We start from the raw sequence: 49,796 nt of genomic DNA, 5'->3' as shown, positions 1-49,796 counted from the left end.
GGTTATATAAAATAATAAAATCCAACCAATTTTTATGAAATACAATATTAATATATCTAAGATATATTAATTACAATTAAATTTTTATTTATTTTTTTAATACTGATTTGTTTATCAAAAATAAAGTGATATAATATGTATATATCGTTAATTTTTTTAATTTTATTTTTTCAAGGAGGTTAACATGAAAAAGACTTTGTTTTTTATAATTCTTATTTTTTCAACTATTTTAAATGCTAATTTTGTTAAAATTGGAATTTATGGATTTGAAAATAATACTTTATTAAACAAAATTGCAGAATCTTATCTGTCGAAGAAAAACAATATTATTGTTGTAGACAGAGAAGATATTGAATTAATAATACAAGAGAAAAAACTTGAATTATTAGGCATTGTTGAAAATGATGAAAATCACAAAATTTCAAAGGAGGCAAATCATGAAAAAAGTATTTTTCTTTTCAATAATAATTTTATTTTTACTAATTAGTTGTATGAATTTAAATAACCCACCTCAATTAGAAATAACATATCCAAAAGACAATTCAACTAATGTTGAATTAAATCCTGTTATTACTTGGAATGCTACTGATAATGAAAATGATAATATTATATACAATATTTATTTAAATGATGAAATTATAAAAGAAAACTACTCTTTAAAAAAATATCAATTATCTAATTTAATACCTGATACTACTTACACTATTAAATTAGAAGCTATTGATGAATATAACGCTAAAACTGTAACTACTATTTCCTTTAAAACAACTGATTCGCCAAAAAAACTATTTTACTATCACCCGAATATGAAGAAACGGTTGTCGATATGACTTCAGCAACATTAACATGGCAAATATCACAAGATCCTAATAATGATCCTGTTGTTTATGATGTCTATTTAGGTACAGATGAGAATAGCTTAGAATTAATTAAAGAAAATTTAAACACAACTACTTTAGTTGTAAACAACTTAGAAAATGATACCAATTTTTATTGGAAGGTTGTTGCAAAAGACGATAAGGGAGGATATAGTGAAAGTAATATATCTACATTTAAATATGTTAAACCTGGTACTTTGAAATGGAAGTTTAAGACGTGAAGCTCTATAACTTCCTCTCCTGCTATTGGTAATGACGGGACTATTTATATTAGATCAAATGATGGTTATTTATATGCTATTAATCCTGATGGTACTTTGAAATGGAAGTTTGAAACTAGTGATAATATTTCTTATTCCTCTCCTGCTATTGGTAATGATGGAACTGTTTATATTGCTTCGAATTTGGTTATCTTAAATGATTATGGTCATTTTTATTATTTATATGCTATTAATCCTGATGGCTCTGAAAAATGGAGGTTTTTACCCAATTACAGGCTTACCTCTACTCCTGCTATTGGTAATGATGGGACTATTTATATTGGATCAGAACACGGTTATTTATATGCAATTAATCCTGATGGTTCTGAAAAATGGAGAATTTTACCTAATGGAAGATTTTCTTATTCCTCTCCTGCTATTAGCAATGATGGAACTGTTTATATTGGATCAAGAGATGGTTATTTATATGCAATTTATACTATGAGTAAAGGATTAGCAAATTCATCCTGGCCAAGGTTCCAGCATAATAATAAAAATTCTGGTAATTATAATAAATGAATTAAAGCTCTTTTTATCTAAAGAGATACTCCATTTAATATATATTCAAAAGTTTTTTGATTTTAAAATAACTAAAATAATTATTAGTATATCAAAAAAGCAAGTATAAAAATAGATACTCTCTATCTCAATGTCGAATCATTGAGTTGATCTAAAAAACAAATGCCCCATTATCAGGGCATTTGTTTATTTTATTCAATAAGATATATTTTTGCTTCACCAGGATTAAGATTAATATTTAACCAAGCACCTTCATCCCATTTGAAATCACATCTTCTGTAATTTTCAAGTAATAAATTAATTTTATGATTCCCACGCCAAGTATGATATCCTAAATCAAATCCAAAATTAACTGCTTTATCAAAATTTAAATTGATCGGTATCAGTAACCCTTTACTTCCATCCCAATAAAACATAGAAAATACTTTATCCATATGTTCAGTATATCTATAATAACTGATATTGCTTATTAAATTTTCATAATCTTTTTTTATTTTTCCCAAAGCTACTAATAACCTCACCATATGTTTATCTACATCCCAGTGTAATGCATAATAATCAAAAAAAGCTAATTTACCGTAAAATTGATCTGTTGGTTTTAAATATTTATATCTTTCTTCTTCAGGTTTTTCAAAATCAAGCCCTAAATTCATCGGTTGTTTTTCAAAAATTTCACTTCCTGAATTAATTACTGTTATACCGTTTGGCATAAATGTATTTACAACTGCTGATAATTTTGCGAATAATTCTCCTCCATCTCTATTTACTGCCCTTGGAGAATCTGGTGTTTCAGATGTGGCAAATGAAGGAACTTCTAATTTTGGCATTATATCTCTTACTGTTTTTACAAACCAACTTTCTTTATGTCTTGGTTCTGCCCACCATGTATTTCCTAAAATTGCATCATAACCACTCAATTTAGCTTTTACATGATTATCCATAGATAATTCTTCAGCAATAATTGCGAAAGAGGGATCATAATTTTTTGCATTTGATATTATCCTATGTTCCAATTCTTTAGGCAAAGCATGCCCCATATCTAATCTTGCTCCATCAATGCCATAATTTTTTTGGAAATAAGGCATTATATTTGAAATCATATCCCACAATTCTTCATTTTTAACTTTACCTGGGAAATTACTGGATTTTACTACATCATATAATACATATGGCGGTTGATCATCGGGATTTTCTAAATATTTTTCTGATTCCATTGGATGACTTAAGAATAGCCTTAAGAATGTTACATCATCCCATGTTGGTTGCGGATCATTAATCCAATCAGAAAATCCTGGTACTGTGATTAATTTAAATTCTTTAACAATTTCTTCCAGAAAATTTGGATTGTTTTTATTTTTCTTTACAAAATTTTCCCATTTTTGTGGATCCGTAATATTAGGAGCCCATCTAAATTTTTTCAAATGTTTCTTTACCTCTGGATTTGAATATAATATAGATAAGTTTTCTATTGATGGTTGTTCAAAGTCTAATTCTTCTATTTTTGGCGGTTTATATGAAGATAATTCACTTATATCAATCCAATAAAACCAATCCGGATGTTCTAATATCAAATTATTGTCTCTAGCTGCTGTTCTTGGTATAAAATCTAAAATAACTCTCATTCCCATCATATGTGCAGCTTCAACAAATGCTGAAAATTCCTGATCAGCATTAAAATTTTCTAATAACGGATCATGATAATCTTTCTCTACATGATGAAAACTTTTAACTGCATATGGAGAGCCTACTTCACCTTTTTTAAATTTATCACTTGATTGAGTTATGGGAAGCAAATAAATAGCATCTACATTATATTGTTTTAAATAAGGAAGTAGTGCTATCATCTTCAAAAATGTTCCACTTTCTCTATAACCTAGTTCATCATCAGGTTTAAAATATGCAGAATTTACATCGTGTTTATATGCTGCTGTCATCCTTACATGAGCACTATATATTATTGATTTCTTTAACCAATTTGTTGTTTTTTCATTAATCGAAAAAGATAATGGTTTTGAATAATCTGTTGTATTATCTGTATTTCTTAAAATTCTTTCAATAATTTTCGAAAAATATTCGTAAGGATTTACTACAAATGTCCTTCCTTTTAAATGTACAACACCTTCATAATCATTAGGCATCCATCTTTTAGGAATAGCGTAATTTGTTTTCCCTTTTTCTATATTTTTTTTCAATGATTCGTATACATTTCTTAAATTTTTCACCTTTAACCCTCCCGCCAAAATTATATAAAAATGGCGGAGGCGGTGGGACTCGAACCCACACGAGAGATTCCTCTCACCGGTTTTCGAGACCGGCTCCTTAGCCAATTCGGAACACGCCTCCGTTTGTAATTTTATTTTAACAAAAGTAAGTTATTTATTTTTGAAGCTTTAATTAAATTTAAAGTTATAACTTGCCAAAAGTAACGTTATTTAACTACAAAAACTAAAAATCACTTAATTTAAGGTTTGAAATTTTTTTCATATCTATTATAATATATTTTGTTTGATAATTCAACTATCTGGAGGTATATTATGGAAGATAAAGAAATTGTAAAAAAGACACAACTTAAAGAACCTTTTTTATTTATTTTCATATCTCTTGCTATTTTCCTACCTGTAATGAATTATATGGGATTTAGTAATTTTTTTAAAACATTAATGACTACTGCTCATGATTTATTATTAAATACTGTATTTTTTATTATGGCTGTAGCTGTTTTAACAAGTGCTTTTGGTAATGTTCTTTCAGAATTTGGGGTTGTTTATTTACTTAATAAGTTTCTTTCAAAATTAATGAAACCTTTATATAATTTACCTGGTGCATCTGCTCTTGGAATATTAACTACATATTTATCAGACAATCCAGCTATTTTATCTTTAGCTCAAGATAAACAATTCACAAAATATTTTGAAAAATGGCAAATTCCATTATTATGCAATTTAGGGACATCATTTGGCATGGGATTAATTGTAACGACGTTTATGATAGCTCAATCATCAGCCATAGGAGAAAATTTATTTTTCCCTGTATTGCTCGGTAATTTAGGAGCAATATTTGGAAGTATTATTAGTGTTAGAATATTTTCTCATTATACTAAAAAATATTATAAAGGAAGCAAACATATAGATCATCCTGAAGATATTGAATACTGGAATGCTACTAAAGGTAGTGTTATTTCAAGACTTATTGATGGTTTATTAGAAGGTGGAAAGGTTGGCGTTGATTTAGGATTATCAATTATACCTGGTGTTTTAATTATTAGTACAATAGTTATGATGTTTACAAATGGACCAAAAGATCCATCTATAGGATACCAAGGATTACCTTATGAAGGTGTTCCTATTTTACAATGGATAGGTGCAAAATTAGATTTTATATTAAACTTCCTTTTTGGATTTAAATCTCCAAAATTAATTGCATTTCCATTAACCTCTTTAGGATCAACTGGTGCAGCACTAGCATTAATTCCGCGATTTATAGAAACTAAATCTATATCTCCTAATGATATTGCTGTTTTAACAGCAATTGGCATGACTTGGAGCGGATATTTATCTACTCATATTGCTATGATGGATTCTTTAAAAGCTAGAAAATTAGCAAGTAAAGCTATTCTCTCTCATACTATTGCTGGAATTATTGCAGGTTTTATAACTCATTTATTATATGTCCTTTTTTTCTAAACGTTTACTTTCAATAGCCCTCATTATAACAAAGGCTATTAAAGCAAATATAAAAAATACTAATAACATTATTGAAATTCCTTGTAATGCTTCTATAATAGTTCTAACAATTTCAAGTGTCCATCTTTCTGAAGTTAGAGGGATGGAATTTTTTATTATTTCACCATTTTGATTAAAATTTGTATAACCAAGATATTTTTCAATATCCCATATTCTTACTCCTGATGAAATTCCCGTAATATAAATTGCAAAAATAAAATATTTTTTCCATGCATAACTTATTGAATCATTAATGATTTTTTCTAAAATTTTCTCAATGGGCTTATCAAATATTTTTGCTATTATCCAAGAAACAATAATCGATACAACAAAAACAGATAATAACAACCAAAAAAACATTTTATCACCCCCTATAATTTTATTATACTCTATTTAATAATAAAAACTAAAAGTTTTTTATCTAATGTTTAAATTGTTTCTTTGACTTAATGAAAAAAAGTTCCCAATTAACGAGAACTTTTTTGTTCTTAATGATATTTAAATACTATAGGGTTGATTTTTCTATAATTCTCATCTGCATTCTCAGAATCATCAGAATCATAATAAATAATTTTTTTATTTCCTATATCATAAATATAATAATAATATTTAGAAACTCCAAAATTGTACCCATTTATACTATCAAGATATAATATACTTATATTTAAATAATTTTCTATTTTATTTATTATTATAAAGTGTGGATGTTCAATATAATTTCCACTTTCATTAATTTTTTCATCATAATTAATATCAATATTGTAATCTGATTTTAATTCATTGTCTTCAAATTTATAGACTTTCAATTTTCCACCATCAACTATATAGAATTTATTTCCATCAAAAGAATAAAATCTTATATAATTCCCCGCAGTAACATCATAATTAACAGAAATTAAATTTTCTTTTGAAAAATCATCAGTTACATTAAAATAATATTTGTTCATACCATCATTTATTATGTATTCATTTTGATTAAATGCAAAATTTACAATATAAGGATAATTCGATATTTTAACCTTTCTGTTTTCCATAATGTTAAAGTCATTATCTATAAATTGTACATATATTCCGCTATTTTCACCCGATCCACCAAAATAAATTATATAATAATATTTTCCACTTTTCCCAAAACCAGCAGTTTGTGCTCCTGACATTAAATCATACTTTTTATCAAATTTTAGATCTTCAGGATTTGATAAATTATAAATTTTCAATACAGCACTATTATTAGATACATCATACCCACCTATAATAAGTTTTCCTTCAAAATTTTTTATAAATATAATAAAAAAGGTAATTTATCAATTGTATTAACTTTTTGAAGTTTACCGTACTTATCTACCTTTAAAATATGTATTTTTGATGTATAATTTTCAAAATCATTTTCAGGGATATAAATATATTCATTTTTATAAACATTATTTGATATGCTTAATGCAAACAAACTAAAAATATCGATATTAACACTCTCTAATGCTACTTCATCATTAACAAAAACATTATTATTTTTAATTCTATGATCAAAAATTTTTACAACCCCGTTATTTATGCCAATATAGTCATTTAAACTTATTGAGGTTGTATTTTCAGAATTTGTGCTTTTCACAAGGGTACTCTTTGTTATATTTTTTGGTACTACCTTATACAAAACATCTCCAGCAAATGGTTTTGTATCTTTAAACATTAATCCCTTTATTTTTCCTTTTAAAACATAACCATTATCACTATATTTTCTGGAATAAATTTCATATGTTGTATTTTCATCACCTTCCCATTTTAATAAAATCTCCCTTGTTTCTGGAGAATATTCAGAAGTTACATTAGTTACTAATATATCCTCTGCAGTAGCAACATTTTTACCAATATTTTCTTCAACTCTAGCACAACTTACAAACAACAATACAAACAACATAAGAATTATAAAAATGCTTTTCCTCACACTAAATACCTCCCCTTTTTCATTTTTGCATATCTATTTTAACATTAATAATATTATTTATCAAGTTACTTTTTAATTAATTATGATACAATATATTTTTAAAAAAATAAATAATTATTGTTTTTAGAATATTCAAAAAACAATATAATCAAAAACTAGCAAATACCTGAAAAATAATATATGAAGCCACGCAATTTTGCATGTATACAAAATTGCGTGATGCCGAACGCGAACATGAGTCTGATATAACCTATGTAAGAACAATTACGGAAATATGATATTTTTGAGATTTATAATTAAAGTTTGATTAGTTGTACTTTTTGGACATGGGATTGTTTTTTATCTGTGCATATATGATATATTTTGTAAATTCTACGTTGAGAATGAATTAAATTTTTCTTTCTATTACCGCAATCAAATTGTAACTTTAAATTTTCCACCTTCTCACATTTTGTTCAATAGAATTCATGAAAAAAAAGAATTTTTATAGTATACTAGATTTGTATTTTTATGTTAATTCATTAAAACTCGATAAAAAGAGGTTCTATGTACAGATTGTAGTATAATATTTATTACTATAATCTGAGTGTGTTTTGTTTTATTATTATTCCTCACCGGAGGTGCTACAGTGTTTGACAATATACAAAAAAAATTATCAAAAGCTTTTAAAACATTAAAAGGCCAAGGAAAATTATCTGAAAAAAATATAAAAGCTGCTGTTCGAGAAGTAAAAATGTCTTTATTAGAAGCAGACGTAAATTACAAAGTAGTAAAAGACTTTGTTAATAACGTTACAGAAAAGGCTCTTGGAAAAGAGGTATTAGAAAGTTTAACACCTGATCAGGAATTCATAAGAATAGTAAGGGATGAGTTAATTAAATTAATGGGTGGAGATGAAAAACCTCAATTAAATATTTCAAAAAGACCTGGTTACATTATGTTAGTTGGATTGCAAGGGAGCGGTAAAACTACTCATGCTGCTAAGTTAGCAAATTATTTCAAAAAGCAAGGTAAGGCTCCTTTATTAGTTGCTGCTGATACTTATAGACCTGCAGCTATTGATCAGTTAATTCAATTAGGTAATCAAATTGGAGTTCCTGTATTTACTGGTGATAGAAAAAATGCTGTTAAAATAGTTAAAGAGGCAATGGAATATGCAGAAAAACTAGTTCACGATATTGTCATTCTTGATACAGCTGGTAGATTACATATAGATGATGATATGATGAAAGAATTAGAAGAAATTAAAAAACTTGTTCAGCCTGAAGAAATTTTAATGGTTGTAGACGCCATGATAGGTCAGGATGCAGTTAATTCAGCAAAAGAGTTCAATAATAGATTAGAATTAAGTGGATTTATAGTTTCAAAACTTGATGGTGATGCCCGTGGTGGTGTTATTATCTCTATAAGACAGGTTACAAAAAAACCTATTAAATTTGTTGGAATAGGTGAAAAGGTTAGCGATCTAGAGCTTTTCCATCCGGATAGATATGCTAGTAGAATTTTAGGGATGGGGGACGTTTTATCTCTTATTGAAAAAGTTGAATCTGAAATTGATAAGCAAAAAGCCGAGGAATCAGCAAATAAATTCCTAGAGGGGAAATTTGATTTCAATGATTTCCTAGAACAAATAAAACAAATAAAAAAACTTGGTCCATTATCAAAAATTTTAGAAATGATACCGGGTGTACCCAAAGATGCTATAGACGTAAACAAAAGTGAAGCAGAATTGAAAAAAATAGAAGCTATAATTAGTTCGATGACCAAAGAAGAAAGAAAAAAGCCCCGTATATTAAATTATTCAAGAAAACAAAGAATTGCAAAAGGTAGCGGAACTACTTTACAAGATATAAACAAATTAATTAAATCATATGAACAAATGAAAAAAATGATGAAACAAGTTAAAAAGATGAAAAACAAAAAATCTTTATTTGGAAAAATGCCATTTGGTGGATTATAATAACGAAATTAAATAAAACTAAAATTTTTAGGAGGTGTATTATTAACATGGTAAAAATTAGATTAAACAGAATGGGAAGAAGACACAGACCTTTTTATAGGATTGTAGTAGTTGATTCAAGAGAAAAAAGAAGTGGTAAATACATAGAATCATTAGGTTTCTACGATCCACTAAGAGAAAACGATACATTCCAAGTTAATGTTGAAAAAGCTGTAGAATGGATCTTAAAAGGTGCACAACCTACAGACACAGCACGAGATATTTTATCTAAAGCTGGTGTTATGAAAAAAGTTCACGAAATTAAATTTACAAAAAAAGCTTAATGCCAGGAGGCATATAAATGAAAGATTTATTAGAAAATATTATTAAAGGTATAGTTAAAAATCCAGATTCTGTAAACATCATTGAACAAGTTAATAATGAAGAAATTATTTTTGAAATTCATGTTGATCCACAAGATGTTGGTCAAATTATAGGTAAAGATGGTAGAACTATAAAATCTATAAACACATTATTAACTGCAGCTAAAAAAGATGAAAATACAAAATTTTTATTAAAGGTAATTAGGTGATAAGATGAAGAGGTTAGACGACCTCTTGAAAGATAGGGTAGCAATAGGTAAGCTCTCAAATACTCATGGGTTAGAAGGAGAACTTAAACTTTTTCCATTAACTAATGAAAAAGATATTTTTTATAATTTAACCGATGTTTTACTCTATAATCCGAAAACAAAAAGATTTTTATACGCAAAAATTAATTCTATCCGTAAAGCAAACAAATTGTATATAATCAAAATAGATGGTGTAGAAAATATTTCAACAGCACAACGATATAAAGACTTTATTATTTATATTTCAAAAGATAGTTTGCCAGTTCTTGATAAAGATGAATTTTATTATTTTCAGATGCTTGGTAAAAAAGTATTTTATGATGATGGAACATATATTGGCAAAATTACAGATATATTAGAAACTGGTGCAAATGAAGTACTGATCATTGAAAAAGAAATAGATAGATTTAATAAGTCAGAAATACTATATCCTTTAATAAGGAAAAATATTGTTAAATTCAGTAAAGAAGAAGAAAATATGGTTGTTAAGAGATTGGAATGGTATGATGATGAAACCGAAGATAGAGATTGATGTAGTTACTATATTTCCAGAAATGTTTGAAGCCATTACAAATTATGGGGTTTTATCAAGAGCTATTAAAAAAAATATAGTTTCTTTTAAATCACATAATTTAAGAGACTATACAAAAGATAAACACAGGGTTACCGACCTTTATGCCTATGGTGGTGGTCCAGGAATGGTAATGAAACCTGAACCATTTTTTGAGTTTTATGATAATTATTTAGAAACCAGAAAAAGAAAACCTTATGTGATAATTACATCACCTCAAGGAAAAACTTTTAAATCTTCTGACGCAGAAAAATTAGCAAAAAAGGAAAATCTTGTATTTTTTTGTGGAAGATACGAAGGAATTGATGAAAGAGTTATGTCTATAGTTGATGAAGAATTTTCTATAGGTGATTTTGTTGTTACCGGTGGCGAATTACCTTCTATGATAATGATTGATGCTTTGTGTAGGTTTATCCCAGGAGTTGTTGGGGATATCGATAGCGTAAAAAATGATTCATTTTATAATCAATTACTCGACCATCCTCATTATACTAAGCCAAAAGAATATAGAGGAATGAAGGTACCGGAAGTTTTACTGAGTGGGAATCATAAAAAAATAGAAGAATATAGAAAGAAAGAAAGCATATTGAGAACTATATTAAAACGTCCAGATTTATTCATAAAACATGAGTTAGATGAGTTTGAAAAAAAAGTGATTGTCAATATAATCAGGGAGCTGATTTTAAATGAGAAATAATGTTTATGTCGCTTTAATTCATTATCCAATATTAGGTAGGGAAGAACAAATTATATCAACAGCTATTACTAATTTAGATATTCACGATATCTCAAGATCATCTAGAACTTATAATATAAAAAATTATTATATTGTATCAAATCTCCCTGCTCAACAACAAATAGTTAAAAATGTGCTAAAATATTGGACGGAAGGATTTGGAAAAGAATACAATCCGAATAGACATGATGCCTTATCTATAGCAAAATTAAAGCCTTATTTAGAAGATGTTTTAGAAGACATTGAAAAAATAGAGGGGAAAAAAACAAAATTAATTTTTACATCTGCAAAAATTAGAGAAAGAACAAAAAGTTTTGAAGAAATTAGTAAAATAATTATAGAAAACGATGATCCACATTTAATCTTATTCGGTACAGGTTGGGGAATGCCTGAAGAAATAAGATTAATTTGTGATTACGAATTAGAGCCTATCAGAGGAAATGCAGAATTTAATCATTTATCAGTTAGAGCGGCAGTTGCAATAACTTTAGATAGGTTATTTGGAGAAAAATAATATATAATAAAAATATTCTCAAGGAGGGTTTAACATGGATCAATATATTAGAGCCATTGAAAAAGATTATGTGAGAGAAGACATCCCAGAATTCAGACCTGGTGATACAGTAAGAGTTCACGTTAAAGTTGTAGAAGGCGGAAGAGAAAGAGTTCAAGCTTATGAAGGTATTGTTATAAAAATAAGAGGTGGCGGTTTAGGTAAAACATTTACAGTAAGAAGAATTGGAGCTAATGGTATCGGTGTTGAAAGAATATTCCCTGTTCACTCCCCATCAATTGAAAAAATTCAAGTTGTAAGAAAAGGTAAAGTAAGAAGAGCAAAACTTTATTATTTAAGAAATGTAAGAGGTAAGATTAAGATCAAGGAGAGAAGGGACTGATCTTGCCTAAAAATATAAAGTCTAAAATAAAAAGAGAAACATACGAATGGATAAACGCTCTTATTTACGCTATAATTTTTGGAACGATTATTAGACTTTTTGTATTTGAAACAATGATGGTTCCAACACCTTCTATGGTACCAACCATTCAGGTGTTGGACCGTTTGTTTATTGAAAAAATTACTTATGATTATTCTAAACCCCAAATTGGAGATATTATAGTATTTTGGACCCCATTTGTAGATTCAAATGCTCAAAAACAACTAGGAGCATTTGATAAATTTATGGATTTTTTTGCACCAAAAGAATTTGATGGTCATGTTAAATATGTAAAAAGATTAGTTGGAACTCCAGGTGATACTATAGAACTAGTTCCAGACAATAAAATATGGGATAAAATAAAAAATGAAAAGGATTTTGAAATCCCTTATTGGCTTAAAAAAATTATTGATTACTATGGTGATATTGATAAAATTCCACAAAGTATCAAAAATTCCGTAGCTCAATTATATGTAAATGGAAAAATACCAGAAGGATTTGAAGATAGATATTATTATATTGATGGAATATTTGCCTCAAAAGATTATTATAAATATATGGCTTACCCTGAAAAATATAGTAGTGATATTTATAGAACTTATAATGAAATTAGAAAACCTATGTTTGATTTAGGAGCTTTTAGATACTATAACAAAACATTGAATTATACTGAGTATTATGAAAAATATCTTTCAAATTTAGATTTAAATAATGTTTTTATTGAGAATAACGGTAGAATAAAAATTGTTTTACCTGAAGGATTCTATTTCTTTATGGGAGATAATACTACAGAAAGTTTTGATAGTAGATATTTTGGTATAGTTCCTGAAAAGAATATTATAGGGAAACCTTTTTTAAGAATTTGGCCATATAATAGATTTGGTTCTGTAAAATAAACCAAAAACCGCCCTGAGTCGGGCGGTTTAAATATTGGCGGAGACGGTGGGACTCGAACCCACACGGGGCGTCAACCCCATCGGTTTTCAAGACCGACGCCTTAGCCAATTAGGCTACGTCTCCGAGGAGTATTATATCATATTAGGAGGTACTTGTCAATGAATTTTTTGTTGAGACTTCTTAAAAAATATGAAATTTACTTGAACGAAATTTCATACAATCAGTTGAATTCCTTTATTGAATTAATAATAAATTACCCTGTTAACTTAACTGCAATAAAAGAATATGAATTAGCTTCTAAATCATTAATTTTAGATAGTATTTTTCCTTTCTTAAAATTCACAAAACTACAAGAAGGAACTAATTTTATAGATATAGGAACTGGTGGCGGTATTCCTGGTATTCCTTTATCTATAATTTTTCCTGAAATAAATTTTACTTTATTAGACAGTATTGAAAAGAAAATAAAAGCTGTTAACTTTTTCGCAGAAAAATTAAACTTACAAAATATTCAAACTGTAAATGATAGAGTTGAAGTATTTTCAAAAAAAATGATGGAATCATATTATTATGCAACGGCAAAAGCTGTTTCAAGAAGTGATGTATTATTAGAATATGCTGCTCCCCTTTTAAAAATAAATGGAATATTATTTTTATATAAAGGGCCAACTTATAAATCTGAAGAAAGAGATTATTTATTTAATGCTGTAGAAAAAATAAATTTCAAGATAGAAGCTGAACATCATTATAAATTATTTGATAAAGACAGATATTTTATTGTATTAAGAAAAATTGATAAAACACCTTCATGTTTTCCAAGAAAAATAGGAATGGCATTAAAAAAACCGTTGGGAGGTATTTGATGATACGTCTTATAATAGATACTTATCACATGGGATCTTGGAATATGGCTTGTGATTTAGCTATTTCAAAACATGTAGGGAAAGGGTTTCAACCTACAACTATTAGGTTATATGGATGGACTTTACCTACTCTCTCATTAGGAAAATTTCAAAAATTAGAGGATATCGACTTAGAATACTTAAAAATAAATAATATAGATATTGTTAGAAGGCCCACTGGTGGAAGAGCTGTGTTACATCATAAAGAAATAACTTATCTTTTTTCTGCACCTACAAATCATCCATTATTACCTAAAAGTGTTATCGGAAGCTATAAAGTAATTTCTGAAGCACTTATAGAAAGCTTGAAACATTTAAAAATAAATTGCGATGTTGAAAAAAATAAAAATAAACACTTGAATACTCCTGCATGTTATGATTCACCTTCTATATATGAAATTACTATTGATAAGAAAAAGTTTATTGGAAGCGCTCAATATAGAAATGATCATTATATCTTACAACATGGGTCTATTCCAATAAATTTTCCTTTGAATAGTTATGTAAATAGCTTTAATTTATCATCAGAGAAAAAGAATATATTACTTAATCATCTTAAAAATAAAGTTATTGATGTAAATTCAGTATTGAAAAGAGAAATCTCTTTCAATGAAATGGCTGATGCTATAAAAAAAGGATTTGGTAAAGTTTTTAAGGAAGAGGTAATTATAGGTGAGTATTCTAATTCCGAATGCGAATTAGCCAAAAAACTTGTAGAAAGGTTTGAAGTTGACAACATATAATGAAATCCTACATAGGATTTCATTATTTTAATACAAAATGCTCTTTTTGTTAAACAAAAATGTTAGTATTAGTAACATTTGTGGTTTATCATACTTCCATAATAATCAACCTTACTGGGAGGGAAAAAAATGGAGGTAAATAATTTAATCAGGGAAGCAGCAAGAAAATTAGAAACTCCTTTTTTAGTTTTAGATATTGAACAGGTTAAAAAAAATTATATTAGATTAAAAGAATCGATGAAAAATGTAGAAATTTTTTATGCTGTAAAAGCCAATTCTCATATTGAAATATTAAAAGCCTTAAAAGATTTGGGATCTTCCTTTGATGTAGCTTCTGTTGGTGAAATAAATAAACTTTTATCTCTCGGAGTAAGTCCTAAAAAAATGAGTTTTGGTAATCCTATAAAAAAAGAAAAAGATATTGCCTATGCATGGGAAGTTGGAATTGAATATTTTTCTGTTGATAGTGAAATGGAAGTTGAAAAAGTTGCTAGAAATGCTCCAGGTTCAAAAGTTTATGCAAGAATAGCTACCAGCTCTTCTGATAGCGATTGGCCTTTATCTGGAAAGTTTGGAACTGATATTGATCATGTTATTTCGATATTAAATTGGGCAAATAAACATGGGTTAAAACCTTTTGGTGTTAGCTTTCATGTTGGATCTCAATCATATAATAAATATAAATGGCAAGAAGCTATTCTTGAAGCTAGCGTCGTGTTTAATAAATTATTAAAAAACGGAATTGAATTAAAAATGCTTAATCTTGGAGGCGGCATTCCTGTACAACATACAAAACCAATTCCAACCGTTGAAGAAATAGGAAAAGTTGTAGATGACTCTATAAATGAATATCTTTGGAAACACAAAAACCTGATGATTATTACAGAACCAGGAAGATCTATGGTTGGTGATGCTGGAATATTAGTATCTAAAGTTATTTTAAAGAGTAGAAAAGGCTCTAAAAAATGGATTTATCTTGATGTTGGAGTGTTCCATGGTTTAATGGAAACAATAGAAAATTTCCAATATGAAATACAATTTGAAGGGAAAAATTATGATAACACAGATGTCTTTACTTTGGCAGGACCAACTTGTGATAGTGTGGATACTATTTATGAAGATCATATTTTACCGGCTGATATAGATTACAATGATATTGTATACTTTATTAACGCTGGTGCATATACAGTTGAATATGCTGCACATTTTAATGGTATTGAACCACCTAAAGTATATACTATGGAGGAATTAAAAGAAATTTTACATAGATAATATATGAGAGCCCACATGGGCTCTTTTCTTTTCAATATTATTTTTTGTAATATACCTCTGATATAATAATAAAAAGAGGTGATTTAGATGATTAGGAAAGATGCTTATTTATTATTAAGAGAATTTGACAAAAAACATTATATTCCCCAAAAATCATTTGAATATTTTAATAAAATATATTCTAATCAAGATATGGCTCTATTAAAAAATTTGGTATGGGGAACAATTAGGAACCTAGTAAAAATAGATTTTTATTTAAAAAAATTAATCAAAAATTATAAGAATACCCCCCCTGCTTCAAAATGGATATTGAGATTAGGTGCTTATCAGATCCTTAATAATTTTAAACCATATGTTGCTGTTAATGAAACTGTGAAAGTTGCAAAAAATAGAAAGATTAGAGGTTTTGTAAATGCTACTCTAAAAAACCTTTTGACAAAAAAAGATGAAATACAATTACCACAATGGGCTGAATATTCTGTGCCAAAATGGCTATATGATTATATGCTTGAGTCTTTTCCAGAAGAATATGTTTTACACTTTCTGAAGAAAAGTAATTCAATTAACCCCCTTACTTTAAGAACAAATACTTTAAAAAATACTAGAAAAGAATTATTTGAAAAATTAAATAATAATTTTGATATAGAATATTCTTCCCATTCTCCTTTGGGAATTATTATAAAAAATCCAAAATCACCAATTGAAGTCACTGATCTTTATAAAGATGGAATGTTTTATATACAGCATGAAAGTTCTCAAATAATTCCTTTAATATTAAATCCCAGACCTGGTGAAAAAGTTTTGGATATGTGTGCTGCTCCAGGTGGAAAAACAACTGAATTAGCTCAAATAATGGAAAACACTGGGAAAATAGTAGCCTTAGATATTGATATAGATAGATTAGAATTGATTGAACATAATGCCAATAGATTAGGGATAAATATTATAAAAACAAAATTAATCTCTGGTATTGAATATAATGGGGAAAAATATGATAAAATACTAATTGATGCTCCTTGTACTTCATTAGGAACATCTTCAATACACCCTGAAGTCTTACATAGAGTAACAAAAAGAGATTTTAATATTTATTCTAAAATCCAGAAGCAATTATTAGACAATGCAATTAATAATTTAATAAAAGAAAAGGGCTCTATTGTATATTCAACTTGTACTATTTCAAAAGAAGAAAATACATTAAATATGAAATATATAGCTGAAAAATATAATAAAATTAGCTTTGAAAATATTGATTTAGATAGATTTGGAATAAAAAATTACTTTGACGGTTTTGGTTATTACTTTTATCCGGATGAAACATTAATTCCTTTTTATGTGGCAAAAATAAAAATTAATTAAAAAGAAAGGGGATAAATATGGGAAAAATAGCAATTATAACAACCGGTGGTACTATAGCAATGGTTCATGATCCATTACTTGGAGTTATCCCTTCTGAAGAACGGAATAAACATTTAAATGATATTCCAGAATTACGAAATATTGCAGAAACTGAATTAATTGAATTTACAAATATTCCAAGTCCTCATATGACCCCAAAGATTATGTTTAAACTCTCAAAATTTGTAAAAGAAATTATTTCTAAAGAAAATATTGATGGTGTGGTTATTACACATGGAACTGACACATTAGAAGAAACTGCTTATTTTTTAGATCTTGTTTTAAATGAAGATAAACCTATTGTTTTAACAGCTGCAATGAAAAATTGGAATGAACCAAGTACTGACGGCCCTGCAAACTTAATTTCATCAGTAAGAGTTGCTTCATCTAGGAAAGCACATAACAAAGGTGTATTAGTATGCTTAAATGATGAAATACACTCTGCTAGAGAGGTAACAAAAACTTATACAAGCAATGTTGCTACTTTTGATTCGCCAGGTTATGGGCCTTTGGGAATAGTTGATGAGGATGCTATAATATTTTACCGAGAATCTCTTTTAAGAATGCATATTGATGCAATAGATGTTGAAGATAAAGTTGCTTTAATAAAAACTTACACTGGCGATGATGGTTCTATTTTGAACGTATTACCTGATTTAGGATTTAAAGGTGTTGTCGTTGAAGGTTTTGGAAGAGGAAATGTCCCACCAAAAGTAGCAGATAAAATAGAATGGCTTATCAAAGAAAAAAATATCCCTGTCATTGTAGTTTCAAGATGTTTTAAAGGTCGAGTCCTTGGTGTTTATGGTTATCATGGCGGTGGAGCGGATCTAAAAAACAAAGGTGCCATTTTAGGTAATGAAGTTTCTGGCCAAAAAGCGAGAATTAAATTAACTGTAGCTTTAGGTGTTACAAATAATATAGAAGAATTAAGAAAATTTTTTGAATTTAATGGAGTTGATTAAAATGAGGCTAAGCCCAAATTTAAGAGGCGCTTTATTTTCAGCTATATATTTTCTTTTGTTTATTAGCATAGCTTTTGTTTCTAGAGATGTTTTTACTATTATAATTTTCACACTAGGTTTTGTTTTAGCTATTAATTTAATAGCTAAGGGATTGCATCGATTAAAAATACCATTTAAAATCGCTATTATTATTTCGCTTATTTCTTCATTATTCTTTCTTTATCTTTTGCTTATATTGTTAATACCAACAGTTATAAAAGAAATAAGTAATTTTATACTATTTTTAAATGATTTTTTTCAAAAAGCTCAATGGAAAATTTTATTAAAAAATCAACCAGAGAATATTGTTAATAACATAGATAATGTAATGAATTCACTTCAACCTAGGATTATAGAATTACTTTCAAGTTTTATTGAGTTAATACCAACATACGGTCAAAAAGCGTTTACATTTTTGTTTTTTTTGACTATTGGTAGTATTTACTCTAGTTTTTATTTTGATTATTTTAAATCCAAATTACAATATCTTTATCCAAAATCGCTAAGAAAAACTGCTAATATTTTTTACGATGAAACGTTTAATCAGATAGAACATTATGTTGTTGCTACATTATTTGCCTCAGCATTTGTAGGAGTTTCAGCATTTTTAGCTATGTCATTTTTAGGTATAAAGTATCAATTATTATTAAGTTTTTGGGCAGCTGTAACAAATTTTATTCCTGTTATCGGTGTTATACTAGAATTTATTCCTATGATAATTGTTGGGGTTTCTAGTGGAATTTCAACCATGTTAATATTTTTGCTTATTATGGTAATAATTCATGGAATTGCTTTTATTATTTTTATTTCCATTATGAAAGATTATGGAAGAATTAATCCCGTAATAACCATATTTTCTTTATTAATCCTTGGTTCTATTATAAGTCTTACGGGTGCTTTAATAGCTGTTCCAACAGCTATGATAATAAAAGTATTTTGGGGAGTTTATATAAAACCTGAGCTTGAAAGGAGCTAAGATGAAGAAAATTTTTATATTAATAATAATTCTAGTAAATATTTTATCTTTTTCTATAACCACAGATGAAATACGAAACTTATCAAAAATACCAAATACTTTAGATCAGGCATGGGGTGAATTCGTAAAATATATTTCAAGAAACCCTGATGATCCATCTATTGGTATTTTAGGCGAAATATTATCAGCAAAAAAATATTTCGCTGAGAAATATAAAAATGCTCCTTTTTTTGAATCTTTAATAGAAGAGAATTTTAGTAAATTTTGTAATTCACTAGGATTATATAATAATTTTTTAAGCGAAAATGAAACTCAGCTTATATTAAAAATATTTCCTCAAATCCCTCTAATTATAAAAAGAATTTTAGAAACTGGTATTATTGAACAAAATTCATGTAAATATTTATATAAACTAAATGGTTTAGAAAAATATATATCTCCTTTCACATATCAAGGCTTTTTACAAATTTTTGTAGATAAATCTATAAAATCCCCTGTATTCCTAGATAATGATATGGAAAAATTTGTTTTTAAATTTGTTCCAAAATCTAAAGTAAAAGAAATAAATTATATATTAAGTAATTCTTCATATTTTTTAGATGAAAATAATTATTTAGGTGCCTTTAAATTGTTAGATTTTCTAAAAAGAGGTGGAATTATAACTTCTGAAGAATTACAAAATTATACTTTGCTAAAAAAATATTTTGATCTTAAAACAAAAATAGGAGAATTATCTTCAAATATATATATTGTGGGCCCTGATAACTTAGAAGAATTTACTTCAAATATTTTAAATATAACGAATGAGGTTTTGGACCTAAGCATAGAACATAACACTTTATATACTTTATTATTAGGAATAATAAAAACAATTAGAATTAGAATTGAAAGTTCCAATAAAATAATATTTAACAATATTCCAGAAAATCTAGATAATTTAATAAAAAAGGCTCCTGATCCCCTTAATAAAGAGCTTATGGAATTAAAAAAAATTATATCTGATTCTTCTTTGAATAATAAAATACAGACCAAAAATAATGCAGCTACAGATGTTTCAACAATTTCAAATACTTCCTCTAAATCAAATAATAACTTTATATTTTATGTTTTTAGTATAATAATATTATTATTGTTACTTGTTTTATTTATACCTTATTTTATTTCTTCACATAAAGGTGTTGAATTTTATATGAAATTAAAAATGTATAAAATTGCTCTAAAAATGGCTGAAAATTTACTGATTAAAAATCCCAATGATTACAAAACATATATTTTAATGGCCAGAATATTTGAAGAATTAGATGAAATTGAACAATCAATGATGGCATATAAAATGGCATATCAAAAAAGAAAATCTCAAGATTTAAAAAAGTAATCTAAAAATAAGTGTACACAAAATCCTATTGTTAATGATAATCCTAAAAATAATGCTTCAAAACTAAAAGTATAATAATTGTTCACTTTAAGAAAATAAACAATTATTCCAAATAAAATTCCTGTAAAAAGGCTATGCCATTTACCTCTGTGTTTTGTCATATTATTGAATAATATTCCTATTATTCCTCCAATAATTATTCCAAAAATTATATATAATGTTTTTATTATATATAATTTCAAATGTAAAAAAGAAAGAAAATCAAAATATCTTCTTATTTTAAATACCATAAATATACCTAATCCAACCAACAATATTCTAAAAAGCTTATTTATAAATGAAAAATTATGATCTATATCTGGCAAATCTGCTCCCAAAAGAAAAAAGAAAAAAGAAATTAATATAATTGACTCTGATGGGTAAAATTCGGTATTTAAAATATCCATAATAAATGAATATAATAAAAAATATATTGGATAAAATAAAACTCCACTTATTATATGTGTTTTAAAGTTTGGCATTGAAATTCTCCTTTCAGGTGGTGATATTTTGAATATCCTCGGTATTGATGCTTCTAACAAAGGTGTTTTAGTCGTATTAAAAACAAGTCAAGGTTTTTTTTATAAAGAAAATTTTGAAAAAAACTCCGGTAGCTTTATTATTTCTTTAATTGATGAAATATTAAAAGAAAATAATATAATCATAGATGAAATTGATTTATTTGGTTGTTCTATAGGGCCAGGTTCTTTTACTGGAATTAGAATCTCGATTGCTTCTTTACAAGGACTTCTTTTTAACAAAAATAAGAAAGTTGTTCCTGTAATTTCAACTGAAATTTTATTTAATAGTTATAATGGACCATTTAAAAAAGATAAAATTGCTGTTTTAAAAAGAGCTCGTATTGATGCAGCTTATGTACATGTATTCAAAAATGAACAAACTATTTTTCCACCTAATTTAGTTTTTATAGATAATCTAAAAGATGTTATTCAAAATTCATATTTACTTGGTGAAGAAAGTATATATTTCAAAGATAAATTAAATTTAAAAAATAATATTTTGAAAACTGAGTATTCTATAAAGTCTTTTATAGAATATATTGAAAAAAATAAAAATAAAGCCATTCCAGCTAAAAATCTTAAAATTTTATATCTTCAAAAACCTTTGGCAGTAGAAAATTTTGAAGGAAAATATAATTTAAAAATAGATAAAGATATTTATAATTAAAAATAGCCCAAAGGGCTATTTTTTTTCAAATAATTTTTTTACATGAGATACATCTTTAACCTGTGTAGCAGAAATATTTTCTTTCATTATACTTTCATAAACTTCTTCTCTATATATTTTAAATTCCTTAGGTCCATCAAATCCCAATTTAATAGCATTCCCTTCTATAGATAAAATTTTTAAGTTTAATACCTTATCATCTACCATTACAATTATGCCTTCATTATTTTTCCTAGATAATACTAACATATTATGCACCCCTCTCTTTATCAGGGGTTTGTTTTTTCATAATTTCATCACTTCTTTTTATTTCTTCTTTTACATTATGTTTTAAATGATATTTTTCATTTTCTAATATTATCTGAATCCCCTTATTATTTTTCTTTGAAATTAATAAAGGTGCTTTTAAATTAACTGTAATATTATCTGGTTCATTATGAGGAATTGTCATTATTGCAAATATCTTTACATCATCTGGTTTTTCAATTTCTAAGTATTTTACTACATCTTTTGATATATCAAATGTGTAATCAATTCTGACTAACAATGGATCGATTATAGGAAATGATATATCAGGATCTTCAAGTGAGAGTAGCCATTGAATAGGAAATGTTTCCTTTAAAAAATGAATATAGAATTTTTTTAAATGTTCAAATCCTGGAATCCCATTTTCAAAATTTACTATTTCGCTATTTGCAATTTCTAATTCTCCAAATTTTGTTTGATATTTTTTCTTATCTTGTGAAAATTTGGATACTTCCATTATCTGTTTTTCTAATATCTTCTGGCTAATAATTACTTCATCTTTTATATTGTGTTTTGTTTCATATTCAGCATTTTCCAAAATAAATTGAATACCTTTGTTTGTTTTTTTAGAAATAATTAACGGTGCCTTTAAATTAACTGTAGCATTTTCTGGATTTTCATGAGGAATAGTCATTACTGCAAATACAGCCGCATCTTCCGAATTTTCCACTCCTAATTTATTAACTATTTTTTCAGAAATTTGAACTTGATAATCCACTTTTATCAATTTTGGTTCTATTATCGGTAAAGAAACTAGTTCATCTTCTAAAGATAATAACCACATTATAGGATATGTTTCTTTTAATGTGAGAATAACAAATTTTTTTAAATGTTCAAATCCTGGAATTCCTTCTTCAAATAAAATAATTTCATTATCATCTACTTCTATTTCTCCAATTCGCGTTTTATAATTTCTTAATGCCACTTTTAATTCCTCCCTATCTAATAAAATCCACAAGGGATTGTGGTAGTATTTGTGCGGTAGTTTTCAATGCTGCTTGTAATGTTGTTTGTTCCAATGATAGATCGCTTAAAGCTTTTGTTAAGTCAGTTCCAACTAATTCATTAATTATATCTGTATTATTATCAATCACTTTTTCAAACCTTTTTTCCATAGATTCTAACATATTATCGACACTTCCAACTCTTGCAAGATTCACATTAACTTTATTTAAAATGTTATCTAAAGATCCTAAATCTCTTTCAATATCATCATCTGTTCCATTTTCAACAGAGTTTATAAGCCTATCTAAAATTCCAAATACTGTTTCTCCTGAATCCGTTTTGAATACATCATATACTGTCACTCCATATTCAATATCTATATGTTCAATAGGCAATCTAGCTCTAATATTAGCTTCTTGTGGAGTATTTATTATTATGGATTCATTTTCTTTTTCTACTGGAGGAACATTAGTTTTTGCTCCACCAAAAATATATTTACCCCCAATTTGCGTATTTGCTAGTTTATATAAATGTTCTTTTAGCTGTTTTAATTCAAGAGCTATATGATGTTTATCCTCAATCGTTTGAGTATCATTTGCTGCTTGAATTGTTAATTCCTTTATTCTATGATTTACATTTTGCATTTCTTGCAATGCTGTATCATAATATACCATAACAGATCTTGTGTTTTTTATATCTTCAATATACTCATTTAATAATCTATTCCTGCTCATTAAATAACTAGATTTACCTGCATTTACTGGATCATCTGAAGGTTTTTTTATTCTTTTACCTGTTGTTATTTGTTCACTTAATTCTTCTCTTTTTAGCATTGAATTCCTAATATTTTTTAATGCATTATTAGCTATCATACTTTGAGTAATTCTCATATTATCACCTCATCAATCCATTGATAATCCTATCTAACATACCATCAACAACATTAATTACTTTTGCCGCAGCATTAAATGCCTGTTGATATTTAATCATATTTGCCATTTCTTCATCTAAAGATACACCCTTTACACTTTCTCTTTGATTTAGATATTCTGTCCTTAAACTATCACTATTTATTTCCATTCTCTTAGCTTTTTCACCCGTTAATCCTACATCTGTAATCATATCTGTTATATAATCTTCAAAATCCTGGCGTCCATCTGAAAATATTTTTGAACTCTTTAACATATATCCTTTTTCCCATAATGTTGATGAATGTTCTCCGCTTGGAATTAGTGTATCAATATCTCCATCATTATCACTGTCAATCATTTTACCCAAATCCATTCCTAACATATCCGGATTGCTTAATAGATAGTCTTTTACTTTAAGATTTTTTGCAATACTAATTTCATCTGATAAGATAAATTTTGATGTGTATTTTAATTTTTCTTCATATGTTTGCGATGTATAATTTGGATTTAATAATGTAAAATTTTCAGAATATGGCTGTGTTGCATCTTCATGTTTCCATAAGCCTAAAAATTCAAAGATTTTTTCAGGTCCCTTTATTTCAACGTTTTTTAAATCATAATCAAGTGTCTTATCTGCTTTTAAAACAAATCTTCCACCCGGTGTATAAAACGCTATTACTCCTGTATTTGTTTCATTTATTTTTTCGGCTAAACTTTCCAAAGTATCTCTATGAAAATCTATTTGAATTTTTTTCCCTTGTATCGTCATAAAAGAACCAAAATCTAAAAAATCCATCCTCCATTTTAAATCCTCGTCAGATTTCAAAGTTAATTTTGCATCTTGAGAATTTATCGCCCAACCTTGATTAATTAATTTGGTTGCCGCTGAATTTTCATCATAATAAAAATTATTAGTTTTTATTACATCAGATCCAACTTTTATTTCTATATTATCAATATTATTCCAACTAAATGTGCTATTATCCGCTCCCGGTAATATTTCAAATTCTTCTCCATTTTGAATTATTTGAAATTCGCCATTTGAACCTATTATACTATTGTTCAATAAAGATTTTTGTATTGTTGTTGTATATTGTGGTGTTGAATCTTTATAATTTATAGTAATATTAATATTATCAGTTAACGCATATTCTGATAAATCAAAACTTTTTGTTTTATATGCATATAATCCAAAAGAATTTTTCAAAGAATTTTGTGATGAGTCTAAAACTGATAATTCGACACTATTAGAATTCATTTCATGCAACATACCTTTTGGATCATCAATAATGATATTTTTCATATCCAAATAGGATTTTTCTGTCGGAACTAAATATAGCTCATTATTCCTCACAAAAGCTCTTACTAATTTTAAACCTCCGTCATTATTACCATCACCATTAGCATCAATATTAATTCTTTGAGCTATTTCATTTAATGAAGTAACTCCCTGTAAATTCAGCGTCTCTGAATAATTCCCTGGTCCCTTAAATGTCATTATTCCCTGAGTATTTGATGACGGTATTTTTGACCATTTTAATGCAGAAATATCTTTTGATGGAATTCCTAGTTGTTTAAAAATATTTCTATTAAAATCTATTATCAATCTATTATCCAAAGATTCTCCACCTTCATTAGCAAAGGTTAATAATCCACCATTTTGAACATTATACTTATAATTAAAGTTTCCTCTAAATTTATTCCCTAAATTTAGATTATTTAAAGATTCTCCTGAATTAATGGTCGCTGTATAATCGCCTATATCTTCAAATCCATTTTCTATATTTATTAATTCACCTGTCCCAACATCAAAATTAAGTTTTATATTATCAATTGTATTATAATTAAAAATTTTTTGACTATCTACATAATTTTTAGGTTCTCCACTTAACATTATATTTCCAGCTATTCTTCTTAATTTACCTGATTCAATATTACTTGAACCAATATTATCAAAAAAATTCATTCCTCTTATTGTTCCTGTTAAATCAAAACCTTCTTCGTGAATCATATTTAACGTATCATAAAAGGTTGCTGCTAATTCGTTTAATCTTTTTAATTGCTCTTCAATTACATTGTCTCTTAATTCTATTGTTGCACCTAAAGCACCTTTTTCAATTTCAAGTACTCCTTTATCAATATATACATATTCTTTTCCATCTATTTTTTTTGTGTCTAATTTTTTATATATTTCACCATTTAATATCTCATGATTTTTTATAATTAAGCTTATTTGTCCATCTTTTTTTTCTCTAACAGTAAAATTAATATTTTCAGATAATTCATCTAAAATGGTATCTCTTTTATCTAATAAATCATTAGCTTCAATATTTTGAAATTTTAATTCCTTTATTTGTTTATTCAAATCAGCCAACTCAACTAATTTTGAGTTTATATCTTTAACTATCGTTTTTACATCATTATTCAAGTTTTCCTGGACACCTTCAATGTCAGTATACAAACTGTTCATTTTATTTGAAAGTTCTTGCGCTTTGAAAATTAATTCCCTTTTATTCTCTGGCACAGTTGGTTCAGATAAAATTTTGTGAATAGAACTCCAAAATTCATCAAAAGATTGTCTAAAACCATCTTCTGATGGTTCACCATATAATGATTGTATATAATTTAAATTTCTATTCATAGTTTTCCAATATCCATAATTACTATTATACTTTCTATATTGTATGTCTAAAAATTGGTCCCGAACTCTTTTGATTGATTCAATTTTAGATCCAGTTCCTAATTCAAACCCACCCAAATTTAATGTGGTATTTGTAGTCATATTAATTTCTCTTCTTGAATAATTCGGATTATTTACATTTGCAATATTTTGAGAAGTTGAATTCATTGCCATCTTACTAGAAAATAACCCAGAAACTCCTGTGTTTAACGTATTAAATAATGACATTTTATCACCTCAACCTTGCCAGTTTATTTTGCTTTGATCTGTTGATTGCTTTTTTATACCTGTTCTGTTATAAACTGGCACATTGTTTTTAGGTTCCATAAACAGCTTTATTAATATATCGTTGTATTCGAGTTTAGCCTTTAACAAATCTCTTAAAACCTTATTCATAGAAGATACGTCAACAAACTTAGAAGATAATTCACGAAGCATTTTATACAGTTCAGGATCTTCATTTTTAAATAAATTAATAAAATCTTCTAAATTATTTTTTATATTTTTTCTCTCTGAGATATCTTTAAATATTTCTATTCTTTCTTTTTCAATTTTGGATAATTTTAATGCATTTTCACTTATTTTAGATATAAAAGAATTTAATGATGCTATTTCATCATTATTTAAAATGGCGTTTTTTAACTTTTCTAGATAATAAAAAAGATCCACGAGGATACTTAACTCCTCGTGGATTATTTGTTTTATATTAATATCTGGCATTTTAGAAACCTCCAAGCATTTTTTCAGCTATTTTTTCTGCATCAATTTTATATAACCCTTTTTCAATGGCCTGGCGCATCTCTTCCACGAGGTTTTCCCTGATTTCAGGAATTTTTTCCCTGGCCATTTCTATATATTTTTTTGATGAGCCATCTACAGAAACTTTTACAGGAGAATTGTCCTGTTTTATTATTCTACTCTCATTGGAGGTTTTCCCTATTTTATTTTCTTTTTTTATCGTTTCATTTTTTATGTATTGTTTATACGCTCCACTTAATTTATTTATATCCATTTCAAGCACCTCCATAATAAATAAAGAATCCCTTCACATATATTATCGTCTATAAATAGCCAGATATTAATATTTTTTTTAAATTCTTACCTGAATACCTAATTCTTTTTCCAACATATTTATCGTTTTTTCAGATATTTTATTTATTTCGTCATCAGTTAATGTTCTATCTTTAGCTCTATAAGTTACTGTTATTGTAATGCTTGTTTTTCCTTCTTCTATATTTTTACCCTTATAAACATCAAATACCTTTATTTCTTCAACTAATTTTTTCCCTACTTTTAAGATGATATTTTTTATATCAAAATATGTTATTTTATCATCCACCAACATAGAATAGTCTCTTCGCATTGAAGGATAATCTAATGGTAAAATATTTTTTTTCTTATAATTTTTCAAATTATACATTTTTTCTAAATCAATTTCTGCTATATAAACTGGCTGATTAATATCATAAATATCTTTTGATATATCACTATCAATTTTACCAATAAATCCTAATTCTACATTATTTACATAAATTTTTGCTGTCTGAGAATACGACATACCTTTTATTTTTTCTCTTTTAAATTCAGCATTTATACCAAAATAATCTAACAAATTATCCAAAGCACCTTTAAAAGTATAGAAATTTACTGATCTTTTATCGGTATAATCATAAGGATTTTCTTCTCCAATACTTACAAATGATAATTTTTCTATTTCTTTAACTTTAGTTTCTGAATTTTCATCTTTCAAAAAACTTTTTCCTATTTCAAATAATTTTATATTTCTACTTTGATTTCTAAAATTATAAGAAGCTGATTCTAATATTCCATAAACAAGCAATGGTCTCATTGTTCCAAGTTCTGAAGAAATTGGATTTGATAAAAATACTTCCCCTTTTTTCATCCACATTCTTGAATTATCCATAAATGCAAATGTAAATGCTTCATTATAACCATTTAAACGCATTACTTCAGAAACTTTTTCTCTAAATTTAATATAATCAGAAATTTCTCCTATTAAATTATGTTTTGGTAAATTTGACGGAATGTTATGATAACCATATATTCTTCCAATTTCCTCTACAAGGTCTATTTCTTCTACTATATCTGGTCTATATGTTGGAATAACTACCTCGAAACCTTCTCCGACTTTTTTATTTTCAAAACCTAATTTATCTAGTATTTTTTTTATTTCATTTTCTTCTATAATAACTCCTAATCTTTCATTCACATAATTGGATCTAACAAAAATTTTCTTTGGCTCAATACGCTCAGGATAAACATCTGTCATTGCTGATGCTACTTTTCCATTTGCTAACTCTTTAATTAAATATGCTAATCTTCCCATTACAAATTCAACATCATTGGGATCCACACCTCTTTCAAATCTGTAAGAAGAATCGGAAGAAATTTTATGATATCTTGCACTTTTTCTTATGTTTACAGGATCAAAATATGCTACTTCTAATAACACCCTTTTCGTATTCTCATTAATACCAGAATTTTGGCCTCCCATTATACCTCCGAGAGCTAATATTTTTTTTCCATCTGTAATTAATGTTTCACTTCCATTCATTTCGTATTCTTTTTCATCTAATAATTCAACTTTTTCTCCTTTATTTGCTTTTCTAACTACAATTTTATTCCCAATTAAATCCATATCAAAAGCATGAACCGGATGCCCTGTTTCTAATAATACATAATTTGTAATGTCTACTATGTTATTAATACTTCTTATACCTGCAGTAGCCAATTTTTTTACTAACCATGTTGGTGAAGGTTTAATTTCCACATCTTCCATCACTAAAGCAGCGTATCTCTTACACCCTTCGTATTCAATAAATACAGGAAATCCCTCTCCTTTTTCTATATTTAAAATTTCAGGATACCCTAAATTTTCTGCAGCATTTATTGCAATAAATTCTTTTGCTACGCCTAAATAAGATAATAAATCTGGTCTGTTAGGAAAAATTTCTATATCAATAATCTCATCTTTTAATTTTATATATTCTATAAAATCTGTTCCTGGTTTTACTTCATCTGGAATTTTATAAACATATTCTGATTTTTCTTCTAATCCAATTTCTTCTAAAGAACACAACATTCCTTCTGACATAATGCCTCTCATTTTTCTGGATTTTATCTTAAAATTACCCGCTAATACAGCCCCATCCATAGCCACAGGAACTAAATCATTTATCTTTACTGATTTATCAGCAGTTAATATTTGTAGTATTTTATCTCCTACATCTATTTTACATATAACTATTTTATCTGCATTTGGATGATCTTCGATTTCTAATATTTTACCGACAACAATACCTTTTATATCTTTTCCAAATTTTTCTACCCTCTCTACATTAGTAGAATGTAATTTTATTTTATTTACTAAATTATCGGTATCATCTTTTAAATCAATATATTCTGAAATCCAATTTCTCGATATATTCACTACTATTCCTCCCTTATAATCCTAAAAATCTCATATCATTTCTATATAATTCTCTCATATCTGAAATTCCATATTTTAGCATTGCTATTCTTTCTACTCCTGTTCCAAAAGCAAATCCTTGCCATTTTTCAGGATTATATCCAACATTCTTTAATACATTTGGATGAACTAATCCAGCACCTAATATTTCAATCCATCCAGTTCCTTTACATACATTGCACCCTTTACCTCCACAGAACATACAATCGACATCGACTTCATATCCTGGTTCAACAAAAGGAAAATAACTAGGTCTCAATAATACTTTTCTTGCACCACCAAAATACATAGCTAAAAATCTTTCCAGTGTTGCCTTTAAATGTCCCACTGTAACATTTTTATCTATGTATAACCCCTCTATTTGATTAAAGGCAGGTGAATGCGTAGCATCTTGTTCATCCTTTCTATATACTCTACCCGGTGAAATGATAGCTAAAGGCGGTTCGTTGTTTAACATTGTTCTTACTTGAACAGGTGAAGTATGTGTTCTTAATATAATATTATCCTCTATATAAAAGGTATCTTGCATATCCCTTGCTGGATGCCATTCAGGTGTATTTAAAGCATCAAAATTATTCCATGTTGTTTCTATTTCTGGACCTTCTACAATTTTATATCCCATATTAGAAAAAATATCATAAACTTCCCTAATTGTTTGTTTTATTACATGTTCATAACCTATTTTTCTTTTTGCACCTGGTAAAGTTATATCTACCCAATTTTTCTTTTCCTCTTCTTCTTTCATTTTTTCCTTTAAGTTCAAAAAAGCTTCTTCTAAAATAATTTCTACTTCTTTTTTTATGCTATTTACAAAAGCTCCAAATTCTTTTCTTTTTTCTTTTTCTATTTTTGAAATTTGCTTCATCAAATTCGATATTTCACCTTTTTTGCCAAGGAATTTAGATTTCAACACTTGAAATTCCTGAATATTTTTTACTTCATTTATTTTTTCTTTCAAATCTTTCAAAATTCTATCTCTTATATCGATCAATTTTCTTTTCCTCCTTAACTTTAATTGTTTTATCAGAAAAAATTTCTATATAATTAAATATAAAGTTTAATAAAATAAGAAAAATTAAACCAATAGAAATAAACTTTACATCTATATAAAAAAGACCTATTATAAAAAAAAACATATACCATAAAAAATTTATAAAAAAACTTCTAAAAGGTGATGCAGCTAAAATTGCACTTAATGCTAAAATAATATATGGATATATCACTCTTGAATTCTTAAATAACAATACAGAAATAATAAAAAACGAACCTATAATAAATGAAAAAAGAATAAAATTTTTTAAAATATGTTTATAATAATGGAGTAAAAATAATTTAAAATTTCTACTATCAAACACTGTATACAATCTTCCGGATATAAAAACTACAGAAAAAAATATCAATCCAACCAATTTTATGTAAAAGCTATAAATATCTGGTGCTTTTAAATTTTGCCTTTCAATAAAATAAGGTCTTACTATTTTATTTAGCTTTATAGACACATCATATAAAAATATTTTTATATCTTTTAATACAAGATCAAAATAATTGCTGTTTCTTGGTAAATATACTTTTAAAATATCTCCCTCTAAAACTAAGACTGCTTTAGCACGAATCGGAAATTCTTTAGCTAACTTTAAATTTTTGTTTTCAATAGGGAAAGAACCATAATATAAGTATGGCTCTTTTTGAAAGATATAATTAAATATTATTTGGGAAAGCACTAAAAAAATTGTAAATGATATAATCAATATTATTAATATAGAAAATTTATTTATATTCATGCTATTACCTCAAATTCAAAACCTTTTTCTTGAATATTAATGGTAAAAAATGCCCTTCAATTTCATCTAATTTTTCAATTTCTTCCATTGTATCAAATCTTTTTAGGAAAGCACCTTCTTCAAAAGGAATTTGATTCCCATTTTCATCTATTACTTTATCGCATATAGCTTCCAACAATTCTTTAGAATCTGTTATTATCAAAAAATTTTCATCTGAAAAACTATTATCTATTATTTTTTTTATTTCAAATATTTTATATATATTTAAATTTTCATCTTTTTCAGATAATACGATTATTTTTCTATTTTCAGATTTTGATTTTAATATTTTTAAAATATCTTTATTATTCCATAAATTAGGTGAAACAATATGAAAAATTCTTCTACTAAAATAAGATAAATTCTCTGCATCTATACCTTCTAAAATATACTCCTCTGTATATTTTTTAGGTTTAATTATTATTTTTAACAAATTATTCAAAAATTTATGTGGATTTTTAGTATATATTCCAACTTTTTCTTTTAATACAATTTCAATATTTGGAAACTCAATTCTAGAATTAACTATTTTCAGCATAACATCTGACACAATCTCATCTCCATATCAATATGGAATAAAATTTAAGTAGTCATAAATCATAATTCCCTTGAATTGTGATTTAAATATATCAACATTCTTTATTTTTTCAACCACTTGTAATAATTTATTTCCTTTAAATTTTAAAATCCCATTTCTATAAATTCCATATTCTCCATTAATTTTTATCGCTTTATTTTCTATATTAAAGTATGTGATACAAAATTCGAACAATTTATATGGAACATTAATAACTTTTTCCATTTGATATTCATTTTCTATTAGGTTTATTTTATGTTTAAAAGACAACTTACCTAAAGCTCTTAAAAAAGATGTGTGAATTAAAAATCTAGCTAAAACCTCATCTTTGTTTTTTTCTAGAATAAATGTATAGTCTGTTAAATCGTTTCCTAATACTATTGGAACAATAATTTTCCCACCATTCTCTAATTGTTTAATCCATGAAATTGGAACTCCATCTACAGCTACTGTCGAAAGTATTGCATTAAATTTTTTACCTTCGTATCCATAATATCCATCTTTATTTAATACAATTACATTATTATAATTTTTTAATGTTTCTTTCGCTATATTATAAATTTCTTTTTCTGGCTCAGTTGTAATAACCAATCCTCTTTTCCCAACTATTTCTGATAATATAGCTGCATTATATCCTGTTCCAGAACCTATTTCTAAAACTTTCATTCCTTCTTTTAGATTTGATTCCTTAAAAAATAGAGCCATTAATGAAGGCTGGCTAGAAGTCGATAAAAAATCCTCCCCATAATAAGCAGGAATAGCTTGATCTGAATATATATCATCTACAGATATTCCACTAAAAACAAATTTTTCTCGTGGAACCTTTTCAAAAGCTTTTATTATATTTGCATCTAAATTTTTTATTTTTCTTTTTATTGTTTCAGATAAATATTTTTTTATCATCTTATTTCTGTTTCAATTCTAAATACTTTCTCCAATCTTCGTTAAACCTTTCTATACCTTTATCAGTAAGTGGATGGAAGAAAAGTTTTTGCAAAACCCCAAAAGGAATTGTAGCCACATCGCATCCCATTTTAGCTACTTCAACAACATGATAAGGATGTCTGACACTTGCTGCAATTATTTGTGTATCAAAATCATAGTTATAATATATTTGCAAAATTTCTTCTATTAAATCTAATCCTTGATTTCCTATATCATCAATTCTCCCAATAAAAGGACTAACATATGTTGCACCAGCCTTTGCGGCTAATAATGCTTGCAACGGGCTAAATATAAGTGTTACATTAGTTTTTATTCCTTCAGATGATAGTGTTTTTACTGCTTTTATACCATCTTGAGTCATAGGTATTTTAACTACTACGTATTCACTCAAAGATGCAAGATGTCTAGCTTCTTTAACCATATTTTCATAATCCATTGAAACAACTTCAGCACTTACAGGACCTTTTACAACTTCACAAATTTCTTTCACTCTTGTTTCAAAGTCAATATTTCCTTCTTTTGAAACTAAAGTGGGATTTGTTGTAACCCCATCAATAATACCCCAATTTTTCGCAGTTCTTATTTCTTCAATATTTGCAGTATCAAGAAAAATTTTCATTATATCGCCTCCTACTTTATTTTTATACTAATATTATACCATAAAAATAAGGCCTTTCGGCCTTATTAATTTTTAGATTTTGATATTGTTATTTCAACATTTCTAATAAACAAGTCTGCCGTTAATGTTTTATATTTATCGCTCCCAAATGTCCAAAATACAACCCTTAAATATTTCACATTATTATTTTCAGTAATATCCTTTACATTAAAAGCTATATGAAAATTTTTGGAATTATTTAAAGGTATTGGATTAATCCAAAAATACTCTTTAAAAGGATGTTCAGAAGAACTCCAAACAAAGGAAATTTTATCTATATCTTTTTTGTTAGAATCTAAAAATAGAAATATTACACCGGCCAAGCTATATGTTTCTTCTGGTAGAATTTTACTTTTTGCTACTAATCCAGCCATCTCAGCAGAAAAATCTACAAAAGTATTTATTCCAAATGGCATTTCAAAATCTTTATATAAATTATTTTCAGAATAACCTGTTTTATGTATTCTATACCATATTGTATTTTCCAGAGTACTTAATTCCATTTTATTAATATCTTCCCTTCTCCCTCCAATTTTCCAATACTTATAATCTTTCGGCATAAAATAAGAAAATGTATGAGTCTTGGTATAATACATACTTTCTTTTCTTTTACTATAAACAAAATTATCATTAACTACTCTAATATCTGAAAAATCAATATTACCTGATTTTAAAAAATTTTCGTCTATTAAATTTTCTGTTTCATCACTCATTATAATTACTCTCTTATCAGATTCATCGTTTAAAACTTTTTCTGGTAGCACTGTTACAACTTCAAAATTTTTTTGATCTATTTTATTATATCCCCTATAAACTGTATTTCCAATTACATAATAAGTTTCAGAAAATAACAAAACCGGCAATATTAAAATAATTAATAAAATCCCTTTATTCATTTTTTATCCCTCCTTGGAAATTCCAGTTTATTTATCGCCCAATATTTAAAAAAATTTAATTTTAAAATTCAAAATACTTTGTGATATAATAATTAAAAAATATGCTGTAGGTGATACAATGAAAAAGTCTCTTATTTTTAGCAAATATACAGAAGAAATCCGTATAGCATTACTTGAAGATAATAAATTAATGGAAGTTTTTTTTGAAGATTTAGAAGCAGGGAAATTATCTGGTAAAATATTTCTTGGTAGAATAGAAAATGTTGTACCAGCATTAGAATCTTTTTTTGTAAATATTGGAGCAAAAAAAAATGGCTTTCTTCGATTTAAAGACACAACTGTTGATCCTAACTCTTTGCATAGAGGATCTTTTATTATTGTTCAAGTAAAAAAGGATGGTAATACTAGAAAAGGGCCGCAATTAACTATGAGAATAGATATTCCAGGAAGATATATTGTCTATATGCCTTTTGGTGAAAATAGTATAGGCATTTCAAAAAAAATTTTTTCTTCGAATGAAAAAGATCGATTAAGAGAAATAGGTGAAATATTAATTGAAACTGAAGAAGAAGGAATTATATTTAGGACTAATAGTGAGAATGTCGATTTTAATACAATAAAAAATGAATTCCATAATTTAAAAAATATATGGGAAAATATTTTAAACAAAGCGAAAAATCATAATAAACCAACTCTACTATTTGAAGATGAAGATTTTGTCCATTATATTTTAAGAGAAAAGTTAGATAATTATACAAATGAAATAATTACTGATGATATAGAGCTATTTAAAGAATTTAATCATTTGAAATCACAATATTCAGAATTAAAAATAAGGAAAGTAGATATTGATGCTTTTTCATGGGCAAATATTTATGAACAGTTAGATGATGTTTTTTCGAGAAAAATCGAATTACCTAGTGGCGGAATTATTACAATTGATAAGACAGAAGCACTTACAGTTTTTGATGTTGATTCAGCAAGTAATGTTTTAGAAAATAATGTTGAAACCACTTCTTTTAAAACTAATTTAGAAGCTGCTAAGGAAATCACTAGGCAATTAAGGCTTAGAAATATAGCAGGTATTATTCTTATAGATTTTATTGACATGAAAGATAATTTTCATAAGGAAGAGATAATAAATATTTTTAGAAAAGAAACCTTAAAAGATAAAGCAAAAATTTCTATTTCTGGATTTACCAAATTAGGGTTATTAGAAATTTCAAGAAAAAGGACATCCCCATCTATTGATGCTCTTTTATTTACTCAATGTCCTATATGCCAAGGAACCGGAAAGATTGCTTCACCAAGAATCGTGTTTAGACGAGCCTTAAAAGAATTAGAGGATTCTCTTGAAGACTTAAAGAAAAAACATAATATAAAAGAAGTATATATAAGTATATACCATAATCTTTCAGGGTACTTTACAAAAGAAAAGAAAAAAGAAATAGAAAATAGATTTAACGTGAAAATAGATTTGGATTTCAATTGGCCTGATCCAAATTCTTATAACATTAGATATAGGAAGTAAAGGAAGAGTAATATGAGAATCCAATTTCAAATAAAAGAGAGAATGCTTCCATTATATGAGATAGAAAAAAAACATGATATATTAATAATTGGGGGAATTGAAGTATTGATAAAATCAATACTTTCAATTCCTGATATTTCATTAGAAATTAACGGAGTTGGAACTAAAATATCAACTCATTTAAAGAGATTTGGAATACATCCTGTTATTTTTGATTTTTTAGGAAATGATGAATTTTTTGACATGATAAATAAATATTTTGAGCAGAAAGAAATAAACTTATTTTATGCAAGACAACCATATGGAACAAAAAGAACATTGAAAATATGGGACAATGGACTAGAAAAAGTATATACAGATTTTAAAAATATTGATAAAATGAATTATAGTTTTACCTTAAATGCTATACCTGATATATATAATAATGTGAGAAGTGTATATTTACTCCTTCCCGATTGGAACAATAATTTAGTCCGAAATATTAAATTAATGGGAAAATTTTTATTTCTTGATTTTGAGAATAGTATTATTCTACCTAAAGATAAAGAAATATTTGGAGATTTCATTTTTACTAATGAAAATATTAAACTTAAAAAAAATATTCATTATATTTATAAAATTACCTTTTTTAACGATGGAAATATCAAATTTGAATTTTCAAATGAATCCTGGTCTATTAAACCATTTTCTTCAAAAAAAGATTTTTTATTTGAAGCAAAATGCGCTTTTAAAAGCGCTATAATAAGTGCTTTATTTGATGGAAAATCCTTACAAGATACTATATTAATTGGAAATATAGCATACTCTTATGCTCTTGAAAACAATGGAAAAATGATATCAAAAAATAATCTTTTTGAAGAATATTATAAAAGAAAATAAAGAAATTAATGGAAATTAATAAAAGACAGTTATTTCTAATTAATAAATTATAAAAAACTATTCATTAAAAAATTGAATTATTTCATCTGCTACCTTATCTTTTTCTATATCATTTACAACTACATGGGGACTTTTTTCCAATACAACCGTTTTTATATTTTTGGATCTAATTTTATTTTTTATAACATCTTTTACATTTAGTGGCACTGCACCATCTTTTTTTGAAACTATTATTAAAGTGTCACTGGTAATATTACTTAACCTTTTTTTTGCTAATCTTTGTAATTTATATAAATCAGCTCCTTTAGACGGCCAATCGAAATCCCAATATTCTCTAGCTAATCTATTTAAACCTTCTTCGTTATATGTTTCCTTTTTATTTCTATTAATTTTTTTCGTAAATAACTTTATAATCGGAGTTAATTTTAATCTCCAATCTCTTACCTCTAATGCAGGTGCTGCTAATACTATTTTTTCTGGATTAAATTTTGATGCTAATAATAATGTCAAAACTCCTCCCATAGATAATCCACCTACATAAACTTTTTCATATTTTGATTTTAATTCTATATATGAATCTATAACCCTTCTTAGCCAATCTTTCCAATTGCTATTCAAAAAATCTTTTGAATTTGTTCCATGCCCAGGTAATCTTGGAATATATACTGTGTAACCATTTTCATTTAATCTTTCTCCTAAATAATGCATATCATACGGCGTTCCAGTATATCCATGAATCAATAATACTGCAATCTTTCCACCTTTTAAAAATAGTGGCTGTGATTTTTCATATAATATCTTTGTATCCTCTGGTATATTATCTAAAAACATAAAAATCCCTCCTAAAAATTTTCTATTTAATTTTATCATATTTTTCTAAAGTTTAAAAAAATATAGACGAATTATATATCGGTTGAAAAATTATTACATTTCACACGGAGGTGGAATTATGAGGATTTATCACAACATGGAAGCTCTAAACGCATGGAGAACACTTACATCTGTTAAAGGCGAGATGGGAAAATCTTTAGAAAAACTTTCTTCAGGTTTAAGAATCAACAGAGCAGCAGATGATGCAGCGGGTTTGGCTATCTCTGAAAAAATGAGAAATCAAATCAAAGGATTAGACACAGCTGTTAGAAATTCGCAAGATGCTATATCAATGATTCAAACAGCTGAAGGTGGATTAGACGAAATCCATTCTATATTAAAACGTATGAGAGAACTAGCAGTACAAGCTTCTACTGAAACAAATACAGATGCTGATAGAGTTCAACTACAAAATGAATTCACAGAATTAAGAGATGAAATAAACAGAATTGCAAAAACAACTCAATTTAACACAAAGAATTTATTGGATGGTTCATTAAAAGAAACTAGAGCCGCCGACGCCAAGATTGTTTCACCAGGTTCAGCACATTTTTCAGTTGTAGATACTAACCTTTCTTCAATTGACATAAATGCAAATGTTGTTGTTGAAGTTGGGCAATTCCAAGGTGGATCAACTTCACAACTTGATGTAAAAGTATCTGTAATAAAAGATGACGGAACAATTGATACTTCAACAGCAATTGTTACAGTAGGTGCAGGTGCTGTTACTGTTGATATTGGTAGTGGTTCAATTGCTATTAATTGGGATACTAGCCAAATTGCTACTAAAGATGATTACGGCGGAACATTGGCTTCAGGAACAAAAGTTGATGGTGCTGCAGTTGCTGTATTTGGACTAGTAACAGCAGGTAGTAGCGGTGTAAATCCTTTAAATTACCATATTGGGGCTAATGAAGGACAAGTTATTTCAATGGGATTCGAAAGTATGAAAGCTGACGATATTGGGCTTACAACTGGTGTAAAAATAGATTCACAAAGTGATGCTGAATTTGCTATCAGTGCTATTGATGCTGCTGTTTATAAAGTATCCGCTTTCAGAGCCAAACTCGGTGCTGCACAAAATAGGCTTGAACATACAATTAAGAACTTAGGTGTTGCATCTGAAAACCTAACCGCTGCTGAATCAAGAATTAGAGATGCTGATATGGCTAAGGTTATGGCTGAATTTACTAAACAACAAATACTTATGCAATCTGGTACTGCTATGCTATCTCAATCTAATCAATTACCTCAACAAGTATTACAATTACTAAGGTAATATAATGGGCGAATGGATTCGCCCATTTTTTATTTCACAATCAAATTTATTAACACAACAAAATATATATAATAAAATGGCCTCCAATATAGAGGCCATTTTAATAATTGATAATTTTTAATATACCTTTGTTTTCTTTATCCAACCAATAACAATTGGACTTGCAATATATAATGATGAATATGTACCTACTACAACACCTACAGCCAATCCAAAAGCAAACGGAGCTATTGCTTTTCCTCCCCAAATCAAAATTGGCAATACTACTAAAAATGTTGTGATTGATGTATTTAAAGATCTAACAATAACTTCATTAATACTTGTATTTACTATTTCTTCAATAGATTTTTTACCTCTTAGTTTTCTCATATTTTCTCTTATTTTATCATATACAACTATTGTATCATTTAAAGAATACCCAGCTAAGGTTAAAAAAGCTGCTATGGCTGCAACATTAATTTCTATTCCAAAAATAGAATAAAAACCCATTGTTATCAAAATATCATGAGCTAAAGCTAAAATAGCACCTATACCAAAAGAAAATTTAAATCTTAAGGTAATATAAGCTAATAATAGAATAAGAGATATTACAACAGCATACCATGCATAAGATTTTATCTCTTCTGCTGCATATCCAGAAACATCGTTAAATTCTAAAAATTCTATCTTTACACCATTTTCTAAAAATTTTGATTTCATAGATTTTATTAATTCTTCTTTCAATTCTGTAGAACCAGACAACGAATCTTTCAAAACTACTGAATATTGGAATAATTCTGAATTCTCAACATTTAAATTTTTTAATTTTGCTATTTTTGCCGTAGCATATTCTGATCTTATCGAAGATAACACATCTCTTATATCTCCAACAGCTAATTCTTTATCAGAAGAAACAACAAACTCTGTACCTCCAGCAAAATCAACACCTAAATTAAATCCTTTTGTAAAAACAAAAATTAAACTTATTATAATTAATAATAACGAAAAGAAAATAAATACTTTTCTTTTTCCTACGAAATCAATCATCATTTTCCCTCCTCTACAGCCGCTTTCTGATATTTTTTCACATTAATTAAATGGCTTGTGGATTCTAATACAGCTCTTGATACTACTAAATTAGTAAACATACTACCTAAAACACCAATAATTAATGTAATAGCAAATCCTCTTACTGTACCTGTTGCAAAATAATAAAGAACTACACCAGCTAACACTGTAGTTAAATTAGCATCAAACAATGTCCAGAAAGCTTTGTCGAAACCGAACCTAACGGCTGTTAAAGGAGGTCTTCCATGTCTTAATTCTTCTTTAATTCTTTCATATATAATAACATTACCATCAACTGTTGTACCAAAAGTTAATATAATACCTGCTAAACCTGGTAGTGTTAAAATAGCATGAGTACCAGCTAGAACTCCTAATAATAATGTGGAGTTAAATAATAATGCAATATCAGCAACTACACCCATCCATCCATAGAAAACTATCATATAAACCATAACTACTATTAACCCTAATAATCCTGCTTTAATTATAGTTTCTACAACATCTTTACCTAATGTTGGCCCTGTTGTTCTTTCTTGGAATTTAACTAAATCCACAGGTAAATTTCCAGCTTTAATTAAAGCAGCAACATTCCTTGCTTCTTCTATAGTTTGAATACCTTCAATTACCGCTGAACTACTTGTAATCTTTTGATTTACAGTAGGAGCTATTATAACCTTATTATCTAAAATAATAGCTAGTCTTTTCCCTATTAAATTACCAGTAATAATTTCAAAATTCTTGCTACCTTGAGAACTAAACTTTAAATTAACCAAAAAACCTTTTTCTCTAGTATTAATATCTGCATTTGCATCAATGACTTCTGCACCCGTAAATTCAAATGGTTCTTTTCCAAAAGTAAAATATTTTTGTACTTTATACCAAGTTGTTTCATCATATATATCTCTAACATATTCATATAAAGGTTCTTCTTTACCATTTATAACAACGTATTTATTTCTTTTTACTTCAGGTTTTACATCTGACGTTTGTACATCAATAACTTCTGCAAAATATAGCTTCCCTCTACTACCTATTAATTTTTCTGCTTCTTCTATGTCTGTAATACCTGGTATTTCAACACGCACCCTTATTTTGTTTCCACTAACAATCTTTGAAACAACAGCTTCTGTATATCCTGCAGCATCTAATCTTTTTCTTAAAACTAATATAACATTATCTATAATTTCATTCGGATCAGTACCTTCGTCTAATTTCATATTATATTCCAACATACTACCGCCTTTTATATCTAACCCTAACTTAATGTTGGAAAAATATTTAAATATTCCTGTATTCTCACTAGCTGTTTTTGATGGCCAGAAAAACATCAATAATGCAGTTAGTAAAACTAATACCGAAATAATTACTCTAACTTTGTGCGCTTTCACAAAATCAACCCCCTTGAAAATTACTTTTTATTATTTTCTTCTTTATTAGATTTAGAAAGAATGGCTACTATCGAAGTTTTAGTTATATCTAATTCTGTCTTATCTGCAGTTCTAATTCTGACAAAATCATTGTTAATATTCACAATTTTTCCAATTATTCCTGATTGTGTCAAAATTTTATCATCTTTTTTCAATTTAGATAACATATCTCTATGTTTTTTTTCCTGTCTTCTTTGTGGCATAATTATTAGAAAATACATTAAACCAAAAATCAATACAAAAGGGAATAATAAGCTCCATATACTTCCTGCACCTGTAGTAGTTACTGCACCAGTATTTGTCTGAGGAACAGCTGCTTCAGGTGGACCAAAAAATAAAAAGTTTGTTATACTATTAAAATTCATAGTATCTTCACCTCCAAATAAATTTTTTCTTTGAATATTATAACACAGTTTTGTGATTTATGGAAATTTTTATGTTATAATTAAAAAGGATTTTTTTTTTTTATGGAGAAAAAATAATTGAAAATGATAAAGGAGGTATAAAAATGGAACTCTTAAAAGAACTTGAAAGTATTATAAACAATCTCACAGAAAAGTATAATAAAATCAAAGAAGAAAGGGATGCTTTAAAAAAAGAAAACGAGGAACTTTATGCTGAATACGAAAAACTAACACGTGAAAGAGATATGTTAAAAAATCAAATTGAAGAATTTAGAAAAAATGAGGAAGATATGGAAAAATATATCCAAGAAATCAATTACAAACTAAAGGAAATTTTAGGTGAAGAAATTTCTGAAAATGTTAAGGAACCTAATGAAACTGTAGAATTTACAGAAGTTCAAAATACAGAAGAACAATCTTACGAAGAACCTAGATGGTAACCCTTTGGTTTCGTAGGCGGTGAATTTTATGGGAGACAGAAAACAAAAACATATTTATTTTGATTTAATGGGGAAAAAATATGATTTTATTACTGATGAGCCCGAAGAAATTATTACTGAAATTTTAGAAAACATAAAACAAAATGTAGAAGAAATATATTCTAAAATGAACAACCCTGATGTTGTTCATATATTATTATTCCTTCTATTAAATGAAAATCTTGAAAAATTAGAGTTAAAACAGGGATTAAAAGAATTGATAGAAAAGTTTTCTTCTGTCTCCCATAATAAAGCATAACTTGGTGGTGTGATTATGAAAATCGGTTTTTTTGATTCAGGAATAGGTGGTTTAACCGTTTTAAAAAAGGTGGTCAATACCTTCAAAGGCCACCAATATTTTTATTTCGGAGACACTTTAAATGTTCCATATGGTTCAAAGCCTATTGGAAAAATTTTAAATATTTTAGAAGATTTATTCCAATTTTATAATAAAATTGGAATAGATTTAGTTGTTGCTGCTTGTAATACTTCAGATTCTTTAATATTAAGGAATTATATTGATATAAATATGTATAACTTTAAATATATTAGTATACTAAAAAATGCTATTTCTCAGATAAGAAAAAAAGATAATGTTTTATTATTAGCTACTGAAAATACTATTAAAACTGGAACATATAGAGAATTAATTTCTTCTAAAAATGCAAAAATAAATGAAATAGCATGTCCATTATTTGTTCCTTTAATTGAAGAGGGAATATGGCATGGCCCTATCGCTGAATCTATAGTAAATTTTTATCTAAAAAATCTAAAAGAATATGATAAAATCATATTAGGGTGCACTCATTATCCTATACTGGAAAAACATATAAAAAAAGCAGTAAAGGGAAAAATCGTAGATCCTGCTGATAGTATTGTTGAAACGCTTAAAAATTATATTCCTGTTGTTTATGCACAACCAAAAATACAATTTTATATATCAGGAAATATACATAAATTCAAAAATAATACTGAAAAGATATTAGGTAAGAACAATTACAATATTAATTTTTCTTCAAAAATATTTGGAGAATCTGGAGTGATAAAATGGGAAAACAAAGAAAAATTTTATTAATTACTGGATTGTCTGGAGCAGGAAAAACAACTATTTTAAAAATATTGGAAGATATAAATTACTACACTATTGATAATATTCCCCCACATTTAATTGAAGAATTTTTAAAAATGCTATTAAATAGTTCTGATATAAATAATATTGCATTTGTTAGCGATATAAGATGGAAAAAAACGGAGGAATTAAAAGAAGAAATTCTCAATATTAGAAATAATGTTAAAAATGGGAATACTTTTTTTAAAGTTTTATATCTTGATTCTTCAATTGAAACTATTAAAACACGATTTAGAAAATCAAGAAGAGCCCATCCTCTTCAAAATCTTAATATTGCTTTAGATGAAGCCATAGAAAAAGAAATTAAAATGATGTATCCAATAAAAGAAATTTCTGATTATATAATAGATACGACTCACTTAGAACCAACAAAATTTAGGGAAAAAATACTTGAAATATTGGATGAAAAGACTAATAACAATACAAAAATTAAAATAATGAGCTTTGGATTTAAATATTCTTTACCTCACGATCTCGATTATATGTTTGATGTAAGATATTTACCAAATCCTTATTATATAAAAGAATTTTTTATACAAACAGGCAAAGATCCTGATATTATAGAATATTTAGAACATTTTGAAGAAACATCTGAAACAGTTAATTCAATTTATGAATTAATATTAAAAATTCACAAATGGTATTCTTCTACAGGTAGAGTATCAATAAATATTGGTATTGGTTGTACAGGTGGAAGACATAGATCTGTTTATGTTGCTGAAAAACTGTTCCATCTATTAAAGGAAAAGAATTATAATGTTTCTATCGAACATAGAGATATAAATAGGTGATAAAATGTCTATCTTTCCCGAAGAAGTAAAATTAGAATTGGTTAATTCTCCTTTAGAATATCCAGAAATAGAATTATTTGGCTTTATCAAAGGTAGAGGGAGTTTTATAATAGAAGAAGATAAACATCTTTTAAAAATAACCATTCCTTCTATGAATGTTTTAAAACGTGTTTATAAACTTTCTAAAGAATTGTTTGAAGAATGGATAACTACCTATATAAAAATAGAAAAAAGGCTAAGATTAGGACGTATGGGGGAACTGTATTTTAATTTAATGCATGCAAAAATCGTTTTTGATGACAAAAAAATCGATATATTTTCTGATGAAATTCCAAAATATATATCAAATGATCCATATCTTTTTGGCATTTTTTTTCGTGGTTTATTTTTAAGTTGTGGGTCTGTGTCTATTAGCAAAAACTATCATTTTGAGATTTTTTCAGATTTTACCGAATATTTTGCTCAAATGATAATAAAAAATTTACAAAATCTTATAGGAATTAGAGCCAATTATATAACAAAAAATAATAAAATAAAAATATATATAAAATCATCAAAGGATATATTAAATGTTTTGGAATTAATAGGCGCTCATAAATCTGCTGAAAAAATATCTAACATTATTAAAGTTCGCGAATTAAAAAGCAATGTGTCGCGAACATTTAACTTTATTTCAGCCAATGCAACAAAAACTGCTGAAAGTGCTTCAAAACAAATTGAAAATATAAAAAAATTAATTAATAATGGATTTTTTGAAGAATTATCAGATGATTTAAAAGAGATTGCACTTTATAGACTTGAAAATGAGAGTGATAGTTTGAGTGAAATGGCTGAAAATCTTAATATATCAAAATCTTCATTATACTACAAAATAAAAAAATTAGAAAAAATTGCTAATGAAGGCCTAAAAAGAGGTGAAAAAAAATGAAGTGTCCATATTGCGGACATGATGAGACAAGAGTTCTAGATTCAAGAACTATAGCAGAAGGAACAGTTACCAGAAGAAGAAGAGAATGCCTTAAATGTAATAGTAGATTTACTACTTATGAAAGATATGAAACTCATAAAATTTTTGTAATAAAAAAGAATGGACAAAGAGAAATTTTTGATAGACAAAAAATATTAAATGGATTAATAAAAGCTTGTCATAAAAGAGCTATTAGTTATGAGCAAATCGAAAATCTTGTAGCTGAAATTGAAGAAAAAATAAGAAAAATGGGAAATTCTGAAATTGAGAGCGTTAAAATTGGAGATATGATAATGAATGAATTGAAGAAAATTGATCATGTTGCATATGTTAGATTTGCATCTGTATATAAAGAATTTGGCGATCTGGATCATTTTATAAGAATAATAAATGATTTAAAGAAAAAAGAAATATAAGGAGGTTTAAATATGGTTCCAGGTGAAAAAATACAATTAACAAAAGAAGGTTATGAGAATTTAATAAAAGAAAAAGAAAGATTGAAAAATAAATTAATGACAGAAATCGCTGAAAGAATTAAAGAAGCGAGAGAATTAGGAGATTTATCTGAAAATAGTGAGTACGAAGAAGCTAAAAATGAACAAGGTAAAATAGATTCTAGAATTAAAGAAATCGATTATATACTAGAAAATGCTGAAATAATTGATGAATCAACAAGTAATACAGAAGAAGTTAATCTAGGTAATACTGTTATTGTAAAGGATTTAAAAAAGAATATAGAAGAAACTTATAAAATAGTAAATTCACAAGAAGCTGATATTTTTTCAGAGCCTAAAAAAATTAGTTCTGAATCCCCATTAGGAAAAGCGTTACTGAAAAAAAGAATTGGTGATAGAGTTAAATTTAAAACTCCTTCAAACAAAGAAAGAGAACTTGAAATTTTAGCTATTTTAAAATATGGAGGTGCTTGATTTGAGCAATTTAAGAGAACAAAGATTAAAATTAATAGAAGAAATAAGAAAAGAAGGTAAAAATCCCTATCCATACAGATTTGAAAAAGAAATGAAGGTTGAAGAAATTAAAGAAAAATATAATAGTGTTATTTCTGATGGCGAATTATTAGAAAATGATGTATTCAAATTTGCTGGCAGAGTAATGTCAATAAGAAAACATGGAAAATCTGCTTTTATTGTATTAAAAGATGACTCTGGTAGAATACAAGCATATATAAGAAAAGATAAAGTTAAAGAAGGTAAATTTGATGAATTTAAAAAATATATGGATATTGGAGATTGGGTTGGAATTGAAGGATTCCCGTTCAAAACCCATACAGGAGAATTGACTTTATTAGTACTTGATTTTGAAATATTATCTAAAGCATTAAGACCTTTACCAGAAAAATGGCATGGTTTAAAAGATAAAGAAGTTAAATATCGACAAAGATATGTTGATATGATTGCTAATGACGAAAGTTTAAAAACTTTTGTAACAAGATTTAAAGCTATCAGGTATATTAGAGAATTTTTAAATTCAAAAGGTTTTATAGAAGTAGAAACCCCTACCTTGCATCCTATTTTAGGGGGCGCTAATGCACGACCATTTGTTACTCACTTAAATGTTTATGATAGTGACATGTATTTAAGAATTGCACCAGAACTTTATTTAAAAAGATTAGTTGTTGGAGGAATGGAAAAAATTTATGAAATTGGAAAAAATTTCAGAAATGAAGGTGTATCTTATAAACATAATCCAGAATTTACAATGATGGAATTATATCAGGCTTATGCTGATTATACTGATATGATGAAAATCACAGAAGATGTTCTTTCTTACGTTGTAGAAAAAATTTATGGAACAACAAAAATTAATTATCAAGGAGTTGAAATTGATTTCAAACCTCCATTCCAAAGAGTTAAAATGAGAGACTTTATTAAAGAACACTTGGATGTTGATATTCTAGAAGATCCTGATGAGAAATTATCAGAAGTTCTAAAAAAACATGGTGTAGATGTTATGGTTGAAGATAAAGCTCATTATATTGATGAATTATGGTCTTTAGTTGAAGATAAAATTGTACAACCTACATTTGTTCTAGAACATCCAGTTGAAATTTCCCCATTAGCTAAAAGACATAGAGAGGATCCAAGAGTTACTGAAAGATTTGAATTAATTATTTATGGAAGAGAATTAGCAAACGCCTTTAGTGAGTTAAACGATCCTGTAGACCAATTGCAAAGATTTAAAAGACAAGTTGAATTAAAGGATAAAGGTGATGAAGAAGCACAAATGATGGATTTAGACTTTATTAGAGCATTGGAATATGGGTTACCTCCAACTGGTGGTTTAGGTATTGGAATAGATAGATTTGTAATGTTCCTTACTAATGCCGAAACTATTAGAGATGTTATAGCTTATCCTATTGTTAAACCTATGAAATTTGAGGATGAAGAAAAATTAATGGAATCCGATGACTAAATTTAACTTTTTTTAAACATCAAATTCATCTTTATGTATATAATATAGTAGGTATCATTTTAGGAAATAATAATATAATAAAATATATAGGAGGATGATTGAAATGGCTAGAGTATGTGAAGTGTGTGGTAAAAGACCTACTGCTGGAAATAGCGTTGCTCATTCAAAAGTAACTACAAGAAGATGGTGGAAGCCAAATATTCAAAAAGTAAAAGTTGTTTTAGAAGATGGAACTATTAAAAGAATGAATGTATGTACAAGTTGTTTAAAAGCTGGAAAAGTTAAAAGAGCAATTTAAATTATAATAATAAAAAGCGCCGTAGTGGCGCTTTTTGTGTTATAATATAGTCAAAGAAAAGAAAATTCTTTGAGGTGGTATTTTGAAAATATTGGGACCTGTCGTTACTTCTAAATCAATAGGAGAATCTTATATACAGTTGAGGGATCTAATTCCTTTAGCAAAAAAATTTCATTATGACGGAATTGCATTATTAGAAAGTCATCCAAAATCATGGATTACTTTTATTACTTTATGTAATAAATATAAACTTAAACCTATTATACTTTTTGAAAAAGATAATAAGGTTTTTATTCCTAAAAATTCTAAAGATTTAAGAAGTATAATAAAATTATACAATAATATTAACGTTACAAAACTAAATTATATTGATAAAAAATTAATTTTAAACAAAATTGTATATCCAACAAAGAGATTTTCTGAATTAATAAATGATATTAATGGTGATTATATAAAAAAAGATTATGATATTAAAAATTATGTTGACAAAACATTATATAATTATCTTTCAACAATAAATTTTGATTATAATCTATCAGAATTTAGAATTGATATTCCAAAAATGGGGGGATTTAAAAAATTATATGAAACAATTTTACCATTGATAAGCAAGTTACCCGATAATTATGTCGAAAGATTGAAAAATGAATTAGAAATTATCAAAAAATTGGATGTGTCTGATTATATACTATCTGTAAAAAAGGTGATTGATATATCAAAAAGAGTTGGAAGCTTGCTTGGCCCTGGAAGAGGTTCTGCTGTAGGTTCTTTGGTTGTCTATTTACTAGGAATAACCCTTATAGATCCAATAAAATACAATCTTTATTTTGAAAGATTTTTAAATGTTTCTCGACAAGAACTTCCGGACATTGATATTGATGTTGAATCTGAAAAGAGAGAAATTATTATAGAAGAATTGTCAAAAGAATTTGAAATTTCTCATATTAAAACATACGTACGAATGAAAAGTAAAAGCGTATTTAAAAAGATAAAAGAAATTTTAAAATCCGATTATTCTAAAAAATTTAAAAAACCTATAAGATCATCAGAAAATACCCATCTATTTAAAAATATAGAAACAAGAGATTATTATATATTAGCTTTTTA

56 protein-coding genes and 2 tRNA genes (1 of these 58 only partly in view) are annotated in these 49,796 nt (G+C 27.0%); 34 read left to right on the top strand and 24 right to left on the bottom strand.

Going from position 1 to position 49,796, the window contains the following annotated elements; translation table 11 throughout:
* The first annotated feature begins 184 nt into the window (after positions 1 to 184).
* The 4 genes from ACYQ44_RS02900 to ACYQ44_RS02885 all read left to right on the top strand — a co-directional run bounded on the left by ACYQ44_RS02900 (position 185) and on the right by ACYQ44_RS02885 (position 1,657).
* Positions 185 to 487 (top strand): hypothetical protein, encoded by a 303-nt coding sequence (locus ACYQ44_RS02900; protein ID WP_459995088.1) that lies wholly within the window; start codon positions 185 to 187, stop codon positions 485 to 487.
* Positions 438 to 830, top strand: a complete 393-nt coding sequence (locus ACYQ44_RS02895) for a fibronectin type III domain-containing protein (RefSeq protein WP_459995087.1) — start codon at positions 438 to 440, stop codon at positions 828 to 830. The genes ACYQ44_RS02900 and ACYQ44_RS02895 overlap by 50 nt, the downstream gene beginning before the upstream one ends.
* Positions 827 to 1,099 (top strand): fibronectin type III domain-containing protein, encoded by a 273-nt coding sequence (locus ACYQ44_RS02890; protein WP_459995085.1) that lies wholly within the window; start codon positions 827 to 829, stop codon positions 1,097 to 1,099. The genes ACYQ44_RS02895 and ACYQ44_RS02890 overlap by 4 nt, the downstream gene beginning before the upstream one ends.
* A 96-nt stretch (positions 1,100 to 1,195) precedes the next feature.
* A complete protein-coding gene (locus ACYQ44_RS02885; protein WP_459995083.1) occupies positions 1,196 to 1,657 on the top strand; it encodes an outer membrane protein assembly factor BamB family protein in 462 nt (153 codons plus the stop codon).
* Positions 1,658 to 1,848: 191 nt separating this feature from the next.
* Here ACYQ44_RS02885 and ACYQ44_RS02880 read toward each other — a convergent pair whose 3' ends face one another.
* Both ACYQ44_RS02880 and ACYQ44_RS02875 read right to left on the bottom strand, forming a co-directional pair.
* Positions 1,849 to 3,879: an alpha-amylase family glycosyl hydrolase gene (locus tag ACYQ44_RS02880; protein ID WP_459995082.1), complete on the bottom strand. Its 2,031-nt coding sequence runs from the start codon at positions 3,877 to 3,879 to the stop codon at positions 1,849 to 1,851.
* 31 nt (positions 3,880 to 3,910) lie between these two features.
* A tRNA-Ser gene (locus ACYQ44_RS02875) sits at positions 3,911 to 4,000 on the bottom strand.
* 191 nt (positions 4,001 to 4,191) lie between these two features.
* Between ACYQ44_RS02875 and ACYQ44_RS02870 the strand changes: the two genes are divergently transcribed.
* Positions 4,192 to 5,340 (top strand): CD0519/CD1768 family membrane protein, encoded by a 1,149-nt coding sequence (locus tag ACYQ44_RS02870; protein WP_459995081.1) that lies wholly within the window; start codon positions 4,192 to 4,194, stop codon positions 5,338 to 5,340.
* Here the strand turns inward: ACYQ44_RS02870 and ACYQ44_RS02865 are convergent.
* The 3 genes from ACYQ44_RS02865 to ACYQ44_RS02855 all read right to left on the bottom strand — a co-directional run bounded on the left by ACYQ44_RS02865 (position 5,320) and on the right by ACYQ44_RS02855 (position 7,321).
* The gene (locus tag ACYQ44_RS02865; RefSeq protein ID WP_459995080.1) at positions 5,320 to 5,739 is read right to left on the bottom strand and encodes a hypothetical protein; all 420 of its coding nucleotides are present in this window, start codon (positions 5,737 to 5,739) and stop codon (positions 5,320 to 5,322) included. The genes ACYQ44_RS02870 and ACYQ44_RS02865 overlap by 21 nt on opposite strands.
* 128 nt (positions 5,740 to 5,867) lie before the next feature.
* Positions 5,868 to 6,596, bottom strand: a complete 729-nt coding sequence (locus ACYQ44_RS02860; RefSeq protein WP_459995079.1) for a hypothetical protein — start codon at positions 6,594 to 6,596, stop codon at positions 5,868 to 5,870.
* Between the two features lie 59 nt (positions 6,597 to 6,655).
* A complete protein-coding gene (locus ACYQ44_RS02855; RefSeq protein WP_459995078.1) occupies positions 6,656 to 7,321 on the bottom strand; it encodes a hypothetical protein in 666 nt (221 codons plus the stop codon).
* A 628-nt stretch (positions 7,322 to 7,949) separates the two neighbouring features.
* On the opposite strand from ACYQ44_RS02855, the gene ffh reads away from it, so the two are divergent.
* From ffh to lepB, 8 genes are read left to right on the top strand one after another with little or no spacing between them, the layout of a single operon-like run.
* Positions 7,950 to 9,281, top strand: a complete 1,332-nt coding sequence (gene ffh / locus ACYQ44_RS02850) for a signal recognition particle protein (RefSeq protein WP_459995076.1) — start codon at positions 7,950 to 7,952, stop codon at positions 9,279 to 9,281.
* Between the two features lie 47 nt (positions 9,282 to 9,328).
* A complete protein-coding gene (gene rpsP, locus ACYQ44_RS02845) occupies positions 9,329 to 9,604 on the top strand; it encodes a 30S ribosomal protein S16 (RefSeq protein WP_459995075.1) in 276 nt (91 codons plus the stop codon).
* A 17-nt stretch (positions 9,605 to 9,621) separates the two neighbouring features.
* Positions 9,622 to 9,852 (top strand): KH domain-containing protein, encoded by a 231-nt coding sequence (locus tag ACYQ44_RS02840; RefSeq protein WP_459995074.1) that lies wholly within the window; start codon positions 9,622 to 9,624, stop codon positions 9,850 to 9,852.
* A 4-nt stretch (positions 9,853 to 9,856) separates the two neighbouring features.
* Positions 9,857 to 10,423, top strand: a complete 567-nt coding sequence (gene rimM, locus ACYQ44_RS02835) for a ribosome maturation factor RimM (RefSeq protein WP_459995071.1) — start codon at positions 9,857 to 9,859, stop codon at positions 10,421 to 10,423.
* Positions 10,395 to 11,159: a tRNA (guanosine(37)-N1)-methyltransferase TrmD gene (gene trmD, locus ACYQ44_RS02830; protein ID WP_459995070.1), complete on the top strand. Its 765-nt coding sequence runs from the start codon at positions 10,395 to 10,397 to the stop codon at positions 11,157 to 11,159. Before rimM ends, trmD begins: the two co-directional genes overlap by 29 nt.
* Positions 11,149 to 11,712, top strand: a complete 564-nt coding sequence (locus ACYQ44_RS02825) for an RNA methyltransferase (RefSeq protein WP_459995068.1) — start codon at positions 11,149 to 11,151, stop codon at positions 11,710 to 11,712. The genes trmD and ACYQ44_RS02825 overlap by 11 nt, the downstream gene beginning before the upstream one ends.
* A 34-nt stretch (positions 11,713 to 11,746) precedes the next feature.
* Entirely contained in the window at positions 11,747 to 12,094 is a 348-nt protein-coding gene (gene rplS / locus ACYQ44_RS02820; RefSeq protein WP_459995067.1) for a 50S ribosomal protein L19, read from the top strand.
* A gap of 2 nt (positions 12,095 to 12,096) precedes the next feature.
* Complete coding sequence (gene lepB, locus ACYQ44_RS02815; RefSeq protein ID WP_459995065.1) at positions 12,097 to 13,029, top strand: signal peptidase I; 933 nt, start codon at positions 12,097 to 12,099, stop codon at positions 13,027 to 13,029.
* Positions 13,030 to 13,064: 35 nt separating this feature from the next.
* Here lepB and ACYQ44_RS02810 read toward each other — a convergent pair.
* Positions 13,065 to 13,153 (bottom strand) — tRNA-Ser (locus tag ACYQ44_RS02810).
* 35 nt (positions 13,154 to 13,188) lie between these two features.
* Here ACYQ44_RS02810 and rsmG point away from each other — a divergent pair.
* The 7 genes from rsmG (at position 13,189) to ACYQ44_RS02775 (ending at position 20,700) form a co-directional block, all read left to right on the top strand.
* A complete protein-coding gene (gene rsmG / locus ACYQ44_RS02805) occupies positions 13,189 to 13,893 on the top strand; it encodes a 16S rRNA (guanine(527)-N(7))-methyltransferase RsmG (RefSeq protein ID WP_459995064.1) in 705 nt (234 codons plus the stop codon).
* Positions 13,893 to 14,675 (top strand): lipoate--protein ligase family protein, encoded by a 783-nt coding sequence (locus tag ACYQ44_RS02800; RefSeq protein ID WP_459995062.1) that lies wholly within the window; start codon positions 13,893 to 13,895, stop codon positions 14,673 to 14,675. Before rsmG ends, ACYQ44_RS02800 begins: the two co-directional genes overlap by 1 nt.
* 129 nt (positions 14,676 to 14,804) lie before the next feature.
* Positions 14,805 to 15,947 carry a type III PLP-dependent enzyme gene (locus tag ACYQ44_RS02795; protein WP_459995060.1) on the top strand — a complete coding sequence of 381 codons (1,143 nt, stop codon included), beginning with the start codon at positions 14,805 to 14,807 and terminating at the stop codon, positions 15,945 to 15,947.
* Positions 15,948 to 16,034: 87 nt separating this feature from the next.
* The gene (locus ACYQ44_RS02790; protein WP_459995059.1) at positions 16,035 to 17,306 is read left to right on the top strand and encodes a transcription antitermination factor NusB; all 1,272 of its coding nucleotides are present in this window, start codon (positions 16,035 to 16,037) and stop codon (positions 17,304 to 17,306) included.
* Positions 17,307 to 17,323: 17 nt separating this feature from the next.
* A complete protein-coding gene (locus ACYQ44_RS02785; RefSeq protein ID WP_459995058.1) occupies positions 17,324 to 18,310 on the top strand; it encodes an asparaginase in 987 nt (328 codons plus the stop codon).
* A gap of 1 nt (position 18,311) precedes the next feature.
* Positions 18,312 to 19,325 (top strand): AI-2E family transporter, encoded by a 1,014-nt coding sequence (locus tag ACYQ44_RS02780; RefSeq protein WP_459995056.1) that lies wholly within the window; start codon positions 18,312 to 18,314, stop codon positions 19,323 to 19,325.
* Position 19,326: 1 nt separating this feature from the next.
* Entirely contained in the window at positions 19,327 to 20,700 is a 1,374-nt protein-coding gene (locus ACYQ44_RS02775; protein ID WP_459995055.1) for a tetratricopeptide repeat protein, read from the top strand.
* On the opposite strand, the gene ACYQ44_RS02770 is transcribed toward ACYQ44_RS02775, so the two are convergent.
* Positions 20,682 to 21,221, bottom strand: a complete 540-nt coding sequence (locus ACYQ44_RS02770; protein ID WP_459995053.1) for a metal-dependent hydrolase — start codon at positions 21,219 to 21,221, stop codon at positions 20,682 to 20,684. The two genes, ACYQ44_RS02775 and ACYQ44_RS02770, sit on opposite strands and share 19 nt — an antisense overlap.
* A 28-nt stretch (positions 21,222 to 21,249) precedes the next feature.
* On the opposite strand from ACYQ44_RS02770, the gene tsaB reads away from it, so the two are divergent.
* The gene (gene tsaB / locus ACYQ44_RS02765) at positions 21,250 to 21,927 is read left to right on the top strand and encodes a tRNA (adenosine(37)-N6)-threonylcarbamoyltransferase complex dimerization subunit type 1 TsaB (protein WP_459995052.1); all 678 of its coding nucleotides are present in this window, start codon (positions 21,250 to 21,252) and stop codon (positions 21,925 to 21,927) included.
* Between the two features lie 15 nt (positions 21,928 to 21,942).
* Here the strand turns inward: tsaB and ACYQ44_RS02760 are convergent, their stop codons facing one another.
* The 13 genes from ACYQ44_RS02760 to ACYQ44_RS02700 all read right to left on the bottom strand — a co-directional run bounded on the left by ACYQ44_RS02760 (position 21,943) and on the right by ACYQ44_RS02700 (position 35,155).
* Positions 21,943 to 22,176, bottom strand: a complete 234-nt coding sequence (locus tag ACYQ44_RS02760) for a carbon storage regulator (protein ID WP_459995050.1) — start codon at positions 22,174 to 22,176, stop codon at positions 21,943 to 21,945.
* 1 nt (position 22,177) lies between these two features.
* The gene (gene fliW / locus ACYQ44_RS02755) at positions 22,178 to 23,158 is read right to left on the bottom strand and encodes a flagellar assembly protein FliW (protein WP_459995049.1); all 981 of its coding nucleotides are present in this window, start codon (positions 23,156 to 23,158) and stop codon (positions 22,178 to 22,180) included.
* Between the two features lie 13 nt (positions 23,159 to 23,171).
* Positions 23,172 to 24,068 (bottom strand): flagellar hook-associated protein FlgL, encoded by an 897-nt coding sequence (gene flgL / locus ACYQ44_RS02750; protein ID WP_459995047.1) that lies wholly within the window; start codon positions 24,066 to 24,068, stop codon positions 23,172 to 23,174.
* 4 nt (positions 24,069 to 24,072) lie between these two features.
* Positions 24,073 to 26,997, bottom strand: coding sequence for a flagellar hook-associated protein FlgK (flgK, locus tag ACYQ44_RS02745; protein ID WP_459995045.1), 2,925 nt, complete (start codon positions 26,995 to 26,997; stop codon positions 24,073 to 24,075).
* A gap of 9 nt (positions 26,998 to 27,006) precedes the next feature.
* Positions 27,007 to 27,489, bottom strand: a complete 483-nt coding sequence (flgN, locus tag ACYQ44_RS02740) for a flagellar export chaperone FlgN (protein ID WP_459995044.1) — start codon at positions 27,487 to 27,489, stop codon at positions 27,007 to 27,009.
* A 1-nt stretch (position 27,490) separates the two neighbouring features.
* The gene (flgM, locus tag ACYQ44_RS02735) at positions 27,491 to 27,781 is read right to left on the bottom strand and encodes a flagellar biosynthesis anti-sigma factor FlgM (RefSeq protein WP_459995042.1); all 291 of its coding nucleotides are present in this window, start codon (positions 27,779 to 27,781) and stop codon (positions 27,491 to 27,493) included.
* A gap of 78 nt (positions 27,782 to 27,859) precedes the next feature.
* Positions 27,860 to 30,220 (bottom strand): phenylalanine--tRNA ligase subunit beta, encoded by a 2,361-nt coding sequence (gene pheT, locus ACYQ44_RS02730; RefSeq protein ID WP_459995041.1) that lies wholly within the window; start codon positions 30,218 to 30,220, stop codon positions 27,860 to 27,862.
* Positions 30,221 to 30,233: 13 nt separating this feature from the next.
* Positions 30,234 to 31,250 (bottom strand): phenylalanine--tRNA ligase subunit alpha, encoded by a 1,017-nt coding sequence (gene pheS, locus ACYQ44_RS02725; RefSeq protein ID WP_459995039.1) that lies wholly within the window; start codon positions 31,248 to 31,250, stop codon positions 30,234 to 30,236.
* A complete protein-coding gene (locus ACYQ44_RS02720; protein WP_459995038.1) occupies positions 31,231 to 32,040 on the bottom strand; it encodes a hypothetical protein in 810 nt (269 codons plus the stop codon). The genes pheS and ACYQ44_RS02720 overlap by 20 nt, the downstream gene beginning before the upstream one ends.
* 4 nt (positions 32,041 to 32,044) lie before the next feature.
* Positions 32,045 to 32,629 carry a hypothetical protein gene (locus tag ACYQ44_RS02715; RefSeq protein ID WP_459995037.1) on the bottom strand — a complete coding sequence of 195 codons (585 nt, stop codon included), beginning with the start codon at positions 32,627 to 32,629 and terminating at the stop codon, positions 32,045 to 32,047.
* A 15-nt stretch (positions 32,630 to 32,644) separates the two neighbouring features.
* On the bottom strand, positions 32,645 to 33,559 hold the full coding sequence (locus ACYQ44_RS02710) for an rRNA adenine N-6-methyltransferase family protein (protein WP_459995035.1): 915 nt from the start codon (positions 33,557 to 33,559) through the stop codon (positions 32,645 to 32,647).
* A gap of 1 nt (position 33,560) precedes the next feature.
* Positions 33,561 to 34,220: a fructose-6-phosphate aldolase gene (gene fsa, locus ACYQ44_RS02705; RefSeq protein WP_459995033.1), complete on the bottom strand. Its 660-nt coding sequence runs from the start codon at positions 34,218 to 34,220 to the stop codon at positions 33,561 to 33,563.
* 65 nt (positions 34,221 to 34,285) lie between these two features.
* A complete protein-coding gene (locus ACYQ44_RS02700) occupies positions 34,286 to 35,155 on the bottom strand; it encodes a hypothetical protein (RefSeq protein WP_459995031.1) in 870 nt (289 codons plus the stop codon).
* Between the two features lie 118 nt (positions 35,156 to 35,273).
* Between ACYQ44_RS02700 and ACYQ44_RS02695 the strand changes: the two genes are divergently transcribed.
* A complete protein-coding gene (locus tag ACYQ44_RS02695) occupies positions 35,274 to 36,686 on the top strand; it encodes an Rne/Rng family ribonuclease (protein ID WP_459995029.1) in 1,413 nt (470 codons plus the stop codon).
* Positions 36,687 to 36,698: 12 nt separating this feature from the next.
* Complete coding sequence (locus tag ACYQ44_RS02690) at positions 36,699 to 37,565, top strand: hypothetical protein (protein WP_459995028.1); 867 nt, start codon at positions 36,699 to 36,701, stop codon at positions 37,563 to 37,565.
* Positions 37,566 to 37,622: 57 nt separating this feature from the next.
* Here the strand turns inward: ACYQ44_RS02690 and ACYQ44_RS02685 are convergent, their stop codons facing one another.
* Positions 37,623 to 38,396 carry an alpha/beta hydrolase gene (locus ACYQ44_RS02685; protein WP_459995026.1) on the bottom strand — a complete coding sequence of 258 codons (774 nt, stop codon included), beginning with the start codon at positions 38,394 to 38,396 and terminating at the stop codon, positions 37,623 to 37,625.
* Between the two features lie 118 nt (positions 38,397 to 38,514).
* Here ACYQ44_RS02685 and ACYQ44_RS02680 point away from each other — a divergent pair, with 118 nt between their 5' ends.
* On the top strand, positions 38,515 to 39,714 hold the full coding sequence (locus ACYQ44_RS02680) for a flagellin N-terminal helical domain-containing protein (protein ID WP_459995025.1): 1,200 nt from the start codon (positions 38,515 to 38,517) through the stop codon (positions 39,712 to 39,714).
* Positions 39,715 to 39,831: 117 nt separating this feature from the next.
* On the opposite strand, the gene secF is transcribed toward ACYQ44_RS02680, so the two are convergent.
* Genes secF through yajC form a run of 3 tightly spaced genes read right to left on the bottom strand, consistent with a single transcriptional unit; the run spans position 39,832 to position 42,553 of the window.
* Positions 39,832 to 40,740, bottom strand: a complete 909-nt coding sequence (gene secF, locus ACYQ44_RS02675; RefSeq protein ID WP_459995024.1) for a protein translocase subunit SecF — start codon at positions 40,738 to 40,740, stop codon at positions 39,832 to 39,834.
* Positions 40,740 to 42,149 (bottom strand): protein translocase subunit SecD, encoded by a 1,410-nt coding sequence (gene secD / locus ACYQ44_RS02670; RefSeq protein ID WP_459995022.1) that lies wholly within the window; start codon positions 42,147 to 42,149, stop codon positions 40,740 to 40,742. The genes secF and secD overlap by 1 nt, the downstream gene beginning before the upstream one ends.
* 20 nt (positions 42,150 to 42,169) lie before the next feature.
* Complete coding sequence (gene yajC, locus ACYQ44_RS02665; protein WP_459995021.1) at positions 42,170 to 42,553, bottom strand: preprotein translocase subunit YajC; 384 nt, start codon at positions 42,551 to 42,553, stop codon at positions 42,170 to 42,172.
* 143 nt (positions 42,554 to 42,696) lie between these two features.
* On the opposite strand from yajC, the gene ACYQ44_RS02660 reads away from it, so the two are divergent.
* From ACYQ44_RS02660 to ACYQ44_RS02615, 10 genes are all read left to right on the top strand, one after another.
* Positions 42,697 to 43,032, top strand: a complete 336-nt coding sequence (locus ACYQ44_RS02660) for a hypothetical protein (protein WP_459995019.1) — start codon at positions 42,697 to 42,699, stop codon at positions 43,030 to 43,032.
* A 28-nt stretch (positions 43,033 to 43,060) separates the two neighbouring features.
* Positions 43,061 to 43,330, top strand: coding sequence for a cell division protein ZapA (zapA, locus tag ACYQ44_RS02655; RefSeq protein ID WP_459995017.1), 270 nt, complete (start codon positions 43,061 to 43,063; stop codon positions 43,328 to 43,330).
* A 15-nt stretch (positions 43,331 to 43,345) separates the two neighbouring features.
* Entirely contained in the window at positions 43,346 to 44,146 is an 801-nt protein-coding gene (gene murI, locus ACYQ44_RS02650; protein ID WP_459995015.1) for a glutamate racemase, read from the top strand.
* The gene (rapZ, locus tag ACYQ44_RS02645; RefSeq protein WP_459995014.1) at positions 44,119 to 44,991 is read left to right on the top strand and encodes an RNase adapter RapZ; all 873 of its coding nucleotides are present in this window, start codon (positions 44,119 to 44,121) and stop codon (positions 44,989 to 44,991) included. The genes murI and rapZ overlap by 28 nt, the downstream gene beginning before the upstream one ends.
* 4 nt (positions 44,992 to 44,995) lie before the next feature.
* Positions 44,996 to 45,919: a DNA-binding protein WhiA gene (gene whiA, locus ACYQ44_RS02640; RefSeq protein ID WP_459995013.1), complete on the top strand. Its 924-nt coding sequence runs from the start codon at positions 44,996 to 44,998 to the stop codon at positions 45,917 to 45,919.
* A complete protein-coding gene (gene nrdR, locus ACYQ44_RS02635) occupies positions 45,916 to 46,374 on the top strand; it encodes a transcriptional regulator NrdR (RefSeq protein ID WP_459995011.1) in 459 nt (152 codons plus the stop codon). Before whiA ends, nrdR begins: the two co-directional genes overlap by 4 nt.
* Before the next feature lie 12 nt (positions 46,375 to 46,386).
* Positions 46,387 to 46,887, top strand: a complete 501-nt coding sequence (greA, locus tag ACYQ44_RS02630) for a transcription elongation factor GreA (protein ID WP_459995009.1) — start codon at positions 46,387 to 46,389, stop codon at positions 46,885 to 46,887.
* Entirely contained in the window at positions 46,874 to 48,391 is a 1,518-nt protein-coding gene (gene lysS, locus ACYQ44_RS02625) for a lysine--tRNA ligase (RefSeq protein ID WP_459995008.1), read from the top strand. Before greA ends, lysS begins: the two co-directional genes overlap by 14 nt.
* Before the next feature lie 103 nt (positions 48,392 to 48,494).
* Entirely contained in the window at positions 48,495 to 48,689 is a 195-nt protein-coding gene (rpmB, locus tag ACYQ44_RS02620; RefSeq protein WP_047266155.1) for a 50S ribosomal protein L28, read from the top strand.
* Between the two features lie 82 nt (positions 48,690 to 48,771).
* A protein-coding gene (locus ACYQ44_RS02615; protein ID WP_459995007.1) for a helix-hairpin-helix domain-containing protein crosses the window boundary here: on the top strand, positions 48,772 to 49,796 show its 5' end (the start). The gene runs 1,270 nt beyond the window's last position; the window shows 1,025 of its 2,295 coding nt (coding positions 1-1,025); its start codon is at positions 48,772 to 48,774; its stop codon lies beyond the right edge, outside the window.

The sequence above is a fragment of the Marinitoga arctica genome (assembly GCF_054657315.1).
Note: the sequence above shows the minus strand (reverse complement) of the source record. Positions and strands in the feature narration are given on the sequence as shown.

What these genes read in the sequence shown, in the direction of transcription:
- ACYQ44_RS02840 (WP_459995074.1), top strand. Translation starts at nt 9,622, where the DNA reads ATGAAAGATTTATTAGAAAATATTATTAAAGGTATAGTTAAAAATCCA.
- flgL (WP_459995047.1), bottom strand. Translation starts at nt 24,068, where the DNA reads ATGAGAATTACTCAAAGTATGATAGCTAATAATGCATTAAAAAATATT.
- whiA (WP_459995013.1), top strand. Translation starts at nt 44,996, where the DNA reads ATGTCTATCTTTCCCGAAGAAGTAAAATTAGAATTGGTTAATTCTCCT.
- ACYQ44_RS02775 (WP_459995055.1), top strand. Translation starts at nt 19,327, where the DNA reads ATGAAGAAAATTTTTATATTAATAATAATTCTAGTAAATATTTTATCT.
- ACYQ44_RS02900 (WP_459995088.1), top strand. Translation starts at nt 185, where the DNA reads ATGAAAAAGACTTTGTTTTTTATAATTCTTATTTTTTCAACTATTTTA.
- yajC (WP_459995021.1), bottom strand. Translation starts at nt 42,553, where the DNA reads ATGAATTTTAATAGTATAACAAACTTTTTATTTTTTGGTCCACCTGAA.
- flgN (WP_459995044.1), bottom strand. Translation starts at nt 27,489, where the DNA reads ATGCCAGATATTAATATAAAACAAATAATCCACGAGGAGTTAAGTATC.
- ACYQ44_RS02785 (WP_459995058.1), top strand. Translation starts at nt 17,324, where the DNA reads ATGGGAAAAATAGCAATTATAACAACCGGTGGTACTATAGCAATGGTT.
- flgM (WP_459995042.1), bottom strand. Translation starts at nt 27,781, where the DNA reads ATGGATATAAATAAATTAAGTGGAGCGTATAAACAATACATAAAAAAT.
- ACYQ44_RS02870 (WP_459995081.1), top strand. Translation starts at nt 4,192, where the DNA reads ATGGAAGATAAAGAAATTGTAAAAAAGACACAACTTAAAGAACCTTTT.
- lysS (WP_459995008.1), top strand. Translation starts at nt 46,874, where the DNA reads ATGGAGGTGCTTGATTTGAGCAATTTAAGAGAACAAAGATTAAAATTA.
- ACYQ44_RS02710 (WP_459995035.1), bottom strand. Translation starts at nt 33,559, where the DNA reads ATGATAAAAAAATATTTATCTGAAACAATAAAAAGAAAAATAAAAAAT.
- ACYQ44_RS02700 (WP_459995031.1), bottom strand. Translation starts at nt 35,155, where the DNA reads ATGAATAAAGGGATTTTATTAATTATTTTAATATTGCCGGTTTTGTTA.
- ACYQ44_RS02780 (WP_459995056.1), top strand. Translation starts at nt 18,312, where the DNA reads ATGAGGCTAAGCCCAAATTTAAGAGGCGCTTTATTTTCAGCTATATAT.
- murI (WP_459995015.1), top strand. Translation starts at nt 43,346, where the DNA reads ATGAAAATCGGTTTTTTTGATTCAGGAATAGGTGGTTTAACCGTTTTA.
- ACYQ44_RS02695 (WP_459995029.1), top strand. Translation starts at nt 35,274, where the DNA reads ATGAAAAAGTCTCTTATTTTTAGCAAATATACAGAAGAAATCCGTATA.
- ACYQ44_RS02660 (WP_459995019.1), top strand. Translation starts at nt 42,697, where the DNA reads ATGGAACTCTTAAAAGAACTTGAAAGTATTATAAACAATCTCACAGAA.
- rapZ (WP_459995014.1), top strand. Translation starts at nt 44,119, where the DNA reads ATGGGAAAACAAAGAAAAATTTTATTAATTACTGGATTGTCTGGAGCA.
- nrdR (WP_459995011.1), top strand. Translation starts at nt 45,916, where the DNA reads ATGAAGTGTCCATATTGCGGACATGATGAGACAAGAGTTCTAGATTCA.
- ACYQ44_RS02770 (WP_459995053.1), bottom strand. Translation starts at nt 21,221, where the DNA reads ATGCCAAACTTTAAAACACATATAATAAGTGGAGTTTTATTTTATCCA.
- ACYQ44_RS02890 (WP_459995085.1), top strand. Translation starts at nt 827, where the DNA reads ATGACTTCAGCAACATTAACATGGCAAATATCACAAGATCCTAATAAT.
- rimM (WP_459995071.1), top strand. Translation starts at nt 9,857, where the DNA reads ATGAAGAGGTTAGACGACCTCTTGAAAGATAGGGTAGCAATAGGTAAG.
- fsa (WP_459995033.1), bottom strand. Translation starts at nt 34,220, where the DNA reads ATGAAAATTTTTCTTGATACTGCAAATATTGAAGAAATAAGAACTGCG.
- greA (WP_459995009.1), top strand. Translation starts at nt 46,387, where the DNA reads ATGGTTCCAGGTGAAAAAATACAATTAACAAAAGAAGGTTATGAGAAT.
- zapA (WP_459995017.1), top strand. Translation starts at nt 43,061, where the DNA reads ATGGGAGACAGAAAACAAAAACATATTTATTTTGATTTAATGGGGAAA.
- ACYQ44_RS02800 (WP_459995062.1), top strand. Translation starts at nt 13,893, where the DNA reads ATGATACGTCTTATAATAGATACTTATCACATGGGATCTTGGAATATG.
- ACYQ44_RS02825 (WP_459995068.1), top strand. Translation starts at nt 11,149, where the DNA reads ATGAGAAATAATGTTTATGTCGCTTTAATTCATTATCCAATATTAGGT.
- ACYQ44_RS02760 (WP_459995050.1), bottom strand. Translation starts at nt 22,176, where the DNA reads ATGTTAGTATTATCTAGGAAAAATAATGAAGGCATAATTGTAATGGTA.
- ACYQ44_RS02795 (WP_459995060.1), top strand. Translation starts at nt 14,805, where the DNA reads ATGGAGGTAAATAATTTAATCAGGGAAGCAGCAAGAAAATTAGAAACT.
- ACYQ44_RS02720 (WP_459995038.1), bottom strand. Translation starts at nt 32,040, where the DNA reads ATGAATATAAATAAATTTTCTATATTAATAATATTGATTATATCATTT.
- flgK (WP_459995045.1), bottom strand. Translation starts at nt 26,997, where the DNA reads ATGTCATTATTTAATACGTTAAACACAGGAGTTTCTGGGTTATTTTCT.
- ACYQ44_RS02865 (WP_459995080.1), bottom strand. Translation starts at nt 5,739, where the DNA reads ATGTTTTTTTGGTTGTTATTATCTGTTTTTGTTGTATCGATTATTGTT.
- ACYQ44_RS02680 (WP_459995025.1), top strand. Translation starts at nt 38,515, where the DNA reads ATGAGGATTTATCACAACATGGAAGCTCTAAACGCATGGAGAACACTT.
- rsmG (WP_459995064.1), top strand. Translation starts at nt 13,189, where the DNA reads ATGAATTTTTTGTTGAGACTTCTTAAAAAATATGAAATTTACTTGAAC.
- ACYQ44_RS02685 (WP_459995026.1), bottom strand. Translation starts at nt 38,396, where the DNA reads ATGTTTTTAGATAATATACCAGAGGATACAAAGATATTATATGAAAAA.
- trmD (WP_459995070.1), top strand. Translation starts at nt 10,395, where the DNA reads ATGATGATGAAACCGAAGATAGAGATTGATGTAGTTACTATATTTCCA.
- ACYQ44_RS02690 (WP_459995028.1), top strand. Translation starts at nt 36,699, where the DNA reads ATGAGAATCCAATTTCAAATAAAAGAGAGAATGCTTCCATTATATGAG.
- ACYQ44_RS02790 (WP_459995059.1), top strand. Translation starts at nt 16,035, where the DNA reads ATGATTAGGAAAGATGCTTATTTATTATTAAGAGAATTTGACAAAAAA.
- rpsP (WP_459995075.1), top strand. Translation starts at nt 9,329, where the DNA reads ATGGTAAAAATTAGATTAAACAGAATGGGAAGAAGACACAGACCTTTT.
- ACYQ44_RS02895 (WP_459995087.1), top strand. Translation starts at nt 438, where the DNA reads ATGAAAAAAGTATTTTTCTTTTCAATAATAATTTTATTTTTACTAATT.
- rpmB (WP_047266155.1), top strand. Translation starts at nt 48,495, where the DNA reads ATGGCTAGAGTATGTGAAGTGTGTGGTAAAAGACCTACTGCTGGAAAT.
- secF (WP_459995024.1), bottom strand. Translation starts at nt 40,740, where the DNA reads ATGATTGATTTCGTAGGAAAAAGAAAAGTATTTATTTTCTTTTCGTTA.
- rplS (WP_459995067.1), top strand. Translation starts at nt 11,747, where the DNA reads ATGGATCAATATATTAGAGCCATTGAAAAAGATTATGTGAGAGAAGAC.